Source organism: Bradyrhizobium sp. AUGA SZCCT0160 (genome assembly GCF_018130105.1).
GTDB lineage: Bacteria > Pseudomonadota > Alphaproteobacteria > Rhizobiales > Xanthobacteraceae > Bradyrhizobium.
This window is the reverse complement of the sequence record NZ_JAFCMD010000019.1, coordinates 1-55,374: the sequence shown is the minus strand read 5'-3', so window position 1 is coordinate 55,374 and position 55,374 is coordinate 1. Positions and strand designations below refer to the sequence as shown.

Here is a 55,374-nt window from a genome sequence, read left to right as displayed (position 1 = left end):
CGGGCAACTAGTAGCGAATTTCAGAGCAGGCATCCAATCCCAATTACCAAGGGGTGGCATGCACCGGGCAAGTGAAACGACGGCCTTGAATCCGGATCGCGAAGGCTAGATCCGGGCGAAGATGACATGGGCCTGGATCTTGGCCGATATCTCGCCGCTGCCATGCTTGACGGCAATGACAGAGGCCGCATGGTCGGTTGCGGCTTCCAGCCGGTCCGGACCTCGCGCTTCGATCTCGTTGCGCAGCGGGGTTCCCTGGCAATAGGCCAGCGCAACATGGCGGGCGGACGGGGCGCGGCTTTGCGCCGCCCTTGTCTCGATCGCCACATTCGTAAAGCCCGCCTTCGCCAGATCGCTGCGGATCAGCGCGGTGTCGTGATAGCCGTGGGGCGTTCGGGCCATGAAGCGGGGAGGGTCGTTTGGAAAGAACGTCGCGAGGGCGTCGGTGACGTCGCTCGCGAAGACGTTCTCTTCGATGCGATCCCAGGCGTTGAAGAGGAAACAGCCGCCGGGCCTCAGAACCCGGCGGGCTTCGCGGTAGCCGGACGGGCGATCGGGAAGAAACATGACGCCGAACTGGCAGCAGACGAGATCGAACGCGGCGTCCTCGAACGGCAGCGCCTGCGCATCCGCCTTTTGCCAGATGATGCGGCTGTCCGCGCCTTGTCTTGATTTCGCATATTCCAGCATCGGCTGATTGAGGTCGGTGACGACGTACCTGGCATCGGGCGACAGCAGTGGCGCCAGCGCGCGCGTGACCACGCCGCTGCCGGCAGCGGTTTCCAGCACGGACTTCGGCGCCAATGCGCTTGCGCGCCGTGAAATGTCCTGCGCGTAGCTCTCGAAGATCAACGGAACCATATGGCGATCATAGTTTTCCGGAATCGAGCCTGCGAACAGCTTGTCGGTTTCCGACATCGCGGTCTCCTGCGTTGCGCATGGTGGTTTTGCTTGCAGTCTTGTCTCGCGGCCCTATAGATTTTGGCAGCTCTAAAGAAAAAAGAAAACATTCTGGGAGGCGGAAATTGCGCGCCATTTGCTCCGGCAGGTTGAAATTCGCTTTCCCAGTGCTCTTGTGCATTGCGCTATGCGCCGCAAGTCCCGCCGCCGCGCAGAAGAAGGGCGGCACGCTCCGGCTCTATCACAACGACAATCCGCCCTCGACGTCACTGCTTGAAGAGGCGACCATCGCCTCGGTGCTGCCGTTTGCGGCGGTGTTCAACAATCTGGTCGTGTTCGATCCGGCCAAGCCGCACGAGAGCATGGAGACCGTGATCCCTGATCTGGCCGAAAGCTGGTCCTGGGACGCCACCAACACAAAACTGACCTTCAGGCTGCGGCAGGGCGTGAAGTGGCACGACGGCCAACCTTTCACGGCGAAAGACGTGCAGTGCACATGGCGAATGCTGATCGGCAAAACCGAGACGCAGGATTTCAGGCGCAACCCGCGCAAGGTCTGGTACACCAAGCTGCAGGACGTCAGCATCAATGGCGACCATGAGGCGACGTTCGAATTGAGCGAGCCGCAGCCGAGCCTGCCGGTGCTGCTGGCGAGCGCGTTTTCAGCCGTCTATCCCTGTCACGTGCCGCAGGCGGTGATGCGAAGCAAGCCCATCGGCACCGGACCGTTCAAGTTCGTCGAGTTCAAGCGCGGCGAGTCCATGCACGTCGTGCGCAATCCGGATTACTTCAAGAAGGACCGGCCCTATCTCGACGAGATCACGGTGCGGACGATCGACAACCGCGCCACGCGGATGCTGGCCTTCTCGACCGGCGACTACGACATCACCTTTCCCTCCGACGTCAGCGTTCCCCTGCTGAAGGACATCAAGGCGCGGGCACCGAACGCGATCTGCGAGATGACCGGCACCGGTACGCAGATCAATCTGCTGGTCAATCGTGTCAACCCGCCGTTCGACAATCCCGACATCCGCAAGGCGATGTCGCTGGCGCTCGATCGCAAGGCCTTCAATACCATCCTGATGGAAGGCAACGCGCGGCTCGGCGGCGCGATGCTGGCAAAGCCCGAGGGCGAATGGGGCATGTCGCCGGAAATGGTGTCGTCGCTGATGGGTTACGGCCCTGACATCGCCAGGAACGTCGCGGAAGCGCAGGCGATCATGCAGAAGCTCGGCTACAGCGACGCCAAGCCGCTGCCGATCAAGATCCAGACCCGGAACCTGCCGACCTACCGCGACCCCGCGGTGATTCTCGCCGACCAGCTCAAGAAGATTTACATAACAGGCGAACTCGACATCCTCGATACGCCGCGATGGTATGCGCGGCTGGCGAAGAAGGATTTTACGATCGGATTGAACGTCACCGGCGTCAGCGTCGACGATCCCGACGGCAACATCGTCGAGAACTATTCATGCAAGTCCGAACGCAACTATACCCAGTACTGCAACGCCGAAGTCGACAAGCTGCTGGCGGCGCAATCGCGCGAACTCGACAAGGAGAAGCGCAGGAAGATCGTCTGGGATATCGAGCGCATCCTGGTCGACGACGCCGCGCGCCCGATCATCCTGCACTCATCGGCCGGCAATTGCTGGCAGCCGCATGTGAAGAACTTCAAGCCGCACGACAACAGCCAGTACAACAATCTGCGGTTTGAGGATGTGTGGCTGGATAAATAAAATATCCGGGGCGGGGACTATCCACGTCATTGCGAGCGAAGCGAAGCAATCCATCGTGCGGCAAAGCAAGTATGGATTGCTTCGTCGCAAGCGCTCCTTGCGCAAACGCTTCGCGTTTGTCGCAGGCAATGACGGTGAGGGCGTCGTTCCCTACGACTGGCTCTGCCATTGCCCTGATCGCCCGGCCTGCTCGACCTTGACCGCGACCGTCAGCGTCTCGTTGCCGCCGCCATAGCGGGTGCCGCGGACGGGGGCCGCTCCGAGATAATCGAGGCCGATCGCAATGCGGGCGTGGGCATCTGTGGTGCAGATGCCGTTGGCGGCGTCGAAGCCGACCCAGCCCAGATCAGGCACGAAGGCTTCCGCCCAGGCATGGCCGGCCTGCTGGTTGACGGTGCCGTCGGAGCGCAGGAAATGCCCGGAGACAAACCGTGCCGGCACGCCGCCCGAACGCGCGCAGGCGATGAAGATATGCGCGTAGTCCTGGCACACGCCGCGCTTGAGCGCGAAGGCTTCCGCCGCCGAGGTGCCGCTGTTGGTCGGGTCCTCGTCGAACGTCATGTGCTCGTTGATCTGCACCATCAGCGCATGCAGGAAGCCGAGCACGTCGTCGCCGGATTCCGAACGCATCTCGCGGGCAAAGGTCGCCATCGCCGGATTGACTTCGGTGAGCGACGTCGAGCGCAGGAACAGGCTCGGCGGGAAACGTTCGTCGGTGCCGCGCAGTACGCCGCCGGTGTCGTGGGTCTCGATCAGGCCCTCGACATTGATGGTGAGGTCGGCAAGCGGCCCGTGGGTCAGCACATGCGTGACGTTGCCGAACGCGTCCTGGTGCATGTCGAGCCGGGAATCGGTGGAAACGTCTATCTGCCACTCGGCGACATACTGCCCGTCATGGCTGCCCGGCGTCATCCGCAGGATCTGGATCACGCCCGAGGCCGGGGGCTCGTAGCGATAGCTGGTGGTATGGGCAATTCGCAGGCGCATGGTCGTACCGAAAACGTCGCTGGAGTGTTTGCTCGTTATGGCCGGGCTTGACCCGGCCATCCATCTTCTCAAGAGGACCATCAATTCCTGATGGATGCCCGGGTCAAGCCCGGGCATGACGAACAATGTATCAAATCAGATACTGCTTCGTGATGATCTCACCCAGCCGAGCGTTATCCGCAATGAATTCCTGGATGAATTCATGGACGCCATGCTGGAAGATATCGTCCATATGGCTGTGTTCAAGCCGGTTGCGGACGCCGCGGGCGTGGCGCTGGGAGGCGCCCTGGCGGCCATAGGCGACGCCGATCTGGTCGAGGTTCCGCACCAGGTTGCTGTAGCAGCTCGCCAGCGAGCGCGGCAGCGTATCGTTGAGGATCAGCAAGTCAGCGATCAGCCAGGGTTTCAGCGTTTCGCGGTAGACCCAGTGATAGGCCGTCAGTGCCGACACCGAGCGCAGGATCGAGGTCCACTGATAGTAGTCGAGCGGCCCGCCGACATGTTCCTCCTCGGGCAGCAGCACGTGATATTTCACGTCGAGAATGCGGGCGGTGTTGTCGGCGCGCTCCAGATGCAGCCCGAGCCGCGAGAACCAGTAGGCGTCGTTGCGCAGCATGGTCCGGTAGGCCGAGCCGTCGAAGCGGAGCGATGTCTCCTGCACGAAGCGGAGGAATTTTGCGAGTTCCTCGCGGCTCGACGTGCCTTTGCCCCACACCTCCTGCAGCTCGATCCAGGCCGAATTGATGGTGTCCCACATCTCGCTCGTCAGCGCGGTGCGTACCGAGCGGGAGTTAAGCCGCGCTGCCTCGATGCAGTTCTTGATCGAGGAGGGGTTCGATGGTGAGAACGCCAGATATTCGACGACGTTCTGCTCGTTGGCTTCCTGATACGCCTCATAGAAGCTGGCGCTGACGCCGGCGGTTAGAAGCGCGGAATCCCATTCATTGGTCTTGCCGATATAGGCGGCCGGAAGGGCGGTGACGCGCAAGGTCGCGTCGATGGTGCGCGCGAGATATTCCGCGCGCTCGACATAGCGGGCCAGCCAGTACAGGTTTTCGGCGGTGCGCGACAGCATCTCTATTCGTCCAGAATCCAGGTGTCCTTGGTGCCGCCGCCTTGGCTCGAATTGACCACGAGCGAGCCTTCCTTCAGCGCCACGCGGGTCAGCCCGCCCGGCACGATGGTGACGTGATCGCGCCCGGTCAGCACGAACGGCCGGAGGTCGACATGGCGCGGCGCGAGCCCCGACGCCGTGCAGGTCGGGCAGGTCGACAGCGCCAGTGTTGGCTGGGCGATAAAACCCTCCGGCTCACGCTTGAGCTTGTCGCGGAACGCCTCGATGGTCGCCTTGGTGGCGGCGGGGCCGATCAGCATGCCGTAGCCGCCGGAGCCGTGCACTTCCTTGACCACGAGATCCCCGAGATTGTCGAGCACATAGGCGAGGTCCTTGGGCTCGCGGCAGCGCCAGGTCGGCACGTTCTTCAGGATCGGCTCTTCACCGAGATAGAATTTTACGATGTCCGGCATGTAGGAATAGACCGCCTTGTCGTCGGCGATGCCGGTGCCGACCGCGTTGGCCAGCGTGACGTTGCCGGCCGCATAGGCCGACATCAGCCCGGGCACGCCGAGCGCGGAATCCGGGCGGAAGGTCAGGGGATCGAGAAAGTCGTCGTCGACACGGCGATAGATCACGTCGACGCGTTTGAGGCCTTCGGTGGTGCGCATGAACACTTCGTCGTTCTTGACGATGAGGTCGCGGCCCTCGACCAGTTCGATGCCGAGCTTGTCGGCCAGGAACGAGTGCTCGTAATAGGCCGAGTTGTAGACGCCAGGCGTCATCAGCGCGACGACAGGCTCCGCGGAAGCGGAGAGCGGCGCCACCGAGCGCAGCGCCGACAGCAGCTCGTCGGGATATTTTTCCACCGGCGCGACGCGGTGGCGGGCGAACAGGTCCGGAAACAGCCGCATCATGATTTCGCGGTTTTCCAGCATGTAGGACACGCCGGACGGGGTGCGCGCGTTGTCTTCCAGCACGATAAAATTGTCGGCGTCGACCCGGACGATGTCGATCCCGGCGATATGGACGTAAACGTCGTGCGGGACGTCCTGGCCGTTCATCTCGGGGCGGAAGACCGGGTTCTGGAAGATCAGGTCGTCGGGGATGATATTGGCGCGGAGGATGTCGCGGCCGTGATAGATGTCGCGCAGGAACATGTTGAGCGCGCGGACCCGCTGCTTGAGGCCCGTTTCCAGCACCGTCCATTCCTTGGCCGACATGATCCTTGGGATCACGTCGAAGGGGATCAGCCGCTCCTGGGCTTCGGCGTCGCCATAAACGGCAAAGGTGATGCCGATCCGGCGGAACAGCAGCTCCGCTTCCTGGCGGCGATATTCAAGGGCGTCCGGAGGGGTCTCCTTCAACCACCGGGAGAGTTCCTGGTAGGCGGGGCGGAGGTCCCCGCCGGGACCGTTCATTTCATCAAACGCGACTGCCATAAATCCTGACTATCTCTCGAAGCCATGCGACACAGTGCATGACTTCACGGGATGGTAGCAAGGGCCGGGCCAGCGCGATATGCATGGGCTGGGGCATTTGGTATGGGGTTGTTTCCCCGTGCTGCCTGAAAAACCGGCTGCCGGGTGCTTATTTCGGCAGCAAAGCCCCGTGACTTCAATGCGTTGGATGCGCAAGGTCAGGGGATAAGACGAGGATTGGAAATGAGTGAGATCGTCACAGCGGGTATTCTGGTCATTGGTGACGAGATCCTGTCCGGCCGGACCAAGGACAAGAACATCGGCTTTATCGCCGAGTACCTGACCAATATCGGGATCGACCTCAAGGAAGTCCGCGTCGTTGCCGACGAGGAGGCCGACATCATCGCCGCCCTTGATGCACTGCGAAAGCGCTACGATTACGTCTTCACCACCGGTGGCATCGGGCCGACCCATGACGACATCACCGCCGACAGCGTCGCCAAGGCGTTCGGCGTCGGCATCGATCATCACCCCGAGGTGGTGGCCCGATTCCGCGAGCGCTGGACCGAGCAGGATCTGAACGAGGCGCGCTTGCGCATGGCCCGCGTCCCCGACGGCGCCGAACTGATCCAGAGCGCGACCATCCTGGCGCCCGGGTTCAAGCTCGGCAACGTCATCGTGATGGCCGGCATTCCCACGATCATGCAGGCGATGATGGACATCGTCGCGCCGAAGCTGAAATCGGGCGTGCGGATGCTGTCGGATTCGGTCCGGGCGAATGCGCGGGAAGGCGACATCGGCGGCCCCTTGCGGGAGATCGCCAACGCCCACCCGGACACCATCATCGGCAGCTATCCGTTCCAGGACGAAGACAAGAAGCCGAACACCAATCTGGTGGTCCGCTCGCGCGATCCGGAAAAACTCGCCGCCGCGATGGCTGCGGTGAAGGAGATGCTGGCGGGTTTGAATACGCCGCGATAGCACCGATGATTTCGACCAGGCCGATCCGCGCCGACGATCTGGAACTGGTGTGCCGGCACCGCGAACAGATGTTTCGCGAATCCGACGCGCCGGGCAGGACCGAAGCGATTTTGGAGAGTCAGACCGCGCATTTTCGACCCTGGCTGGCCAAGCACCTCGGCGACGGATCGTATTTCGGCTATATCGTCGAGGAGCACGGCGAGCCCATCGCGGGAATCGGGCTGATGGTTATCGAGTGGCCGCCGGGCCCCTCCCATCCGACGCTGGACAAGCGCGGCTATGTGCTCAACGTGTTTGTCGAGCCGTCGCATCGCAAACAAGGAATTGCCAAGGCGCTGATGGACCGGGCGGATCAGGAATTCGTCAGGCGAGGCGTGGCTTTCGCGATATTGCACGCCACCAGGATGGGACGGCCGCTGTACGCGCAACTGGGCTGGTCGGCGACCAGCGAGATGGCAAAGTCGCTATAGTTGAGGAGATCAAAGGTGGACGATCGTTTTGGAGCGAAGTCATGAGTGAAAAAGTCACTCCGCCGCCGGCGAGGGCCTTTCCGGTGTCGTGGGATCAGTTTCACCGGGATTGCAGGGCGCTGACCTGGCGGCTCAACGAGGTCGGGCCGTTTCATGCCATCATTGCGATTACCCGGGGCGGCCTGGTGCCGGCCGCGATCGTTGCGCGCGAACTCGGCATCCGCATCATCGATACCGTCTGCATTGCAAGCTACGACCACACCAGACAGGGCGACCTGAAAGCCCTCAAGGGCGTTTCGGCCGACGTGGCCAAACTCGGCGGCGGTACCGGCAAGGGGCTGTTGATCGTCGACGACCTCGTCGATACCGGCAAGACCGGGCGGCTGGTGCGTTCGATGATGCCGGAGGCGCATTTCGCGGCTGTTTACGCCAAGCCACAGGGCAAGCCGCTGGTCGATACCTTCATTACCGAAGTGTCGCAGGACACCTGGATTCACTTTCCCTGGGACACCGCGCTGTCGTTCCAGCCGCCGATCCGCGACGGCGCGTAGTAGGGAGCGAATAGCGAATGGCGAGTAGCGAATAGGGACATACCATTCGCCATTCGCTATTCGCCATTCGCGGTCGCAATGCCGCTGCAAAACCGCGTCACGCCCTCAGGCGACATCATCGCCGATCCGCACCGCGGCCTGTTCACCGGCAATCGGGGCATCATCCATGATCCCCTGACGAAGACGCTGCTGAACAAGCGCTGGGCGAGCCCGGCGTGGATCACCTGTGTCTGCGAGTTCAGGGGATGGCGGCGCCAGGTGATGGGGGCGCGCAGCTGGACCGAACTGTTCTTCCTCGATGAAGCGACCGCGTTCGCGGCCGGCCACCGTCCCTGCTTCTTCTGCCGCCGCGACGACGCCAACCGGTTTCGTGCGGCGTGGCAAGAGGGCAATGGCGTCGCCAACGTCCTCGCGCGCGATATCGATGCCGTGCTGCATCGGGAGCGGCTGGAGAAAGGCAAGAAGCGGCTGCACGCGCTGCCGATGCCGGTTGAGAAGCTGCCTGATGGGGCGATGGTGCAGGCGGGGGCGGAGAGTTTTCTGGTCCTGCAAGGCAGGGCGCTGCAATGGTCGATGGCAGGATATCGACAGGCGGGCCATGCGATCGAGGACGCGATGCTGCTGACGCCGCCGTCGACGCTGCGTGCGATGGGTGCCGGATATCGGTCGGTGCTGCATCCAAGCGCGGGTGAATTGAAGGATTGAACCGGACTCTATTCTTCGTCATGCCCGGCCTTGTGCCGGGCATCCACGCCTTACTTTGCTCATCGAAGAAAGACATGGATGGCCGGGTCAAGCCCGGCCATGACGGTGGTTGGGAGCGCTGCTCACCCCAATTGCTGCCGCGCCAGTTTCGCTCCGGCCCCGAGCGCCGCCAGCTTCGCCTCCGCGATATCCCGGCGCATCGGCGCCATGCCGCAATTGGTGGTCGCGACGATGTTGGCCTTCGGCACGAATTTCGACACCGCGTCGATCACCTTGACAACGTCTTCGGCGGTCTCGACCGTGTCGCTGGCGACATCGATCACGCCGGCCTGGACGATCTTGCCGGAGAGCAGCGCCAGCAAGTCGAGCGGCACCTTGGAATTGCGGCATTCGATCGCGACCTGCTGGATCGAGCTTTTGGCGATCGCCGGGAAAATCTCCTCGTACTGTCGCCACTCCTTGCCCAGGGTTTCCTTCCAGTCGGTGTTGGCCTTGATGCCGTAGCCGTAGCAGATGTGCACGGCGGTGGCGCAGGTCAGTCCCTCAGCGGCGCGCTCCAGCGCCTTGATCCCCCAGTCGGAAACCTCGTCCATGAACACGTTGAAGGCGGGTTCGTCGAACTGGATGATGTCGACGCCGTCGGCCTGCAACGCCTTGGCTTCCTCGTTCAACAGTTCGGCAAAGGCGAACGCCATCTTGACGCGGTCGCCATAATGGCCGTCGGCCACCGTGTCGATGATGGTCATCGGGCCGGGCAACGTGAATTTCAGCTTGTGTTTGGTGTGGGCGCGGGCGACGCGGGCCTCATCGGCGTGGACGCGGCCCCTCAGCGTCAGCGGCGCCACCACCTGCGGCACCATCGCCTTGTAGCGGTCCTTGCGGATGCCCATCTCGACCTTGTGGGCGAAATCGATGCCGTCGACCTTTTCCAGAAAGCCGTGGACGAAATGCTGGCGGGCCTGCTCGCCCTCGGTGACGATATCGACGCCGCAATCCTCCTGCAGTTTTACCGCCAGCATGGTGGCGTCGCGCTTGGCGCGGGTGAGCTCGTCGCCCTTGGATTTCCAGGGTGCCCACAGCGTGTTGGGCTCGGCCAGCCATTCCGGCTTCGGCAGTGAGCCTGCGATCGTCGTTGGAAACAGCATGGGAGCCTCCCGGGTGGTTCTGATTGAGCGCCTGTCTGCCATGTCTTATGATCGCCGTACAGAACAACAAAGTCGTTCTCGCCGGGAATAATCCGGCAGGTCCGGCAGCTGGGGAAACCATGATCGACCTGCATTACGCGCCGACGCCCAATGGCTGGAAAATCTCGATCATGCTGGAGGAACTCGGGCTCCCCTATACCGTGATCCCGGTCAACATCCGCGCCGGCGAGCAATTCAAGCCGGAGTTCCTCGCGATCAGTCCCAACAACCGCATTCCGGCCATCGTCGACCATGCGCCGGCCGATGGCGGCGCGCCGTTCTCCGTGTTCGAGACCGGCGCGATCCTGATTTATCTGGCGGAAAAGACCGGCCGCTTCTTGCCCACAGACGCGCGCGGCCGCTCCCACGCGGTGCAGTGGGTGATGTGGCAGATGAGTGGGCTCGGGCCGATGCTCGGCCAGCACGGCCATTTCGCGCTCTATGCGCAGGAAAAGATCCCATACGCGATCGAGCGCTACCGGGATGAGGCGGCGCGGCTGTACCGGGTACTCGATACGCAATTGGGCAAGACCGGGGCCTATATCGCGGGCGATTATTCGATCGCCGACATCGCCTGCTTTCCCTGGACCATGACCCACAAGGCACAGGGCTTTACGCTCGACGATTATCCGAACATCAAGCGCTGGTACGCCGTCGTACGGGCCCGGCCGCAGGTGCAGGCGGGATTGGCGATCGGCAAGTTCGTGAAAGAACCGTTCGACGAGGAAGCGCGGAAGAACATGTTCGGCCAGAAGGCGAAGGAGATGGTTGGACGGAAGTAGGTAACGTCATCCCCGCGTAACGGCTTCGCCGTTATCGCTGGAGGTGCGAGCCCTTGCGAGCCTCGAAGGATGCGAAGGCACGGGCCCTCCACCCTTCGAGGCCGCCGCTGCGCGACGGCACCTCAGGGTGACGGGAATGCATAACGCGGCAAACACGATAAATAATAAGGAAACGCCATGATCGAATTTTTCTTCGACTGCTCCAGTCCCTGGACCTATCTCGCCTTCCACAACATCCAGCCACTTGCAAAAGAGCTCGGTGTCGAGATTTCGTGGCGGCCGATCCTGGTCGGCGGCATCTTCAACACGGTCAATCCCAGCGTTTACGCCCAGCGCGAGACGCCGGTGCCGCTGAAGGCGCGCTACATGAAAAAGGACCTTGCCGACTGGGCGCGCTCCGCGGGGCTTGCGATCAAGATGCCGCCGACGGTGTTTCCGGTGAACAGCGTCAAGGCGATGCGCGGCTGCATCTGGCTGGGCAACGAATCTGAAAAGCACATGGTGCCGTTCGCGCGCGCCGTGTTCGAGACCTATTGGGGCGGCGACAAGGATATTTCGCAGGACTCGGTATTGACGGAAGTCTGCAAGAGCGTCGGCGTCGACCACGTCAAGTTCTTTGCCGGCATTGGTGAGCAGGCAATCAAGGACCAGCTCAAGACCAACACCGACGAAGTAATGGCGCGCGGCGGCTTTGGTTCGCCGACCATCTTCGTCGGCAAGTCAGACATGTACTTTGGCAACGACCGCATGCCGCTGATCCGCGAAGCCGTGCTGCGGCTGCAAGAGAAGGCTGCCTGATGCCGAAAGCCGTCGTCTGCCGCGAGCTGGGTCCGCCCGAGGGCCTGCGCCTGGAAACGTTTGAAAGCGCGCGTCTCGTGCCAGGGCAGGTGCGTGTCGCGATCCGCGCCGCCGGGATCAATTTTCCTGATATCCTGATGGCGGCGGGTCAATACCAGCTCAAGCCGCCATTGCCGTTCACGCCCGGCGTTGAAGCCGCCGGCGATGTCGTCGAGGTGAATGATGCAACGGGTGTCAAGGTCGGTGACAAGGTGATCGTGAAGATGCGCCATGGCGCTTATTGCGACGAGGCCGTAACCACGCCTGCCCACCTGGTGCGGTTACCTTCGACCTTCGACTATGCGGAGGGCGCGACGTTCCTGGCCGGTCACGGCACCGCCTATCATGCGCTGATCGATCGCGGGCAGGTGCAGCCGGGTGAAGTGCTGCTCGTGCATGGTGCCGGTGGCGGCGTGGGACTAGCGGCGGTCGAGATCGGCAAGATGTTGGGGGCCACCGTGATCGCGACCGCGTCGAGTGACGAAAAACTTGCGATCGCCAAAGCGCGGGGCGCCGATTATCTGGTGCGCTACGACCAGGAGCCGTTTCGCGACGCGGTCAAGCGCATCACCGACGGGCGCGGCGCGGATGTCGTGTTTGACCCCGTCGGCGGCGAGGTGTTCGAGAACTCGATGCGCTGCATCAACTGGGGCGCCCGGCTCTTGATCATCGGCTTTACCGGCGGCATCGGTCTTGCAAAGACCAATCTGTTGATGATCAAGGGCGCCAGCGTGCTCGGTGTGCGCGCCGGTGAAGCGGTGCGGAAAAATCCTGTTCTCGGCGAGGTCAGGATCAAGGCGCTCACGGAGTGGGCGGAAGCCGGAAAAATCCGCCCCAACATTTCGCACCGGCTGCCGCTGGAAGACTACGCGCGCGCGATGCGGCTGTTGATCGACCGCAAGGCGATCGGCCGCGTGGCGCTGACGATGGGGTGATTACGTCGTCCCGGCCTTGAGCCGGGACCCATACCGCGTGATGTAGCGAGGAAGCAAAGTGGTAGACGCTCTTCGCAAAACCAAAGCCGGTGGCTATGGGTCCCGGCTCAAGGCCGGGACGACGCGAGGAGAGTTGGCTCCTTCTCATCCGCTCTCTTGCCTGTCGAACCTTCCATCCCTCAGAAACGCAATCGTCTGCGCAATCGCCACACGATTCCCCGGCAGCCAAGGATGCGCCGTGGCGATCACAACATGATCCGCCATCCCGTCAAGCTTGGTGTTCTCCACCGATACCCTGCCGTCATGCGGCTTCGGCAGGAACAATGAGGATGTCGGATCGATCGACTTGTTTCCCGCGATGATGCCGACGGGATAATCGACCGGCGGAAACAATGCGCCGGTTGCGGCATCGCGCCGGCTCACGAGTTGCTCGCCGGCGGGTCCAAACCAGGCGCGGTAGAGCGATACGTTCTTCAGGCGATCGGGGATCTCGCTGCCGCCATTGGGCGTGCCGAGCATCACCACGCGGCCGAGGCGCCCCGGCCGGTATCTGGAAAGGTAGACGCGGGCCAGCAGGCCGCCCATCGAATGGCCGACGAAATGAAGTTGGCCTGCGATCCCAGCGGCTAAGTGTGTGACGGCGGGATGGATGTGCTCAGCCAGCGCTTCCAGCGCGTGATGGCGGCTGGGATAGTCGATGTTCAGCGTGGCGAAATCGGCGGCCTCGAGCGCGGTCTGCATTTTACGGAATGACAGGGCCGTCCTGCTGATGCCATGCAACAGGACGACGCAGTCTTGAACATCCGTCATTTCGCGATCCGTCATTCCGGGATGGTCCGAAGGACCAGACCCGGAATCTCGCGATCCCGGGTTCGCTTCGCGCCCCGGGATGACGGCTTCGCCGTCACTTATACTCCCGCTCGTCCCACCACGGGTAATAGTCGGGCATATCAGATGAAACCTTGTTCTTGAATTGCGCCGGGCGCTTTTCCAGGAACGAGACCACGCCTTCCCTGACATCGTCCGAACGGCCGCGGGCGTAGATGCCGCGGCTGTCGATCTTGTGGGCTTCCATCGGATCGTCGGCACCCATCATGCGCCACATCATCTGGCGGATCAGCGCCACCGAGACCGGCGCGGTCTTGGCGGCGATTTCCTTGGCGAGTGCGCGGGCGGTCGGCAGCAGATCGTCCGGCGGCACCACCTTGCTGACGAGGCGGCCGGCGAGGGCCTCCTGCGCCGGGAAGACGCGGCCGGTGTAGCACCACTCCAGTGCCTGGGCGATGCCGACGAGGCGCGGCAGGAACCAGCTCGAGGCGGCCTCCGGCACGATGCCGCGCTGGGAGAACACAAAACCGAAGCGCGCGGCTTCAGAAGCGATGCGAATATCCATCGCGAGCTGCATGGTGACGCCGATGCCGACCGCGGGACCATTCACCGCCGCGATCACGGGTTTTAAGCATTTGAAGATGCGCAGCGTCACCTGTCCACCGCCGTCGCGCACCTGCGGATCGCTGTAATCGACCGTGCCATCCGCAAGCCGCTTCACCGGCCCGCGCCGCGCGTCGCGATCGAACGTATTGGCGCCGGAGGAAAGGTCAGCGCCGGCGCAGAAGCCGCGGCCGGCGCCGGTCACGATGATGGCCCTGATATTGTCGTCCTTGTCGGCCGCGTCGAAGGCGTCGATCAATTCCTGCTGCATGGTGCCGTTGAAGGCGTTGAGCTTGTCGGGCCGGTTCAGGGTGATGGTGAGAATCTGCTCGGCGACCTCGTACTTGATGGTCTCATACGCCATGGGTGTTTCCTCTTGGTGTTTGGTTTTTCATTTTAGCACGTCATTCCGGGGCTGAGCGAAGCGAAGAGCCCGGAATCCATTTTGCTGCACGGTTGCGGCCCAATGGATTCCGGGTCTGGTCCTTCGGACCATCCCGGAATGACGAAAGGCAAATTACTTCTTCGGCGGGGCCGGCCACGGCTTTTGCGGGCCGCGCAGGCCTTCGAACGCCTTGGCCATGCCGAGCACGCCGAGATCGTCGAACCGCCGGCCCACGATCTGCACACCGATCGGAAAGCCCTTTTTGTCGTAGCCGCCATTGATCGAGACGGCCGGGTTCTCCGACATATTCCACGGCACGGTATAGGCGATGTGTTCGAACGGTTTTTCGGGATCGTTGACCGGGGAGGCGAACTCGGCCGGGAAGTTCACCACCGGCGAAACCGGGGAGACCACATAATCGAGATCGCAGAACAGCTTTGCCGCGGCGGTGCGGATCGCCATGGTGGCGTTGAAGCCCCTGATGACATCAAGACCTGACAGCTTCGCGCCGGCCTCCGCCCATTGAAGGATGTAAGGCAGCGTCTTGCTGCGCTCCTCCGGCGTCAGCCTGGACATATCGTCCCAGCTTCGCGCGCGAAAGAAATTGTCGATCCCGTCGAGCATCTCGCGCGTCAATATGCCGTCGATTTCGGTAACGACCGCGCCGGCGGATTCGAACGCCTTGGCGGCCTTGACGGCAACCTCGCGTACTTCCTTCTCCAGCGGCATGCCAGTGCCGGCATCGAGCATCAAACCGATGCGCACTTTGCGCGGCGACTTGTCGAGCGCCTTCCAGGCGATTTCATGCGCGGGCAGGCTCATGCCGTCGCGCCGGTCGGGACGCGACAACACGCTCATCATCAACGCCGCATCGTCGACGATGCGGGTCATCGGCCCGGCGACGCGTCCGACATAGAAGGGATCGACCGGAACGCGTCCGAGGCTCGGCTTCAGCCCGACCAGGCCGCACCAGCAGGCCGGCAACCGCACCGAGCCACCGATGTCAGTTCCAAGATGCAGCGGGCCGTAACCGGCAGCACCCGCAGCACCGGCGCCGGAAGAGGATCCGCCGGGGTTCTTGCTGAGGTCCCAGGGATTGCGGGTGAGGGGATGGAAACTCGAAAGGCCCGACGACAGCATGCCGTAATCCGGCATCGTCGTTTTGGAGAAGATGATGGAGCCGGCTTCGCGCAGCCGTGCGGCGGGCGGCGCGTCCTTCGGTGAAGGCACCAGCTTGACGCTGGCGGCGCCGAGCGGCACCGGCTGGTCCTTGGTAGCGATATTGTCCTTGATGGTCACCGGCACACCGTCGAGCGTGCCGACAGGCTCGCCCTTCTGCCAGCGTTCGGTCGATGCTTTGGCGACGGCGCGGGCGCCCTCGGGATCGAGCAGATAGAGCGCCTTGATGTGCGGCTCCCAGGCCGCGACATGATCAAGCACTTCCTCCAGCACTTCGGACGGCGAGAATTGCTTGGCGCGGTAGCCGGCGAGAAGGTCGACGGCGCTGAGATCGTGCAGCGACGTGACCTCTTCTTCTTTTTTGGTTTTATGCATGGGCACCTAACCTACTGGCATGCGGGTCTCGACGATGCGCGCGAACATGCTGGCGCCGATCGGCAGGATCTTGTCGTCGAGGACGAAACCAGGGTTGTGGACGGGCACCGAGCCTTCATGACCGACCCAGAAATAGGCGCCAGGCACCGCCTGCATCATGTCGGCGAAATCCTCGCTGCCCATCTTCGGCTCGGTGCGGGTGATCACCTTGTCCGGATCGACCACGGTACGCGCCACCGCCTCAACGATCCGCGACTGCTCTTCCTGGTTCACCAGCACGCTGAAGGTGTCGCGGATGTCGGCAGTGATCTCGCACTGGAACGCCGCGGCGATGCCGGCGCAGATCGCGCGCATGCGCTCGCGGATCAGCGCGCGCACGCCGTCATCGAAGGCGCGGACCGTGCCGCACAGCTTGGCCTGGCCGGGAATGACGTTATAGGCCGAGCCGGCATGGATCTGCGTGATCGACAGCACCGCCGGATGATGCGGGGGAACATTGCGGCTGACGACGGTCTGCAGCGCCTGTGCCAGCGTGGTGGCGATAATCACGGCATCCTTGGAGCGCTCCGGCATCGCGCCATGGGCACCGTAGCCGTCGATCGTGATGTCGAAGAAATCGGCGCCGGCCATCGCCGGGCCCGGCAGGATCGCGATCTCGCCATGGTTCAGATCAGGCGCGTTGTGCAGGCCGTAAACCTCGTCGCAGGGAAACTTCTGGAACAGGCCGTCCTTGATCATGGCGCGGGCGCCGCCGAGGCCTTCTTCGGCGGGCTGGAAGATGAAATGCACGGTGCCGTCGAAGTTTTTGGTCTCGGCGAGATAGCGCGCGGTGCCGAGCAGCATGGTGGTGTGCCCGTCATGGCCGCAGCCGTGGAAGCGGCCGGGAATGGTCGAGCGCCAGCGCAGATTGGTGTTCTCTTCCATCGGCAGCGCATCCATGTCGGCGCGCAGGCCGATCCTCATGCCGCTGTTGCCCTTGCCCTTGAGCACGCCGACGACGCCGGTGCCGCCTAGGCCGCGATGCACCTCGATGCCCCATTGCGTCAGCTTGTCGGCGACGATGCCCGACGTGCGGACCTCCTCGAAGCCGATCTCGGGATGCGCATGAAGATCGCGCCTGATCGCGGTGAGTTCTTCGGCATAGCCGTCGATGCGTTCGATGGTGGGCATGTCTGTTTATCCGGTTGCGGTTGAACGAGATTTGGCTGGAGTCGCAAAAGCAGGGCCGTTCGGCTTGATGCGGATACCCGGACGCAGCCGCGTCCAGGGCAGGGTGGCGGTATCGGCCGGCATCGCACCGGGCGCGGCGCAGATCAGCAGTTTTTCGGCGATCGGCTCGAAATCAGCGCGGAAATGCACCGAGCTCTTGTTGACCAGGATCGCCTGTTCGGTCGGCTCGATCCCGACATAGCGGTACATCGCCTGGTCGGCGAGTTGCGCCTTGTAGGAACTCACGACCACTCTGACATCGTCGATGCGCAGGCACGCCGACGGTCCCATGTCCATGTCGCGGCCGCCATAATAGGGGCCGGACGCCACGAACTTGCCGTCCGACAGTTTTTCGACGACGAACGTTTCCTGATACGGCGCGTCGCCCGGGATGCCGGATTTGCCGCCGAGCGAAAGCGTCACGGTGGCGCCGACGCCCGCGGCATGCGCGGCCTTGGCTGACTCGGGATCATAGATCACGCCGGTCGCCGCGCGCGTCGCCTTGTTGCGGACCAGCGCACGCAGCATGCCTGTCGTATCGGAATCGCCTCCGGCGCCGGGATTGTCCTGGGTGTCGGCGATGACGATCGGCTTGCTGGCGCTTTTGGCCAATTCCATGGCGTGGCGCACGCCGTCGTCGGGCGAATAGATGCGGCCGTCGAAATCGTCCTCGTGACTCTCGACCAGCGCTGCCAGTTTGTCGGCGGCTGCATCCGCATCGGCCTGCGTCGCGCCATAGGCGAATACGCTGGGGCCACAATCCCTGAAATCGGCGGCCGGAAAACCGGGCGCGAATGACAGCGTCGGAACTGAAGCGCTCTCCAGCGCCGCCAGCTTTTCATATATGCCTTTGGTCGGCTGGTCGTTGGTGCATTGCCAGCTGATCGGAATCAGGAACGGCAATTGCCGGAAGGCTTTTGCGTAGCGCGCCTTTGTCTTGAGCATCAACGCCAGATGGTTTGCGCAGGCCCGGCCGGTGTCGGCCATGTCGACGTGAGGGTAGGTGCGGTAGGCGATGAGCGCATCCGCATGTTCCATCATCTGGGGCGAGACGTTGGCATGGAGGTCGAGGCTGACGACCAGCGGCAGGTCCTTGCCGATCACCTTGCGCACCCGGGCAAGCGTTTCGCCTTCGCCGTCGTCGTAATGCTCAGTGACCATGGCGCCGTGCAGGTCGAGATAGACGGCATCGATCGGCCCCGCGCCCGCGATGCCATCGACCATTTCCTTCATGATGCGTTCGAAGGCATCTTTGGTGACATGGGCCGATGGAACAGCGGCCGCCGAGATCGTCGGCACCAGCTCCCAGCCATTGGCCTCGGCGGCTTCGACAAAGCCGGCAAGGCCGATATTGACCTTGCGCATCACCTTGAGCACGTCGGCGCCATGCGCCATCGACGGCCATCCGCCACCATGAACGAAATCGTCATAGGTCGCCTTGGTCGGCGCGAACGTGTTGGTCTCGTGCAGAAAGGCGCCAACGGCGATGCGGGTCATCAAGTTTTCCCAACCGGTGCATTCGTGGGGGACGTTAAGCGTGTCACTGCGCCAAGCGCAAGCCGTGGAGCAATTCCGTTTTGCATGCCGCCCCATCCGCCATTGCGAGCGAGTTAAAACGTCTTAGCTTGCTCCGTCATTCCGGGGCGATGCGAAGCATCGAACCTCAGATGCGCAACGCGCATTGGGGAATCTCGAGATTCCCAGGTGCGCAAGGGCGCACCATAGTTCGCTTCGCGCCCCGGAATGACCAAACACAACTTACGTCAATGTCGCCAGCAGACCCGCCATCAACCGGCCGCGCTCGGCCAGACTGTCGATCTCGATATGTTCGTTGAGCGTATGCGCGTCGGCACCGCGAACTCCCAGGCCGTCAAGGGTTGGGATACCCATCGCGCCGGTAAAGTTGCCGTCGGAGCCGCCGCCGGCGCTGGCGTGCGAGAGTTCGAGACCAAGGCCTTGTGCAATGCCGCGCGCCTGTTCGTAGAGCGCCATCGTGCCGGCGTCGGGCTCCCACACCGGCCGGGTTACACCACGGGTGACCTTGAACGTGACGTCATTGCTGGTCCCGGAAAGCGCGAGCATCCGCTCGACGCCGCGATCGAGATCTGCTTGCCGCTTGGCCATGCTGAGCGCCTCGCCGGTACAGGTGGTAGCGACGCAGTTCACCCACTGGCCGCCATGCACAATGCCGACCGAAAAAGTGCAATCTTCAGTCGTCATGCCGTCGATGGCGATAATCTGGCGTGCCATCTCGCGGATCGCGGAACGGCCGGATGAGAGCGTGGCGCCGGCATGGCTCGGCTTGCCGATCGCTTCGAGATTGAACCGGGCAATCGCATAACGTCCGGTGACGACGCCGTTGTTGGCGCGACCCGGCTCGGGCACCAGCACATACTTGTTGCGGGCGGCTTCGGCCTCGATGATGTCGCGGGTCGACGGCGTGCCGACCTCTTCGTCCGGGGTGAACAGTACCGTGATCGGCAGCGGCGTCGTGAACGAGGCGCGCGCCAGTTGCCGGATCGCCTCCAGGCTGAGGTAGTTGCCGCCCTTCATGTCGAAGATGCCCGGGCCGTAGCACTTGTTGCCCTCGCGCCGCCACGCCAGCTTTTGCAGCGTGCCGACGGGATGGACGGTATCGAGATGGCCGGCGATCAGGATGCCGGGGTCGCCCTGTTTCGGGTGGGGAAAGCGCGCTCGGACGCAGCCGGCAAAGCCCTGCCGCCCGGCGATGCGTTCGATGGTCGCACCCATGATGGCCATCTCCCGCGCTGCAAGATCGAGCATGCGGTCGACCGCGCCGGCGTCCCAGGTGGGGCTTTCGCATTCGACCCAGCTCCGCAGCCCCTGCAGCATGGTCTCGGAATCAAAGGGAAGGTTGGCAGGATTCATCTGGGTTCTCCCGGTTCGGCCGGAATGTTTGGGCTCGGTGCCGATGGGTCCGTACGAGAGGGAGCGGCGGCGATTTTGTAAAGGGAAAACATGCCGCCGTCAGACTTTCGCCGTATCGGATCGGGGGAATGGGAATTCTGGCATCATTCTTGATTGTAGATTTTTGTGGAGGCGTGTTGGCGTAGCCGGATAGGGGCCACCCAGCGGCCAGCGCAAGCCAGATGCGGATGAGGGCTATCCCGACTTCCACCTGAACGCCGGCGTCATCCCTGTCGTCGGACCAAAAGGGTGTTGTGAAGCTCAAGATCGACCCTATAGTCCGGTCAGAAACCGGGCAGGGGGCCCGAACAAGAAAAAGCGTTCGGGCGCCGAGCGACAATGGAGGTGAAGGAATGAATGCGTTCAGAAAAACTATTCTAGCTGCGACTTGCGTCGGCAGCCTGATGACGGTGGCGGTGCCAGCGCTGGCCCAGACTACCTTGCGCGCCGTCATGCATTCGGATCTGAAGATCCTGGATCCGATCTGGACCACGGCCTACATCGTCCGCAACCATGGCTACATGATTTACGACACGCTTCTCGCCCAGGACGAGAAGGGCGAGGTCAAGCCGCAGATGGTCGAGAAGTACGAAGCCGCGGCGGACGGCAAGAGCTACACGTTCACGCTGCGCGACGGACTGCTGTGGCACGACGGCAAGCCGGTGACGTCGGAAGACTGCATCGCTTCGATCAAGCGCTGGGCGGTCAAGGACTCGCTCGGTCAGAAGATGATGACCTTCGTCGACTCCATCGACGCGGCCGATGCCAAAACTTTCACCATCAAGCTCAAGGAACCGACAGGCCTCGTGCTGCTCGGCCTGTCAAAGCCCTCGTCCAACGTGCCGTTCATGATGCCCAAACGCGTCGCCGAAACGGACGCCAACAAGCAGATCGAGGATTTCACCGGCTCTGGCCCGTTCGTCTTCGTCAAGGATGAATGGAAGCCGGGCGACAAGACCGTCTACATCAAGTTCGACAAGTACAAGCCGCGCGCCGAGCCTGCATCGGGTCTTGCCGGCGGCAAGGTCGTCAAGGTGGACCGCGTCGAGTGGCGCGCCATTTCCGACGCGCAGCAGGCGGTCAACGCGCTGCAAAAGGGTGAGATCGACTACATCGAGCAACCCAGCCATGATCTCCTTGGTACCCTGAAGAAGGATGCCAACGTCGCGATCGTCCAGGTGCCGCAGATCAAGGCGCAGTACGTCTTCCGCCCCAACCACCTGCACAAGCCGTTCGACAACCCGAAAATCCGCCAGGCGCTGTGGTACGCCTTCAATCAGGAAGACTTCCTGATGGCGACCATCGGTGACGAGAACTACATCAAGGCGTGCAAGGCGCTGTTCGTCTGCGACACCCAGTTCGGGACGACCAATGGAACGGATGCCATTCTCAACTCGAACGCCAAGAAGTCGCAGGAACTCTTGAAGGAAGCGGGCTATGACGGCACGCCCGTCCTGCTGATGCACTCCACCGACCTGAAGGCTCTGACGAACCTCGCGCCGGTGGCGAAATCACTGATGGAGAAAGGCGGCTTCAAGGTCGACATGCAGTCGATGGACTGGCAGACCCTCGTTGCGCGCCGTGCCAAGAAGGATCCACCGAACGCCGGTGGCTGGAACGCGTTCCTGACGGCCTGGGTCGTGGCCGACGTGATGAACCCGGTCTCTGCCGCCTATGTGAATTCCGGGTGCGACAAGGCTTCGTTCGGATGGCCCTGCGACCCGGAGATGGAGAAGCTGCGCGACGACTTCGCTCGAACAACCGATCTGGCGAAGCAGAAACAGATCGCGGAAGCGGTCCAGAAGCGTAATATCGAGATCACGGCCATGATCCCGGTCGGCGAGTATGTCCAGCCGATTGCCATTCGCAAGAACGTCAAGGGGCTGTTGATGGCGCCGGTTCCGGTGCATTGGAACATCGAAGTCACCAAGTGATGTGCAAGTGATGTGAAGGAAGCGGGCGGCTTGCCGCCGCCCGCTTGGTTTCGGGGATCGACCTATGTATGGCTACTTCTTCCGGCGATTGCTCGGCACGATCCCCGTGATGCTGGTGGTTGCGGTCTTCATCTTCCTGATGCTGCGTCTGACCCCATCCGACCCGGCGGCCGTCATCGCCGGCGACAATGCCACCACCGAACAAGTGGCGCAGATCCGCAGCCAGCTCGGCCTCGACCGGCCGATGATCGAGCAGTTCGTGATCTGGTCGGGCAGGGTGCTGACGGGTAATTTCGGCGAAAGCTTCTTCTTCAAGAAGACCGTGGCCTCGCTGATTGCCGAACGCATCGAGCCGACTTTGTCGCTCGCCTTGTTCACGATCCTGATTGCGGTGTTTGTCGCTGTGCCGCTCGGCGTGCTGGCTGCGCACCGGCACGGTTCGTGGCTCGACCGCATTGTCATGGGCTTTTCGGTGCTCGGCTTTTCCGTGCCCGTGTTCGTGATCGGCTACCTCCTGATCTATTTGTTCGCGGTCTATTTGAACTGGCTGCCGGTGCAGGGCTATCAGCGCATCTCGGAGGGGGTCGGCGGCTGGGTGCAGCGGCTGATCCTGCCGTCGGTGACCTTGTCGGTGATTTATATCGCCCTGATCGCGCGCATGACGCGCACCAGCGTGCTGGAAGTGCTGTCGGAAGACTATATCCGCACCGCGCGGGCCAAGGGACAATCCGAGCGAAAGGTGCTGTTCCGTCATGCGCTGCGCAATGCCGCCGTTCCGATCGTCACGGTGATCGGACTTGGCGTGGCGCTCCTGATCGGCGGCGTCGTCGTTACCGAGAGCGTGTTCACGATCCCCGGCCTTGGCAGGCTCACGGTGGATGCGGTGCTGGCGCGCGACTATCCGACGATTCAGGCCGTGATCCTGCTGTTCTCATTCGTCTACGTCATGATCAACCTGTCGGTCGACATGATCTACACCGTTCTCGATCCCAGGATTCGCTACTGATGGCCGACGCGACGATCCTCGAACCCGTGCTGCCGGCGAGCCCGGTCAAGCCCGCCGCGTATCGCAAATTGCTGCGCAACCCGGGCGTGGTGTTCGGCGCCGCCGTCATCACGATCGTATTGCTGATGGGGCTGCTCGCGCCCTGGCTCGGAACCATCGATCCGACGGCGATCAGCCCGATCGCGCGCAACAAGGTGCCCGGCACGGAAATCACGATGCGGACGGACACCGGCGAACGCATCAAGATGATCACCAAGTTCGGCACGGACAGCCTGGGACGTGATGTCTACAGCCGTGTGGTCTATGGCGCGCGCGTGTCGCTCTTTGTCGGCATCACGGTGGCGCTGATCAGCGTCGCCTGTGGTTTGTTCATCGGCCTGCTCGCCGGCTTCTTCCGCATTCTCGACGCCGTCATCATGCGGATCATGGACGGGTTGATGGCGATTCCGGCCATCCTGCTGGCGATCGCCATGGTGTCGCTGTTCCGTTCCAGCGTGTGGACGGTGATCATCGCCATCACGGTTCCGCAGATTCCGGGCGTGGTCCGGCTCGTGCGCTCCATCGTGCTCAGCGTGCGCGAGGAGCCCTATGTCGAGGCGGCGGTGACGCTCGGCACCTCTACCCCGAAACTGCTGTGGCGGCACGTGTTGCCCAACACGATCGCGCCGATGATCGTGCAGGGCACCTTCATTTGCGCGTCGGCCATTCTGATCGAGGCCATCCTGTCGTTCCTCGGCATCGGCGTGCCGCCGGAGGTGCCGACCTGGGGCAACATCATGGCCGAGGGCCGTCAGGTCTTCAGCCTGTATCCGCACAATATCATCTATCCCGGGGTGTGCCTTGCGCTCACGATCCTTGCCGTCAACGTTCTCGGCGACGGCTTGCGCGATACGCTCGATCCCAAAATGGCGAAGCGGGTGTGATGTGAGCAATACCGTCCTCGAAGTCTCCGATCTTTCCGTCGCCATCAGGGGAGGCGACCGGCCGTACGCCGTGCAGGGTATCAACCTGACCGTCAATGTTAACGAGATCGTCTGCGTGGTCGGCGAATCCGGTTCCGGCAAGTCGGTGACGGCGCAGGCCGTGATGGGCCTGTTGCCGAAGGGCGCGATGCAGGTCGAGACCGGCTCGATCCGGCTGCAGGGCGATCAACTGCTCGCCAAGTCGGATGCCGAACTGCGCGCCATCCGCGGCACCCGCATGGCCATGGTTTTCCAGGAGCCGATGACCGCGCTCAATCCGGTCGAGCGGGTCGGCGACCAGATCCGTGAAGTGCTGGAGATCCACACCAGCCTCGACCAGAAGCAGCAGCGTGCGCGCGTGCTTGAGATCATGCGCTCGGTGCATCTGCCTGATCCCGAACAGATGATCGACGCCTATCCGCACCAGCTCTCCGGCGGCCAGCGCCAGCGGATCATGATCGCGGCGGCATTGGTGCTCGACCCGGCTCTGTTGATTGCGGACGAGCCGACGACGGCGCTCGACGTCACCACGCAGGCGCAGATCCTCAAGCTCGTGCGGGAGATGCAGGGGCGCACCAAAACCGGCGTGCTGTTCATCACCCATGATTTCGGCGTCGTTTCCGAGATCGCCGACCGCGTCGTGGTGATGCAGATGGGCCGGATCGTGGAGCAGGGCCCTTGCGAGGAGGTGCTGCGGGCCCCGCGCGAGGACTATACCAGGATGCTGCTCCGCGCGGTGCCGAGCATGACGCCGCCGAAGCGATCTCCGGTGACCGGTCCGGTGGTCCTGCAGACCGAGAATCTCTTCAAGACGTATGGCAAGCGATCGCTGTTCAAGCCGAAAGCGCGCGTCGTGGCTGCGGTCAAGGACGTCTCGCTGACGATCCGTCGCGGTGAAACGCTCGGCATTGTCGGCGAGTCCGGTTCCGGCAAGTCGACGGTGGCGCGTTGCGTCGCACGGCTGGTCGACACTTCAGGCGGCGGCATCAAGATCGACGGCATCGATATCGCGGCAATGCGGGAGGCGAAGTTTCGTCCGATGCGCCGGCGCGTTCAGTTCATCTTCCAGGATCCATATCGATCGCTCAATCCGCGCCGCACGGTCGGTGAGGCGATCATCGAGGGGCCGATGAATTTTGGCGTCAGCCGCAAGGAGGCGCTGCAGCGTGCGCGCGACCTGATGGCGATCGTGCACCTGCCTCCGGCCGCGATCGATCGTTTCCCGCACCAGTTCTCCGGCGGCCAGCGCCAAAGGATCTGCATTGCGCGGGCGCTGGCGATGGAGCCTGAATTGCTGATTGGTGACGAGCCGGTGTCGGCGCTCGACGTCTCCGTACAGGACCAGGTGCTGAAGCTGCTGGACGAGGTGCGTCGCAAGTTCAATCTGGCGGTGCTGTTCATCACCCATGATTTGCGCGTTGCAGCCCAGGTCTGTGACCGGATCGCGGTCATGCAGCGCGGGGTAATCGTCGAACAGGGCACCACGGCGGAGGTCTTCGCCGCGCCCCAGCACGAATATACAAGGGCATTGTTCGACGCCGCGCCCGGCCGGCATCAGGAATTCGCCGCCAGCGCTTGATGGCTCTCCTAGCAGTTGCTGTCGCGCAGCAGTTCTGGCCCGTCGTTCGAGAGCGGAGACGGGATTTGCGGCCGTGGCGAAGGCGAGTGCGGATCCCTGGCCGGCTTGCATCCCGTGGCATCAGATTTTTCGGTAGGTTGTTCGCTGGCCATGTCGTCATGCTCCAATTGCTGCAGGACAACATTTTAGCGCGCATCAGGTTCCATCAATCCGGGTGCGCTGCGATATGCGCCAGCAATAATTCACTGACCCGTTCCGGCGTCTGATCGGCCGCGAAATGCCCGACGCCGGGCAGGACTTCGAATTGATAGGGCGCGGCGACGAAATCGCGGGTGCCTTCGGCGGCGATACGGCCGACGGTGTCGTCGGCGTCGCCCCAGATATAGAGCGTCGGTACACGGATCGGACCGAGCGGCCCGCGGATCGCGCCGCGCGCGCGGTACCAGGCCAGCGCCGCTTCCATCGCGTCCTTGTTGCCGAGCACGGCCAGATGCCGTTCGATCGCCTCAGCGGGAACGCCGTTGGCAATGAGCCGATCGCGCAGCCATTTGGCGTTGTCGGCGAGCACTATGTCGGCGGCGTCAGGTTCGAGGAACGCCTTGTGGTGCCGCGAGCGACTAGCCTGTTCGCCGTCGGCCATGTGCAGCGCGCGATTGAACGCGTTCGGATGGGGCCGCGAAAGAATGCTGAGGGAGGCCAGCCGCTCGTGGCAACGGTCGGCCAATCCCCAAGCGATGCTGCCGCCCCAGTCATGGCCGACCAGGTGAAAGCGCGCCTCGCCATAGCCCGAGGCCGCGGCGATGGCCAGCGCGTCGTCGATCAGGCGGTCGATCAGGTAGTGCGAGAACTCGCGCGGGTTAGGCCGCGCGCCCGGAGAGTAACCGCGCTGGCTCGGCGCAATCGCGCGGTATCCCATATCGCCGAGCGCCGTAACCTGGGCGCGCCAGCAATGCATCGATTCGGCAAAGCCGTGCAGCAGCAACACCAGCGGCGCGCCGGCCTCGCCCGCGACGAGGGCGTCGAAGGTGAGGCGCGGGGAGATGGTGATCTGTTCCAGGGCCGGCACGTGACAATCCTAGATAGACAATGCCGGCCGGTCCACGGCGAAACGGATTTTCTTTGGGGCAGGCGGCCGTCTGGGCCCGTCCGGAATTATGCAAGGGTCGAAAAGTACTGTATTCGGGGCCCGTCAATCGCAGAAGCCTCAAGGGACATTATCGTTGCATTATCTGAGATCGGTCGCATTCGATGCGTTGGTGGTGCTGTGGACGCTGGTGCTGTCGCCGGCGATACCCCTGTTGTGGGTTTTCGATGCGAGCAGCGCAAAGGTTCGCGCGGTGTCACAATTGTGGTCGCACGGCATCGTGTTTCTTCTGAAATACGTGGTGGGGCTGGATTACAGGGAGCTAGGCCGCGACAACATTCCAATTGGCCCGTGCATCATCGCCTGTAATCACCAATCGCTGTGGGAGACGGTTGCGCTCTGCGTGATTTTTCCCGATGCCAGCATCGTCGCCAAGAAAGAACTGCTCAATATCCCGGTGGTCGGCTGGTTCCTTCACCGCTATCCGATGATCCTGGTCGACCGGTCGGCGGGCCGGCAGGCGCTCAAGCAAATGATCGCGGAAGCAAGGGCCGCGATCGGCGAAGGCCGCAAAGTCTTGATATTTCCGCAAGGCACGCGCCAGGCGGTCGACGAGCCCATGACATTCCATGCGGCCGGCATCGCCGCGCTGTACACCAATCTCGATATCCCGGTGTTGCCGACGGCGCATAATTCCGGATTGTTCTGGGGCAAGAAGACGCTGATGATTCACAGCGGCAACATTTCGCTGTCCTACCTGCCGCCGATTCCGCCGGGGTTAGATCGGAAAGAGTTTCAGGCGAAGGTCGAGCGGCAAATTTCCGAAGAGGCGAGCCGATTGATCAAGGCGGCCGACGCGAAGGTCGTTCGTTAGCGCGACCATCGTTCGGCGAGCCAGCCTGCGATCGGCGAGAAAAAGGCCAGGCACCAGATGAATTGCGCCACCTTTGGGGAGAATGTGGCGATGGCTGTTCCGATGACGAACACCAAAATCGGAAATAATACCGTCACCCGCAATGGCATGTCGCGGCGGCCCCTGAGGGCGATAACCCACAGCAGCCCGTTCAGCGTGGCGATCGTAGCGAGATGCATCCCGTAGATCACGGCGACCACGCCGTCGAGCCGATAGCTGCCGTAGAGGCCGTTCGTCACCGGCAGGATGATGATCGACAGCAGAAACAGCAGATTGAGGAAGACCACGCCGCGGCTGGCTTCCGGCGCCACGGCGAGCCGCCGGTGATGGCTGAACCAGAACAGGCCGGCGACAACGAAGCTGATCGCCAGCGCGATGACCGGTTGCGCATAGACGCGAACGAGGTCGATCCAGGCCGGCGCGCTGGCGAAACTGTTGGCCTTCGGCAGGTCGTAGGCGAGCAGCGTCATGGCAACGCCGAAGATGGTGTTGCTCAGCATCTCCAGCCGGCGCATTTCGAAAAGGCTTGTTTGCTGCAACGTCGCTCCCCCGACCGCCATCAATTCATGCTGTCCAAGCGAATTATCACCGTGTGAAGCTTTAACGCTGGAATGGCGACCAGCATTCGAAACAATTTTCGGTCTTTCGAGGAAGAAATCTACGACACCTCAATTGGTGCGGGCGGCCGGACTCGAACCGGCACAGTCCTTTCGAACCGAGGGATTTTCATACCAGCTACGGCTTTCGCCGCCTTGCCTCTGCGTGTTCACGCATACCAGCTCGTTTGTGGTCTGGACTATACCTTCACCGTGGTGCTTTCGCGCGTTAGGTGCTGCCCGTCTAGTCTCTACACCTTCGCGCCAGCCTCTCAGCGGGAGCGCTTGGCTCGGGGTTGCCAGTTAAAAGGTTTCCCCGAATTTGAGCAGTTCTACTCCTTAGGTTTCCCTAAGGGCACTCAAAGACTTAAGTCCCTTGCGTCTACCATTTCGCCACGCCCGCTTTAGTCAGAAGATCAGGTACTTAGCGCGTTTGCCGGCGAAGTGGAAATGGGATAATCCGCCCCCGGAAACCGCGCCTTTCGTTTAAGGGAACGCGGGGCCGGACGCAAAGCCTCAATGCGGACATCTGGTCCTGCTTTAGGCAATCTCAACGTTGTTGGCTTATGAAGGTCCGATGTCCGAATCCACGTCCCATCGCCGGCGAATTCCGCGTGCCGCAGGCGTGTTGGCGCTGCTCGCGGCAGGGGCAGGGCTCTCCGGCTGTGCCAGCGTGGGCGACAACATGTCGACGGCTTTCGCCGATCCCGCCAAATACGATCTCTACGAATGCAAGCATCTCGAGACGGAACGCGTCCGGATTGCCGGGCGCAAGGCGGAACTGCAGAGCCTGATGGCGAAGGCTGAAACCGGCGTCGGCGGCTCGGTGGTGTCGGAGCTTGCCTATCGCAACGAACTCATTGCGACCCAGGGACAATCGAAATTCGCCGAGGAGGCGTGGCGGCGCAACAAATGCCAGGAGGCGCCGCCGGAATCCAAACCTGCCGCGAGCGCGGCGGCGACGCCGCCTGCGCCACCTGCAGGCGTCAGGGGATCCCGTCCATCGTCGCGATAACGCGTCCTGCGGAAGTCCTCCCGCGCCATGCGCTCGCGTCGGATGTTCACGCCCGCCAGTCGTAAATCCAGTCCTGCCGCGCCAGCATTCGCCTTGGACCGAGCGACTTGATGGCGAGATCGCGCGCGAGCGCCAACGGTCCGGTCAGATGATAGATTTGTCCCGACCGCCTTGCGGCGCGCTGAACCCTTAACACGCGGGCGCGGCGCAGCCGTCCGTAGCGCTTGAAGGCCGCCGGGATGCCGGCGGTATTGTCGCCGGCGCATTCGCTCAAGGCTTTCGCCAGTACCGCGGCGTCCTCGATCGCCATTCCCGCACCTTGCGCGGCGAACGGCAGCATGGCGTGCGCGGCATCGCCGAGCAGCGCGATCGCGCCGTCGCTCCATTCGCGAATATCGGGTACCGTGAACAGCGCCCATCGCCGCCATTCATCAACGGCGCCGATCAGCATTCGCGCGGTCGCCGGCCATTGTTGCGAGAACGCCGCCTTGATTTCGTTAGCCTCGCCCGGTGCGCTCCAGCCCGGCCTGTTCCACGTTCCCGGCACGATCGCGACAACGTTGATGCGCCGCCCGCCCGAGATCGGATAGGCGACGAGATGCGCTCTTGGTCCCATCCAGAGCTGCACCCGGGGCGAAGTATATTCGCGCGGCAGCGCCGTCGCATCGAGCGTGCCGCGCCAGGCGATCAGACCGGAGAATTGCGGCTGGACCTCCGGGAATAAATGATGCCGGACCGCTGACCAGATGCCGTCGGCGCCGATCAGCGCCACCGCCAGTTCCTGTTGCCGCGCGTTGCCGCGGCGCCCCACGACCGTCAGTCCCTTGGCGTGCGCGGCGACGTCCTCAAACTGGCAGCCAAGCCGCAATTCGATGTCGGGACTGTGATCGATCTGGGCCTGCAACGCCGCCTGCAGATCGGCGCGATGCACCACCCAATAGGGTGCGCCGGCGCGAAAATTCGCGGCCTCACCGAGCGGCAGGCGGGCGATCTCGCCGCCCTCCCGGGCACTCATGATGTTGATGGATTCGGGCGTCACGGCGCGCGGCGCGAGCCGCGGCTGCAGACCGAGTTCGACCAGGATGCGGCTGGCGTTGGGCGAAAGCTGCAGGCCGGCGCCGGCTTCCTCCAGCCGCTCGGCCTTTTCCAGAACGACGATGCGAAAGCCTTGCTTTGCGAGCGCCAGCGCCGCGGTCAGTCCTCCGATCCCGGCACCAGCGACAACGATGGTGCGCGTAACCGCCACGGCGGACCTGTCAGGCGACTTTATCTTTCAGCACGCATTCCGGGGGGCGCGCTTCGCCGGCCTTGAGATCGGCGGCTAACCGGTAGAGCGTCGAGCAATACGGGCAGATGATCTCGTTGTCGTTGCCGAGATCCAGGAAGACATGCGGATGGTCGAACGGCGGATTGGCGCCCACGCACATGAATTCCTGCGAGCCGATCTCGATTACCGAGACGCCGGCGTCGTTGTGAAAGTGCGGGACGACATGATCGGACATCTTGTTTCACCTTGGATAGCAATGACGGGCGGACGCAACCAACACGGCGCCCGGTCCGAAATGCCGCGCACCATACTGACGGGTTCCGTTGATTCCTAGAGCCCAGATTCTTGAAGGTCGCCGCCGCACATTTGCTCATGCAAATTCGACACAATCTTGTCGTCCCAGAGAAGCCCTTCTTTCGTCGGGGACGTTGTGTCGCAAATGCGGCACATTATGTTGAGGGCAGCGAAAACCCAGGTTTTGCAGGATGAAGCGGGCAGGGCTCAGTTTGGCGGTGGCGGGCATGGCGGCAACTATCGCCGTGGGTGCGGCGCTATGGCCACACGCGCGCGACGCTTTTGCGATCCTGGCGGCGCAGGACGAACCGTCCGAATTGGCCGATCTGAGGATCAATTCTGCCCTGCGGAACAACCCGGCGCTTGTTGCAGAAAATATCGAGGCTGCGCTGGCGGCAGGCGATGCCGATCTTGCCGGCAGCTTTGCCGAACTTGCGCGCGACAAGAACATTGTCATCGGCGAAGCGCTGTCGCAGCGCGTGAACGAAGCCGTCACGGACGCGAACTCAACCTCGCATTTTGCTAAACGTTTCGCGATCGGTCTCGTCACCGGCAACGCCGAGGATGTCGCGAGCCTGTCGGGCACGGTGGCCGGCGATCTCTTTGTGTTCGGCGATATCCGCGACGTGGTGCGCGAAGGCAAGCATCTGGCGATGGGCGAGGATACCGATCATCTGATACTTGGGCTTGCGACGGTAGGCCTGGCGGTGACGGCGGCGACCTATGTGTCGGTCGGTGGCGCGCTACCGGTGCGTGCCGGACTGACCATGGTCAAGGATGCCCGCAAGGTCGGGCGTCTGGGCAAGGGGCTGACGCTATGGGCCGGCCGCTCGGCGCGCGAGGTCGTCGATGGGCCGATGCTGCAGAAGGCGGTCGCCTCCGGCTCGGTGCTGCGGCCCGGCGCGACCGTCAGCGCGATCAAGGCGGCGTTCCGCGCCGAGAAGGCCGGTGCGCTGGTTCGGCTGGCCAAGGACGTCGGCCGCATCGGGCAAAAGGCCGGTACGCGCGGTGCGCTCGACACGCTGCGCATCGCCGAGGGCCCGAAGGATATCGCGCGCGCCGCACGGCTCGCGGAATCCAAGGGTGGCCAGACCCGGGCGATCCTGAAACTGTTCGGCCGCGGCGCCCTGCTGCTGGCGGCCGGCGCATTCAATCTGTCGCTGTGGGTATTCAGTGCACTGCTGGCGCTGTTCGGCTTCTTGTCGTCGATCAAGGCGATCACCGAGCGCGCCACCATGGCGTATCTGCGCCGCAAGAAGGCGAGGCGGCAGCGTGAGCAGGCGGCGGCCGCGGCGTTGCTTCCCGGCCCGGCTCTGGCGGGTGCCGCAACCTGCGGCTAGAGTTGCGATCGTTTTCCGATCGCGCATTTTGAACTCCCCAAAAAATGGAACGAGCGATGCCGAGTTTTCACAACGGCGATATCGAAATTGCCTATCTCGACGAAGGCGAGGGCGATCCGATCGTTCTCGTACACGGCTTTGCCTCGAGCAAGAACGTGAACTGGGTCTATCCGACCTGGGTGTCCGACCTGAAGAAAGCCGGGCGCCGCGTGATCGCGCTCGACAACCGCGGGCATGGCGATTCCGGCAAGCTGTACGACGCCGCGCAGTATGAGATCGCGATCATGGCCGGCGACGTCATCGCGCTGCTGGATCATTTGGAAATCGAGCGGGCCGACGTGATGGGCTATTCGCTGGGATCGCGGATGACGGCGGTGATGGCGCTGGGCCAGCCGCAGCGGCTGCGCTCGGCCATCCTGGGCGGCATCGGGATCGGGATGATCACGGGCGGTGGCCCCGGCGAAAACGTAGCCCTGGCACTCGAGGCGCCGTCGCTGGACGACGTGACCGATCCGGTTGGGCGGACGTTTCGCGCTTTTGCCGACCAGACCCGTTCCGACCGCCGCGCGCTGGCGGCCTGCCTGCGCGGCTCGCGGCGCCTGATGACACGGGATGAAGCCGCCGCTATCCATGTGCCCGTGCTGATCGCGGTCGGCACGTCAGACGAAATCGCAGGCTCGGCGCAGGCGCTGGGCGAGATCATTCCGGACGCCGAGGTGCTGGATATTCCGAACCGCGATCACATGCGCGCGGTCGGCGACAAGGTCTACAAGGCCGGCGTCATCGATTTCCTGTCACGGCGAAGCTGAGCCTTCGCGTGGGTCCTCGCCGAAGAATTGCCGCGCCGCCGCGATCAGCACCACGAAGGTCGCGACCCACGCCATGCGCGCGCCATAGCGGTCATGCGGGCCTGATATCACGGCGCAGATAAACGCGTTGCCGAGCACGGCGAATGTAACGGTTCCTGCGAGAAGCGTGAGATCATCGAACGGACGCCGCCACAGGCCGCGACCGAACACGATTACGGCCAGCAGCATCGAGACGAGCGCCACCGGAACGTGGAGACGGTTGATGGCGGCAAAGTCGAGCCGCCAGCGCTGCTGGTTCGCGGCGCGCATCGCCTTGACCTGCGTCGGGATATAACGCTCGATGATCCCGTAGGTGTGGCCGATCCATTCATTGGTGCCTTCGCCGGTCGCGACATGGACCAGTTGCCGCGCGGTTCCTGTGATCGCCGCCTCGATCTGCCGTGCCGGATATTCGACCAGCGAACGCAGCACGATGAAGCCCATCTCGTCGCCCAGGCCCTTGAAGCGACCAAGCGTATTGAACATGCTGCTGCCCCACAGAAACTGATCGGCCGTTGCAGGCAACTGGTCGCGATAGGGACAGAGCTTCAACTGCTGCTGCGGACAATGCTCCTTCAGGTAACGCGCGACGATGCCGTCCTGCAGCATGCGTCCGAAGGCGACGCCATAGCCGCCGGGCGTCCACGCCACTTTCCCTGACAGTGCGAAATTCGCCGCCAGTAGCATCGCCGCGCCGGCGACGAGGGTGAGGCTGCCCTGCAGCAGACCGGAAACCGTTATCCGTCGGCGCGAAAACGGACGCACGATCCACCCCACACAACACAGCCCGAGCAGCACTGCCAGCGTGGCGCTGTGCGAGGCCGCGGCGAACGCCGTCAGCGCGAACAGCGAACATTTTTCGATTGTCGAAGTCCGCTCGCCCAGCACGACCAGAATGAAGAGCGACAGCACCGACAGGCCGGCGTAGAGGTCGGTCAGAAGCGTGCTCGCGAGCCACGGCAGTGCGGTGGCCAGGGCCAGCACCAGGCCCATTGCGAGCAGCCGCAAGGGTTGGGCGATTTCGAATGCGCGCAGCGTCAGCTGCAGGATCCACAACGTTGCCAGCGCCTGGATTCCGAGATTGATCCAGAACGCGGAGTCTTCGCCGAAATGCAGATAGAGGCCGAACACCGTGGAGCGGCTTGGCACGAGGTAGCCTTCATACCAGCGTGCCAGATAGCCGCCGGTATCCCATTGGAGCAGCGGGTAGCCGTTCCACAGGGCAGGGGCGAGCAACATCAGGGGGATGGCGATGGCGGCGATCCAGGCCAGCCGCGAGTCGGCCGTCCGCGCGCGCAAAATCTGCGTGTTGATGTGGTTTCCCCCCAGTTTCGGCCAGCTTGCCCGGAATGGCCGGGGGGCCGAAATTCACCAATAGTCGGAGCTTGCCCGGCTTGATTTCTTGAAATCGCCAACCACCTTGAACTGGCCCTAACCGTTCCTGGGGCGTTCGGCGGGGATTTACTCTGCCGCCGCCTGCCCCGGGACAGCCATCCGTCCGCCATGCTATAACGCCGGGCGAAACAAGCCCCGAGAACAAGCCGAGATAATCCCATGGCAGTGCATCAGGTCAGTCCGCAGGGTTCGAAGCTGGCCGCGCTCGATCCGATCTGGGATCGCGTGCGGAACGAGGCGGAAGACATCGTTCGCCGCGAGCCGGAACTGGCGTCCTTCATCTACTCGACCGTGCTGCATCACGAGCGACTGGAAGATGCGGTCATCCACCGCCTGGCCGAGCGGCTCGATCATTCGGCGCTGTCGGGCGATCTGATCCGCCAGACCTATGACGAGGCGCTGCGCGACGAACCCGATTTCGGCAATGCGTTCCGCGCCGATCTGGTCGCGGTCTATGACCGCGATCCTGCGACGTCGCGCTTCATCGATCCCTTGCTTTACTTCAAGGGCTTCCACGCCCTGCAGACTCATCGGCTGGCGCACTGGTTGTACAAGCGAGGGCGCAAGGACTTCGCCTACTACCTGCAGAGCCGGGCGTCCGCGGTGTTCCAGACTGACATCAACCCGGCGGCGACCATCGGCCGCGGAATCTTTCTCGATCATGCGACCGGTTTCGTCTGCGGTGAGACGGCCGTCATCGAGGACGACGTTTCGATCCTGCACGGTGTTACGCTCGGCGGCACCGGCAAGGAGAACGAGGATCGCCATCCCAAGATTCGCCACGGCGTGCTGATCGGGGCCGGCGCGAAAATTCTCGGCAATATCGAGATCGGTCACTGCGCGCGCATCGCTGCAGGCTCGGTGGTGGTCAAACCGGTGCCGCATAATGTCACCGTGGCGGGTGTTCCGGCCAAGATCGTTGGCGAAGCCGGCTGCGCCGAGCCATCGCGCACCATGGACCAGATGCTCAACGCCATCGGGATCTAATTTTCAAGGACTTTCTGACCTGTCGATCTCGTGAAGATACGGCTGGCGGTTCGCGCCGTCTCGGCCTAAAACTCCCCGGAAACCGCATATATCCGATTGGAGACCGCCGTGGACGTTCAGGAAGTCAGGAAGCTCGACGCCTATCTCAAGCGCGTATTCGGCAACCAGAAAATTCGCGTGGTGCCGCGCCCGAAAAAGGATGATTCCGCCGAGGTCTATATCGGTGAGGAGTTCATCGGCGTCCTGTTCGTCGACGACGAAGACGACGACCGTTCCTTCCAGTTCCAGATGGCGATCCTCGAGGAAGACCTGGTCGACCAGGGTTGAGGCGAAGCGCGGCCATAGCGTTTCGAGCGAAGTGGGTACCGGTTCGCGCAAAGAAAACGCGTCAAGACAAGGCGCCGCTATTTTTGCAGCCCGTGCAATTGCGCTGTCAAACGGTTCATCGCATTGGCGACGTCGCGCCATTGCGATAGCCAGCTCCGCGGAAATCTGAATGTCAGGTCGGCGCCGTCGACCCGGCGCTCGCTCAGGCACATTCCGGGCGTCACCCCGTCGCGCGTGCAGCGCGCGTTGAGGACGGGCGCGCTCGCGGTGAACAGATCTTCGTTGGCATAGGGCGAGCCGTCGCGAAACGCGCGCATCGCCAGTCCGTCGTCGATCGGCGTTGCGGGTGGCTCCAGATAGCGTGGATAGATGGTGCGGACCCGGACGTCGGGCGCCAGCGTGTCGTGGTGCGCCGAGATCGACAGGAAGATCCGGTCGATCGGCTGCACCTTTTCTTCGACCGTATCGGCGCTGACGTGCCGGGGCAACTCGGGCGCTTCGAGTGAAGGGAATGTGAAGTTGAGATCGACGCGTTCCTGTGGACCGGAATGGCGCTGGATTTTCCTGCGGATCGCCGACGTCGGCACGTTGAAGAGGGTGCCGCCCACGCTGACCGGTAACCGCGACGGCGCGTTGGCTACGCCATTGCCCCAGGTCGGCCATAACAGATAGGCCACGAGCCCGATTGCGCCTGCGGCGATGGTCGCTGCCACCACGATCAGGACCATGTGCGAGCGCGGGTTTTTTCGCGTGTCGCGGGCGATGTGTTGGGCCGTCGAAAGCAATGTCATGAAAGAAATATCGGTCGAGTTCGAGGCTGAGGCCGAATCACCCGGCGAATATGCCACGGGCGGCGGGATTTCCGTATGATTTCACCGGCATCGGGCAAGCGCGAGCCATGCGCGAACGGGATTGTGGCCTTCAGCTGTTAACCCTTCCTTAAGGATGCTGTGGCGGCGGGTCCCCGATTTTGCGAAAGCAGGGCGCGGTTTGTTCTGTAGCGGATGTGTTCGATGTCGCCCGATGCGTTGAATTCCCTGTTTTCCCTTTGCATCGGTTTTGCGCTCGCCGGCGCGTTGACCAGCGGCTACCAGGCCATGGCGGCGCGGCCCGCCGGTTTCGGGCTGCTCGGGAATGGCGTTGCGCCGAAAACGTTTGCGGCGGTTCCGTTCCTGGTTTTTGCCGCCCCCTTCATCATCATGCGCAATACGCTGCGCGGTGCCAGGATCGAGCGCCGCCGCTTCGAATTCGTGATGATGGCGACCGTGCTCGCGGGCTTCTGGAGCCTGATGTCCGGCACGTTCTTCCTGATGACGCTGCGGGCCGCAGGCCTGTTCGCTTAAAGCCTGTTCGCATAAAGTCTGTTCGCCTGGAGCCTGTTCGCCTGAGGCGTATCCGCCCTTTGCTTGATCATGCGCTGGCGGCTGTGCCAAGGTCTCCACAAACGGAGACCTGATCATCATGGCGATCTACGAACTCGACGGGCAGGGGCCCGATCTTCCCGCGGACGGAAACTATTTCATCGCGGATACCGCCACCGTCATCGGCAAGGTGCGTCTGAAGAATGGGGCCAGCGTGTGGTTCGGCGCGGTGCTCCGCGGCGACAATGAGTGGATCGAGATCGGCGAAGGCTCCAACGTGCAGGACAATTCGACCTGCCACACCGATCCCGGCTTTCCGCTGAGCATCGGGAAAAACTGCACCGTCGGCCACAACGTCATCCTGCACGGCTGCACGCTCGAGGATGGCGCGCTGGTCGGGATGGGCTCGATCGTGATGAACGGCGCGAAGATCGGCCGCGGCAGTGTCGTCGGCGCGGGATCCGTTATCACCGAGGGCAAGGAATTTCCCGAGCTCTCGCTGATCATCGGCGCGCCGGCGCGCGTGATCCGCACGCTTTCGCCCGAACAGGCGACGGCGATGGGACGAGCGGCGAAGTCCTACGCCATCAACGGACCACGGTTCAAAAACGGTCTGAAGAAGATCGGCTGAACACCGCGTCAGGTATCTTCGGACTCGCTGGCCTCGGCCGCGCCGGCAATTTGCTCGTGCCCGGCGGCCCAGAGCGCATGCTGCTCGCTGCCGTCCTGATAGGGATTGGCTTCAGCCGGGATATTCTCGCGTGCCGCGCGCTGGCCCTGCTCGAACGGATCGGGATCGGTCGTCATGATGTTGCCTTCCGGGCTTTTGACTTCTTCGGTTGTGCAACTTTTTCTGTTTTGGCGCCGGAAAGTCTTGCGCTCTTGCGAAGGGCGTCCTTGAGATCTATCGGGATGCCGTGCTTCTTCAAAACGTCAGCAAAGGCTTCATCGGCCAGTTCTTGAATCGTCGCCATCCGGTCGCGTCCAAGCTGTTTCAGCTTGTCGAACGTGTCGTCGTCGAAGGCAATCAGTTTACGCAAGCGGCCTCGGCTCCGGCAACGTGGCGGATATGATTGCATAATGGTCCGCGCCCGAAATCGTTCCGGCCGGAACAAGCCGGTTTCGCCGTCGTTGAACCAGGAAAGGAGTTCTCGATGACCAAACCAACCGCATTTGCAGCAATGATCGCGCTCGCCATCCTGACCGTGCCTGGCATTTCGTTCGCGCAAAGCGCAGGCGGCGGCAGCGGAAGTGCTGGCGGCACAAGTGCCGGCGGCGCCGCAAGCGGCTCGACAACAGGAAGCAGCAGCGCGGTGGGCACGTCCAATGCGGGATCGGCGGGCGCCGGCCCGACTTCCATCCATGGCGTGCCACCCGGCCCGGCAAACGCGGCCGGTCTGAACAATTCGGGCAACGATCCGAGCGGCACAGGCAACGCGGCCAGGCTTCCCGCTGCGCCCGGCACCAACAGCGCCGGCACCGCCCAATCGTCGGGCCGGGCCGCGAACACCGGGGCCGGGGTCACGACCGGCGCTGCGGGCACAGGGTCGACGGCGCAACCGCATGCCGATGTTGATGCCGCCATCCAACAGGAAAACAGGACCATCGACCGCAAGGTGAAGAGCATCTGCCGCGGCTGCTAGCGACAGCGGTCGCACGTTGCCCGGTCGCGCAGCAGTGCGAACACAAGCCGCGCGATTGCGCCGGTTCAGGTTGCAACTAATCCCGGCCTGGCGGGTTATCGGGATGATTTCGGCGGCCCCGGTGTTTAATCACCGAGGCCGCGTTTGGTTTGCTTGGTTTGCTGGTACGCCGCTTGCATCGCATCGGGGATGCTGAACATGCTCACAGTCCCGGCTTTGACGTTGGTGCTCCTGGGTGTCGTTGTCAGTCTGGGAGCGGCCGTCGTCTGGATGCTCTGGGAAATCGAGCAGACGGTATCCAGGCCGCATCGCAACAGCGATCGCGCCGGATAGGCCGTCTCTCGAAACAGCGCGCAGCCATTTGCTGCGCGCCGTTTTTCACGTCTGTGGTTTGCCCGCAGGTATTCTTAGAGTTTTGACGCGTTTTCTACCGCTGCGCCCACGCGTCGTCGGCCGCATCCTTGCGATAGCTGGCACGGTAGTCGGCGTGGAACCCATGCGAACCCATGCGGGGCGCCCGGATAAATCTTGAACTCGGCGGTCTTCTTGTTCGCCGCCAGGGCGGCCTTCAGGGCTTCCACGGTGGCGACGGGAATGCCGTTATCGGCTTCACCATAGAGGCCCAGCACCGGCGCCTTCATCTCGGGCGCGAGCTGCGTCGGGCTCTTCGGCCACAGCGGGTTCGGCGGATCGACCGGCGGGCCGTAAAACGCGGCGCCTGCCTTCAGCGTGGAACTATGGGCAAGGGGATCCCTCCGCATAGCGATCAAGTTTACGCAGATTGCGTAGATTTACCTGCGCCGAAAACGCATCAAAAACAAACGGGTAGAGCGCGATCCTCATGCATCAGGACCGCACGGGCTCAAGGGAAATGCATTCAGCAAACAATGCCGGCCAAAGGCAAATCACCTGCCTGCGAGGTTCAATTTGATCGTGAATTTCGGAAGCGCCGGGGCGAGGGATGAACGCGGGCAAAAAAACAAGGCCGTCGACGCAGTATACCGTCAACGACCTTGCCAGCCCCGGATATTGAAATCGGCTCACGCCATCCGGTGAACTGCAGCATGCAGGAGATTCCCACGGCCATATGTGAAGCAGTTCACACTCGGAACACAAAATTGGCAGGAAAGCGGGTTTTTGGTGGCATGTGGTGGAGAATTGCCGCCGGGGTCTGCAGCCGGGCACGGCGAACCTGCGCTGAATGCGGCACGATTAGCTAGGCCAAAGGGCGCTGATCGTGCGGGGCACATCGCGGAAGCGCTCGGTCCGTTGCTCTCGCTTTGAGGGGCGGTCCCGGACCGCGTCCGGAACGGGCGTCAGCCGTTCGACCTGCCGCGCTTGAGGGCGCTCTTGCTCGCGCGCGGCTTTGCCGCGCTGGATTTCCTGACCGACCGTTTGCGGGTAGAGGGCGGGGCGGCCGGTTCGGCCGCCTGCGCGCTTGCGAACGATTGCCGCAAGCCGTCGATCGATTCCGTCAGGGTGCCGACCTGTTCGGAAAGCTTTCTGGTATCGGCCTGCTGCGCGGCGAGCAGACGGCGCACCGTCAGCAATTGATCCTGCACCACCTGGAGCTGGTCGATCGATTCCTGCTGGGTGGCTTCGAGGCCCTTGGTTTTCTCGACCAGCTGTTCGGACGCCTGCGCGGTACGCGCCTGCAATTGCCTGACCGCAACAACGCGGTCGGTTTCGGGCGCGGTGCCGGTATAGGCCCGCCACAGCGTAATCGAGCCTATTCCCAGTACGACGATGACGAGGGCAACGGCGCCGATCGCAATTGGCTGACCGCCGATACGCGCAAGCGCACTGGTATTCCCGGGGGCGGGCTCGATCATGAGATTCCAAATCCGGACGTAATTTCAATACCCTCGCTTACCACAGGCTTGGCGGCCCCGAAACCCGGGATTAACCGAATCGAGGCGGGATTCCGGGTAAAACTTCAATATTTCCGGGGTTTTGCGCCGCAAGATGGTCTCGGACGGCCTCACACGCTCTACGGCGGCCCTTGCAGATGCGCGCGGATAAATTGCCCTGCCTTCGCCAATGCGCGGCGTCCGTCGTCCAATCTCGCATTCCAGACCGGCCATGCATGGATCATGTGCGGCCAGATTTCGAGGCTCACCTCGACGTCATTAGATCCGGCGGCGGCGGCCAGCCGTGTGGCGTCCGCCAGCAGTGTTTCCGCCGAGCCGACCTGAATCAGGAGCGGTGGAAAGCCCGCAAGATCCGCAAATAACGGCGAGATCAGCGGATCTCGGCGATCGAGCGGCGACGGCGCATAGGCGTCCGCAAGTTCGGCGAGATAAGTCCGGTGGATCAGCGGGTCGATGGCATCCTTGGTGTCGAGCGTGGTGCCCGACATTGTCAGGTCGGTCCAGGGCGAGACCAGCCAGGCGCAGGCCGGTAGGTCCTCGCCGGCCGCGCGCAACCGGCTGATCAATCCGAGCGCGAGATTGCCGCCGGCACTGTCGCCGCCGACGGCGATGCTTGCCGCCGGTATGCCTTGCTTGCGCAGGAAGCGCCACGCCGTCAGCGCGTCCTCATGGGCAGTTGGGTAGGGGTGCTCGGGCGCGCGCCGATAATCGATCGCGAGCGTGCGCGCTTGTGCGGCGCGGCCCGCTTCCGTCACCATCCGGCGATGGCTCAGTATCGAACCGGAGCAATAACCGCCGCCGTGAAAATACAGCAGCACGCGCGACGGGTCGCTGCCTGATACAAGCGACCACTCGCCGGGCACGCCATCGCAATCGACGGCGTCACATTTCACATCGGAAGCGATCGGCCAGGTCGATCCGACTTCGTCGAGCCGCTGGCGCCGTTCCGACCAGCCGACCGGCCGCGGCTTCGAGCCCAGCAACGCGCGGATGGCATCGATCTCAGTGGCGGCCAAGGTGCGTTCTCCCGATGAGGCCGGCCATCATCGCACGTCGGCCGGGCAGCGGAAAAGCCGAGAGGCGGGCCTATCTCGAAGAGGCCGCAAGAGAGCACAGGGACCCGTTTCAATTCCTCTCGCGCAACCCGAATTGGCAACGGCGTCGAAGGACCGGCGAAACCAAACGCATGCTCGCGTTCTGGCTGCCGGAAGGCTAGGCCGTGAACCCATAAACCCAGCGGCGTGATGCTAAGGCAATGTCCGCTTTGCCCTTATAGCGGCCGGAGTTGTGCGGCAGCGCAAAATGTCGCGATGGGCCACTTTCTGCCGAGAGCAGATGCGGCAAACAGAAGCGCTACTCAATCACCTCGTCGGCGCGTTGCTGAAGGCTCAGCGGCACATTCAGGCCGAGCGCTTTGGCAGTCTTGAGATTGATCACCAACTCGAACTTGACCGGGGCCTGGACCGGAAGCTCGCTCGGCTTGGCGCCCTTGAGGATGCGATCGCCATAGGTCGCCGCGCGCCGATAATTATCGACCTGGTCATTTCCGTACGACAGCAGGCCGCCGACTTCAGCGAAGAGACGGAACGGATAGACGGCAGGTACACGGGCGCGAGCAACCAGCGATGTGATCTCTACGCGATAAGCGGTCAAGAAAATGTCCGGCATCACGATGAGGCCACCATTCGGCTCGCGTGCCAATGCGGCAACGACGGATTCGAGCTCGGACGGGTCGCGAACAGGTGCGGCGATCGCCTCCACGCCGAAGGACGCAACGGCGGCTTTGAAAGGGGTCATGTAATATTCGACATAGGGCGCGGTGCCGGGTTAAACAGGAATGCGACCCGGGCGACGCGCGGCGCTATCTCCTTGAGCAGCCCCGGCCACTTGCCGGCCATCGTCGGCTCGTACAACGTGAACCCGGTGGCGTTGCCGCCCGGCCGCGGAAAGTTCGCGACGAAGCCGCTGCCGACCGGATCGGCAACGTTCGCGAAAATGATGGGGATGGTGCGCGTTTGTTGCAGCATCGCCGCTGTGGTGGGTGTGTTTTGCGTAAGAATGAGGTCGGGCTGCAGCGCGACGAGTTCCTTGGCGAATCGTTGCATCGTCTTCACGTCGGCCGCTGCCCAACGCGTGTCGATCCGGATGTTGCGGCCCTCGGCCCACCCGAGCTTCTGGAGTCCTTCCCGGAACGCCGCGACGAAGGCCTGTCCCTCCCGGTCGTTTTCGGCATAACCCATCAGCACGCCGATCCGCCGCATCGGCTGCTGCGCGCGTGCTGTTAGCGGCCAACCCGCAGCCGCGCCGCCGGCAAGAGCTATGAAATCGCGCCGCCTCAAGACCGCTCCCACGCTGGACAAGGCATCATACCGATCAAGTCTAGCACACTGGATGCGTGGCGTTCCTCGGGTAAAACGACCGCCGTGTTCTCAATGGCATTTTCTGGGTCTTGCGATCCGGAGCACCTTGGCGTGATCTGCCCGAGGCGTTTGGTCCGTACACCACTTGCTATAACCGCTTCGTTAGGTGGCGGCGGGCTGGTGTATGGGACCGCATCATCGACGCGATCGCCGCTGCCCATGATGCCGCTGTCCAGATGATCGATACATCCATTGTCCGCGTGCATCAGTATGGAGCCTGCATCACACGAAACCAGCGCCAATCGTTGGGGAGGTCACGCGGCGGCTTGACGAGTAAAAATTCATGCGGTGGTCGATAGCAATGGTCTGCCGGTACGGCTGGCGCTGAGCCCCGGTGAGGCCCACGGCGTTCGACTTGCCGGAAAACTGCTGTCTCGTCTGAAAGTCGGGTCAATGCTGCTGGCCGACCGTGGCTATGACGCCGACTGGATCAGAGAGCTTGCCATGAAGAAGGGCGCGTGGGCCAACATCCCGCCGAAAAGCAATCGCAGCGATCCGATCTGCTTCAGCCCCTATCTCTACGCGCTCGCAACCAGGTCGAGCGGTTCTTCAACAGGATCAAACAATGTCGTCGGGTGGCGACGCTACGACAGGCTCGCCGCGAACTATCTTGCCTTCGTTCAACTTGCGTCGATTAGACTGTGGCTGCGTGTTAATGAGTCCACGTCCTAGATCAGCGCAGCTCACCCGGTCTATCTGTCCGCACGCCGGCTGCGCTTTGATCCCAAAAAAGGTTGCGGCCAGCCATTGGGGGATGGCTGGCCGCGCGCGAACCGGTCTGGGACGGGGAGGGGTGGGGATGTGACCGGGTCGCGGGTTCGTGAATTCCTTTGTCGTTAGCGATCGCGAGAACTGGCGGTGGCGACCGCAGGGCGGTTGTCACCGAGCGACACCCACAGATTGGGATCGCTCTGCGACTGACGCTTGACGAAGCGGTAGCCGGTCTCCGTCCAGGCGAGGACGTTTTCGTTCTGGTTGTCGAGCACGAATTCGCCCTTGTCGGTCTTGACCGTGAGCACCGCGTGGCCTTCGCCCTTCTTGTCGCGCACCACAGTGATCAGCAGCGCCTCGCGCGGCCAGCCGGCGTCGATCAGCATCTTGCGCTTCAACAGCACGTAGTCCTCGCAGTCGCCGTAGCCGTCAGTCGGCAACGACCATTTCTCGATCACACCCCAATGATCTATGTCGGTGATCGGCTTGATGGTCTCGTTGACCCACTTGTTGACCCTCAGCAAATCTCGCCATGCCGTCTGCGACAGCACGATGTCCCGCGGCTGTGACGCGCCGCCGCGGCAGTCGCCGGGATTCTCGGCGCAGAATTCGACCCAGCCGATCGGCGAACGCGTGGTATCGCCGAGGCTGGCATAGATCGCGTCACCGGCTTTCGCCGAGAAACCCGTAGAGACGCTCATCCCCAGCAGGATGGCGGCAACCGCCAATCCCTTCCCCTGTCCCCTGAACAACATTGTGGCCCCCGTTTCTTGTTGGGACCATGTTTCGCACAAAGGATTTGCGCCGCCGCTAAGTCAGCCAAGTACATTTGACGTGAATACAAGTAAAAACCGCAGCAAATTCGATCTATACTTGAATAAAAATCGCCTAAAATTTGAAACAACTGCAATCGATTCAAATTTTATGCATTAACGCGCCAGGCGCTGCCGCAGCGGCATTTATGGTTGCAAAAGCTGCCGGCGTTAACCGGCTCCGGCAGGCGCCAGAGCGCACAAAGGCGGCATCCGGCAACGCGGATACCGCCTTTTGAGGGGGATTTTGGGCGGCTGGTGCTTTACCGCGCGCTAACCGCGTCTTCGAGCGTCTCGGCAATTTGCTCGTGGACGAACTCGAGCGCGAAGCCTTCCTCGAGATTTCGCACCACCCGGGACTGGACCTTGCCGAGCATCACGAGTGATTTCAGCGGCGGGCGGTTTTCCGCGGCAATCGCCGCACCCGACGCCGAGAGGTCGATGATCCGGCAGGTCATCTTGCTGCCGTCCTCGAGCGTGAGCAGCGCGATCGGGTTGCGCGGCACGATACGGTCGTGGCGGCGGTCTTCCGGCAGATTGAGAATATCGCGGTTGGCGAGCCAGGTCAGCTGGGCGGCGAGTTTGTCGCGTTTGCGCGCGGTCGCCCCCACGGTCATGGCAAAACCGTTGTCGATGATGCGGGTGATCTTGCCCTCAACCCGGCCGATATGGTCGAGATAGGCGATCACGCGGTCGCCGACATTGCCGATGCCAGGCGCAAGCAGGGCCAATCCGCCCGGCGACATATTGATGATCTGGCAAGGAAACTCACGCCGGTCCGGCAGCATGTAGCGGCCGAGCAGGTGGACTTTCACGCGCTGGAAGCGCCGTCGCTCCTGGGCGACCGGTACAGTGGATTTTTTTTGCGCAAACGACATTCTTCGCCACCCGACGTCCGGTCCTTCGGCGTCAGGAAGACCCTAAGGCCGACAGGGTTAATGATGTGTTATCGCCGGTTGCATCAAGTATGTGCATCAAGCTGTGTGTGTCCGTGCCGCCGCCATCCGGTTGAACATCCACAGCAGCAGCGGACACAGCAAAACCATTGCCGCGCCGAAGTCGAATGCGGTGGCGGCGGTCCCCGTCCATTTGGCGAGGCTGCCGCCGACAAACGGCCCCAGCATCATGGCGGCGTAGAACACCGTGAAAAACAGACCCATGCCGATCGCCCGCGTCGCCGGCTGCAAGACCCGCGCAGGCAAGCTCATGATCGGGCCGGCCGGCTGACCGCAGATCAATCCGAGGGCTGCAACCGTCAGGACCACGGCGCTCGTCCGCGGCAGCAGGATCATCAGCATCGCACAGACGAGAGCGGCGGCGACGAGGATGGTTTGCGGACGGCCGGTTCGATCGGCCAGGAAGCCGCCGAAGGGGACCGAGAATACCGCGATCCACAACACGATGCTGATGGCCGATCCCGCGGCGGCGATCGACCAGCCGCGTTCGACCAGCATCGATGGTCCGAAACTGAAAATGATCGCAAAGCCGATGTTGAATAGACCCCAGATCAGACCCGCGGTGATGACGGCGAGAACGGTATTGCGGTCAAGGCGGGCGGCGGTTGTGGACGCCGCGGCATGATCAATCGGCGCACGATATAACAGGGCGATCAGGGCGATGCCGCAGGCGGTGAAGGCGGCGACGGCGAGATGCACGGCATCGACGCCCCAGCGCGTTCCGATCACGGGCAATGTCAGCAGTGAGACGGCGATGCCGGCGGGCCAGGAGTTGACCAGGATCGCCATTGCGGTGGCGATCTCGCGACCTGCGAACCAGTCGGTGAGCATTTTTGTCAGTTGAACGCTGAGGACCACGCCGCCGGCGCCGGCAACCAATCGTCCGCAGATCTGTACGCCCCAGGAAGTGGCAAGGGCCATGGCGAGGCTGCCTGACAGCATCAGCAGCAGCGCGCCCAATGCCGTTTGCTTGTCGCCGAATTTCTGGCCGATCGCGCCGCCGGGCAGGGCGAGCAGGATGCCGGGTGCGAAATAGAGTCCGATCAAGAGGCCGATGTCGGCGATGCTGACGCCGAACTGGTTGCCGAGCAGCGGCGCCACGGCGGCGACGCTTTGAAACTGGAACGCCATGGTGCCGCGAACCACGAACAGGACGGCAAGGATTCCCCAGCGATTGTGCAACGCCTCACTCCCAAGAGTTGTCGTGAAGCCTCAGACCGCGCACCGTCTGTGTCAACGCGCGCACGTATTCTCACGTGCCCGGTGCCCACCGATGCCGTGCAGCTACTTCTGGACCAACTGATTGAGATCCTGCTTGATCGAGTTCAGCAGCGACTCCAGCCGTTCCTGCCTGAATGCGGGTTGCTCCGACACGACAGCTTGAACGGCCGGCTCCGCGATTGCAGTTTGAACGCGCGTCTCGGTGATGCCGGGCTTTCCGGTGATGACGGGTTTTGCGGGGAAGACGGGTTTTTCGGGGAAATTCTGCCGAACCGCTTGAACTTTACGGACAGGCCGCTTCGGAAATACCGATCGAACGGGCTCTTCGGCCTGCGCACCGGCTTCGACGAACTCGCCGTGCAAAACATCCTCGCGCCGTCCCATCAGCCACAGGACCGCCCAATAACAAACCGCCAGTAAAATCACGCAAAAAATAATGATCTCAAACATCGCTCACGTCCAATCCGGTCAGTATCCCGGTAAAGGCCGTTTTCGGTCAAGACCGCTGAAAGCGATTGTTTGTCCGTGCGTTGTTTCGGTACCATGATGCTTAATGTCGGGCCCGCCAGGGCCGGCCAAATTTCGGGGAGGGATGAGATGGCTGGAGTGCAGCGAGACCGCGACGATGCCGTCGGCGTGCTGACACTGGACGAGCCTGCGACGCTGAATGCGATGACACCCGATCTGCTGGGCGATCTGGCCCTCGCGATCCCTGAGATGACCGAGGATCCCGGGGTACGGGCGCTGGTCCTGACCGGCGCCGGCCGCGGCTTTTGCTCCGGCCAGAACCTCAAGGCCGCCGCCATCCTCGGCGACGACATCGTCGATGGCGTGATGCGGTATTACTGGCCGGCCTTCAAGGCGCTGCGTGAATGCAAAGTGCCGGTCGTGGTGGCGGTCAATGGTGTTGCGGCCGGCGGCGGCTTCAGCCTCGCGATGGCGGGAGACGTGATTGTCGCGGCGCGCTCGGCGAGCTTCATTCAGGTTTTCAGCCGGATCGCGCTGGTGCCTGATCTCGGCTCGACCTGGCTGTTGCCGCGCCTGGTCGGCCGGCAGCGTGCGCTCGAACTGATGCTGATGAACGAGCCGCTATCGGCCGAGACGGCCAGGGAATGGGGACTGGTCCGGGAAGTGTTCGATGATGCAGCGCTTCAGGTCGGCGCGCTGGCGCTGGCGCGCAAGCTTGCAAGCGGTCCGACGCGGGCGCTGGTTGCGACACGCCGCCTGATCGAGGAGAGCGAACACTCAAGCTATGCCGATCAGTTCCGGCGCGAAATCGAAACGCAGGCCGAGATCCGCAAGAGCGCGGATGCGCTGGAGGGGCGCAACGCGTTTCTGGAAAAGCGCGCGGCGCGGTTCAGCGGCCGGTAATCCCTTCATAGACCATAAAGCCGCGCGCGATGGCGAGCTTGCGCAAGGCACGGGGAACGAGTTTCTCCGGCCGGTGCAGATAGCGCCACGACGTCAGCTTGAAATCCTTCAGCGTGCCGAGATCGTCCTCGAACGGCGCCAGCAGGCCGGTGACGCTGATCGGCGCGTGCGCGCGGTTGTTGAACGGCAGCAGCAGCAATTCCAGATGCGCCGTCCGGCCGTCTTCCGAGGTCGCGGTGATGCCGGCGATGGCGGCCAGCATTTCCTCGGCGACGTAAGTCACGATGTCTTCGATTTCGCGGCGGCTCTCTTCGGCAAACAGCGCCGAGAAGCTGCTGTCCTTTGCGTCGCGGCCGAGCAGGGCGCAGACCCGGGTTCCGGCGACGCGAAAGGGGAAGCCGGCCTCGTTTTCGTAACCCAGCACGAAGATGTCGCCGAGCAGTTCGCGTACCGCTGACGGTTCGATCTCGCTGCGGTCAGGTGCCCGCGCGTGGCCGCGTTTTGCGTCCCAATAGGCAAAAAACTGACGGCTCGATGGATGTTTCATACGTTGGCCTTGCCCCCGCCCGTGGCCTGGCGGCACATATCTGTCCCGATTTTGCTCACGTGCTGTCCCTTCTGTGTTGTGCAGGACAGGCTGTGCAGCGTCCATGCCGTGGACGCGGTTTGGCCGCTTTGGCGGCGGCTTTGCGTTGTTAACGTTAAATTAACTATGCGATTGGCGATCCCGATGCGGCCTGCGTAGAGTGGAACGCATCGGACCCGGCCGGCTTATCTCCGACTTACCGGCTCGGCTCGGTTGGTACACAGGTGGCGTCAAACAGTTTGGTCGTCGCGCGGGGAGGGGTGGGGATGTTCCCTAAACTCCAGGGGCGCGAAAAGATCGGCACACGATGAGGGAGGATGTTCTCAGCATCCTCCCTTTTTCTTTTTTTGGCACAGCAGTTTCGTGTCCCGGACGCAGTGCAGCGCCCTTGCGGTGCACTGCAGAGCCGGTACCCATCTAAGCCGCTACGCGTTCAGCTCGTTCGCCAGATCCCGCCAGTCCGGATTGAGTTTCTCGATCAATTCGATCTTCCAGGCGCGCCGCCACCGCTTCATCGCGTGTTCCCTCGCGCGAGCTTCAAGGACGGAATCGAACGCCTCGAAATAGACGAGCAGATCGACGCCGTATTTTCGGGTGAAACCGGGCACCAGCTTGGCTTTGTGCTCGGCGATGCGGCGGGCGAGATTATTGGTGACGCCGATGTACAGCGTTCCATTTCGCTTGTTTTCGAGGATGTAGACGAAGAAGGGGCGTCCATGCGTAACTTGAACCTGAAGAGGTCTTCGGCGGGCGTTGTTTGATATAGTATACCGCAAATTGTGGGTCCCGGCTCTGCGGAGCAGCGTTGCACGCTGCACCGCGTCCGGGACACGAGGGTGATGTCCACCACGGCCATTTTGTGCACTTGCACAGCGCGGGCAAAGCCGCCTATCTGGGCCGATCATTCCCCAAAGCCGCCTCTAAAGGTCCCTGGCCCCTTGGAATCCCAGCCTGAAACCCAGCTTGACGCCCCGGACGGTCCGCGAGAGCCGATCCTGACCCTGCCGGGTGCGCTGACGGCCTATATCGCGCTGATCGCGGTCATCCATCTGCGGGTGCTGCTGCCGCCGGAACTCGAGAACTGGACCATCGACGTCTTCGGTTTCATTCCGAAACGTTACGATTCGACGCTGCTCAACATCGAATTTCCCGGCGGCGCGGGCGCCAAGGTCTGGACCTTCGTCACCTATTCGCTGCTGCACGCCAATCTGGCCCATATCGGCTTCAACGTGCTGTGGCTGTTGCCGTTCGGCAGTGCGCTGGCGCGCCGGTTCGGCGCGGCCAGGTTTTACGTGTTCATGGCGGTGACGGCCGCGGCCGGCGCGCTTGCGCATCTGCTCACGCATGAACACGGGATCGCGCCGATGATCGGCGCGTCGGCGTCGGTGTCCGGCACCATGGCGGCCGCCATGCGCTTTGCGTTTGTGAAGGGGAGCTTTCTGTCGTTCAGCCGCGGCGATGCGGATGAAGCGGCGAAGGTGCCGGCGCTGTCGCTCGGACAGGCCTTTCGCGACACGCGCGTGCTGGGATTCCTGGCGGTGTGGTTCGGCGTCAACATCATCTTCGGCGTCGGATCGATTGCGATCGGCGTCGATGGCGGCACCGTGGCATGGCAAGCGCATATCGGCGGATTTCTCGCCGGCCTGATGCTGTTCTCGCTGTTCGATCCGGTGCCGCGGATGGCAACACATGCTGCAGATGCGTCATCGCCTGACGAGGCCGACCGCGTCTGATCGTCGCTTGCGGCGCACCGCGATTTCATTCATCATCGTCTATGTCGTGATGCAAAGACAAAGCCCGCTGCCGTGCAAGACAGCCGAGCTACGTAACCGCGCCTGAGCTCTTGAAACGAAGACGGCGCAAAACTGTTGATTGAACACTCGCGAACAAGTCGAACCCCCAAAAGGGGTGCGCACCGATTCAGGAGGCGGCAATGACGGTACGTGCAATTCTCGATTCCAAAGGCCATCACATCCTGAGCGTCGAGCCGGACGTCAAACTTTCGGCCGCGGTCAAACTGCTTGGCGAGCGCAAGATCGGCGCCGTGCTGGTCATGAACCAGGGACATCTCGAAGGCATCCTGTCGGAACGCGACATCGTTCGTGTGCTCGGCGAGCGCGGCGCCAAGGTGCTGGATGAACCGGTCAGCGCCGTGATGACGCGCAAGGTGGTCAGCTGCCGGGAGGCGGACACGGTCAGCGGCATCATGGAAATGATGACGCTGGGCAAGTTCAGGCATTTGCCTGTCGTCGAGGACGGCAAGGTGGTCGGCCTGATCTCGATCGGCGACATCGTCAAGCGCCGGGTCCACGAATATGAAGCCGAGCAGGAAGCGCTGCGCGACTACATCAAGACCGCCTGAGCGCTATTCTTTCTCTGGTCCGGCCTTTTCGGCGGCCGCGGCGGCTCCGGCCGCTGGCGGCGCCAGAATGTGGATCGCTTCCTGGATGGAATCGATGGCGCGCTCTGCGGCGCGCACGCCATGGGCGATCAGCTCGTCGGCGCGGTGAAAATCGAACCAGCCGATCTTGCCGACGCGGGGTGAGATCAACAGATCCGGCGGATCGCCGGCCAGCCGCGCGCGGGTGATGCGGTCCTGCATGATGTTGAAGGCGTCCACCATGACGGTGGAGATTCCCGGCCGGCCGCCGCCGCCGAAGAATTCGCGCTTCATGGTGCGTTCGGCCGAGAAAAACCTGCCGAAGCCGCGCTTTGCCGGCTCGGCTTCAGGTATTGCTTCCGGTGCGACCGAAACCGTCAGGTCGGTTGCCGCGCCGTGGGAATAGATCGTCGTCGCGTGTGTGAAGATGTCGCTGGAGAGATTGGCCGCGATGACGATCTCGGCGCCGAGGGCGCGCGCCGCTGACACCGGAACCGGGTTGACCAGGGCGCCGTCGACCAGCCAGCGATCACCGATCAGGACCGGCGAGAAGATACCGGGCAGCGCATAGGAGGCGCGCATCGCGTCGATCATGCGGCCATGGGTCAGCCAGATTTCGTGGCCGGTGCGGACTTCAGTGGCGACGGTGGCGAATTTCACCGGCAGATCCTCGATCAGGCTCTGGCCCAGCGTCGTCTCGAGTTCGGCGGCGAGCTTGGCGCCGCCGATCAGGCCGGAGCCGTTGAGGCGGATATCGAGATAGCCGAAGATGTTGCGCGGCTGCAGGCTGCGCGCCCAGGCCTCCACCTTGTCGAGTTGTCCGGAGGCATAGGCGCCGCCGACCACCGCACCCATCGAGGTTCCCACCACGACATTGGGATGGATGCCGTGCGCGACCAGGGTCTTGATGATGCCGAGATGGGCAAAGCCGCGCGCGGCGCCGCCGCCTAGCGCCAGCCCGATCACCGGTCGGCGGATACTGCCGAGCCCTACCTCGTCGTGGCCGTCGGAGCCCTTTTGGCCGCGGCCCATCCAATTATCCAACACCAAGAACTCTCCTGCGGCTCAAGCATATTCGCCGCGGCGTCGCCGTGCCAGAATCACCTGATCAATTCCCGATGCATGGTTTATTCCGCGGCCAAGGCGGCCTAGGCGGGGATTATGACTGGACCACGACCGCGGGATCAACTGCTGTCCGTGGCCCAAAGGGGGTAATCGGGCCGCTCTGCAGGCTTGAATTTGCCGCGTTTTCAGTGAAAAGCATGGCCATGACTTGGCGAGGCAATGGCATCGGCGGGGACGGGGGCGCGTGGCGGCTTTTCCCGCGGCTTCTGCTTGTCCCAATGTTTGCCTTGGTGTTGCTGACACCTGGCCCGGTTTCAGCCCAGATGTTCTCCGATCGCCCACCGCCGGTGCCGCCGGGTTCGATTCCGGATGCGCCCTCCGGCCCAGCGATGAATCTGGCGCCGCCCGGCTCGATTCCCACCCTGCCGCCAACGTTGACGCAGCCGACCCTGGTGCCGCCGTCGATCGCCACCGTCCCGCCGCCGGCGCCACCACCGGGCGCCTCGCCGCCCGGCCAGGCCGTGCTGTCCTTGACGGCGCGCTACGGCAAGGATTTGCCGGTCATCAACAGCGGACTGGTGTGGCGGGTGTTCGCCGACAAGCCGGACGACAACGGCACGTTCCGCCTGATCCGCGAGGACCGCGGTGCGACCCCGAACATCGTGCTGCCGCCGGGCAATTATGTCGTGCACGTCGCGCTCGGCCTCGTCAGCGCGGTGCGGGCGGTGAGCCTGAAGTCGGAGACCGATCGCGAATCCTTCGTGCTTCCGGCCGGTGGGCTGCGCATCGAAGGCCGCGTCGGCACCTCCAAGATTCCGCCGAACCAGATTTCGTTCGCGATTTATAAAGGCAGCCAGTTCGACGGCGCCGAGCGGACCTCGCTGTTGCCCAACGTCGCAGGCGGCGACGTCGCGCTGTTGCCGGAGGGGACCTACTACATCATCTCCAACTACGGCGACGCCAATTCGGTGGTCCGCTCCGACATCCGCGTGCAGGCCGGCAAGCTGACCGACGTGATCGTCACCCACCGCGCCGCCGTCATCACGCTGAAGCTGGTCAGCGACAGGGGCGGCGAGGCGCTCGCCAACACCGCCTGGTCGGTCATCACGCCGGGCGGCGACGTCATCAAGGAATCGATCGGCGCGTTCCCCCGCGTCGTGCTGTCCGAAGGCGAATACCGCGCCATCGCCAAGAACGAAGGCAAGGTGTTCGAGCGCCCGTTCAACGTCGTCAACGGCGTTGACGGCGAGGTCGAGGTCGTGGCGCGGTAATCGATCCGGCCAGTTCCCATCAAGGAAACGAAAAGCCCCACCTGTGAGGGCGGGGCCAAGTGGGGTTGGTTAGATTGGGTTATCGCAGCATCGAGCCGCCGTCACCTCACTCGGAAGGGTTACCTCGAAGTGGTACGCGCATCGCTCGCGCTCCACCACCGACTGTCATGGCCGTAGTTGTGGGGCGGACTGAGCCCAACGGGTCCGCGCAAGGCGCGGCCCGATGACAGGCTCCGGCGTAATCCGCCATCTTGGGTCAATCGCTGCGGGGCGTCCTTTCCGCATTCTCCGCGCCAATTGCATAAGCGCGACGATCATTCGACAGATGGCGTCGGATAGAGCACAGACGCACGTTTGCGATGTAACTGGGGCGGCGGACTACGCCACGGAACCCGCGCCTTTGTTTAGTACTTTGCTGTGCCGGTCCGGCAGGTTACTGTTGGGTATAGGGAGCGAGGAAAAACGGCCGTGCTACTCAAGCTCAGTACGCATATCTCGAGTTGCCTTGAGCGTGCTTCCAATGCAGAGCAGCGCGCGCTGGAATCGACCGATCCCGCGAGCCGTTCCGACAATGAGTTGCTGGCGCAGAGCTGGCGTCACCTCGCTCGCAGCTATCAGTTTGTCGAAAGCCTTGAACGCTTTTTGTCCGAGACGGACCGTGACAAGAAAAGCGCACTCCCTTCCGAAATGCTGGCTGTTGTGGAACAAGAGCCGGTGGCCCCCGAAAGCAAGCCCATCATCCGGCGCCCGCGGGTCAGGCATGAAGCGTCGTTCAGCGACAGACTTCTGAAAAACGCGCAAGACGCGCGCGAGCAGGCGGCCGGGCTACCGGCAGGACCCGCGCGCGAGCGCCTGTTGCTGAAGGCCAAACAGAGCGAAACCGCGGCAGGTATCGATACGTGGGTGTCTTCGCCCGGATCGCATCCGCCGGACAATCTCGACTTCCTGAAGAAACCGAAGGCTTGATCCTTCGCTGCAGGATTATGGCGCGCACGCCCCAGGACAAACGAACGGCGCGGCCCCATTATTTTCGGGATGCGACACGCCGAGATGAGGCGGCCTCACAGCGCGACGATCAGGATTATATAGAGCAGGCTGCCAGCCAACACGGTACACCAAGCGACGGACGCGGCGAGGAGCAAAGTCTCGCGGGTTGCTCGCAACTGGGCCATGGGCCTTAAACCTACGCCGATTTCGGCGGTTGCAACGCCGGCGATCTCAACCATGCGCTCATGTGCGAGCCTGTTTCGGCCTGCCGGGCTTTGCGGATCACGGCATCTCGCGCGGCCCCAGGTCGAAGCAACTTTGCTTGCGCTCGCAATCGCTTCGCTTCTTCGGCTAATCGTTGCTCCAGGGATTCCGTCTGCTTGATGTGCCTGCGTTCGGTCATCGTGCTGCCTCCCCGATTTTCGTTCGACAACCGGGTGGCTAATCGGGGGTTCCTAATGTTCCTATTTCCCGGCGCGCTCTTGAGAAGGCGGTCGGGATCGGACTCGACTATCTCCAGCGATCGCTCACGCCTGGAGTAAGCCAGCCGCGTCAGGCCCGGCTAACCTGCTTCCACGCCATCGCCAAATTCACTTGGACTACCAGGTAAAGGCCGGTACCGATAGGAACGATTCAACTTCAGATGGATTAGCTAGCCGCTCGCCCGGCGATGCTGCCCTCAAGGTCGCCGGACGGACCGGAAATGGCCCCAGTTCTTCCTCCCGAAGCTGGGGCCGTTTCTATTGTACTGCCTCAAAAACTGCGTCGCGTCGCGCGCAAGCGCAATCTGGTGGCCCGCGTGCGACAAATCAACCCGACGGGCAAATCAGTTCTGATTTCCGGAATTCATGTCAAGCCCCGAAATAAAAAATATTTCGCTTTTACAGAACCAAAATCAGGTGCATATATTTGCCCATCCCGTCCTGGTCAGAAGGGCGTCGGCCGTCGTCACGGACGTTGGACGGGTTGCGGTGGACGCTGGTTTGCGCTGAGACGACGGCGCGGACTAAGCGTACGGCAAAACTGTGTGGTCCTGGCGCCCGTTGCAGGCGTCAAGCTGTCGGAGAAGCGCAAGCGGGAACGGCAGCGACGGAGTCAACCAAGAACTCGTCTCCGGGGAGA

At 62.9% G+C, this 55,374-nt stretch carries 57 protein-coding genes and 2 pseudogenes; 27 read left to right on the top strand and 32 right to left on the bottom strand.

The window, feature by feature from the left end; all coding sequences use genetic code 11:
* Positions 1-105: 105 nt before the first annotated feature.
* Positions 106-918, bottom strand: a complete 813-nt coding sequence (locus JQ558_RS26550; protein ID WP_212295634.1) for a class I SAM-dependent methyltransferase — start codon at positions 916-918, stop codon at positions 106-108.
* A gap of 116 nt (positions 919-1,034) precedes the next feature.
* Here JQ558_RS26550 and JQ558_RS26545 point away from each other — a divergent pair, with 116 nt between their 5' ends.
* Positions 1,035-2,636, top strand: coding sequence for an ABC transporter substrate-binding protein (locus JQ558_RS26545; protein ID WP_409410586.1), 1,602 nt, complete (start codon positions 1,035-1,037; stop codon positions 2,634-2,636).
* Between the two features lie 150 nt (positions 2,637-2,786).
* Here the strand turns inward: JQ558_RS26545 and JQ558_RS26540 are convergent, their stop codons facing one another.
* The 3 genes from JQ558_RS26540 to JQ558_RS26530 all read right to left on the bottom strand — a co-directional run bounded on the left by JQ558_RS26540 (position 2,787) and on the right by JQ558_RS26530 (position 6,119).
* Complete coding sequence (locus tag JQ558_RS26540) at positions 2,787-3,623, bottom strand: transglutaminase family protein (protein ID WP_212204758.1); 837 nt, start codon at positions 3,621-3,623, stop codon at positions 2,787-2,789.
* Positions 3,624-3,753: 130 nt separating this feature from the next.
* Entirely contained in the window at positions 3,754-4,698 is a 945-nt protein-coding gene (locus tag JQ558_RS26535) for an alpha-E domain-containing protein (RefSeq protein WP_192734059.1), read from the bottom strand.
* A 2-nt stretch (positions 4,699-4,700) separates the two neighbouring features.
* Positions 4,701-6,119 (bottom strand): circularly permuted type 2 ATP-grasp protein, encoded by a 1,419-nt coding sequence (locus tag JQ558_RS26530; protein ID WP_212295632.1) that lies wholly within the window; start codon positions 6,117-6,119, stop codon positions 4,701-4,703.
* A 222-nt stretch (positions 6,120-6,341) separates the two neighbouring features.
* Here JQ558_RS26530 and JQ558_RS26525 point away from each other — a divergent pair, with 222 nt between their 5' ends.
* The 4 genes from JQ558_RS26525 (at position 6,342) to JQ558_RS26510 (ending at position 8,805) form a co-directional block, all read left to right on the top strand.
* Entirely contained in the window at positions 6,342-7,079 is a 738-nt protein-coding gene (locus tag JQ558_RS26525; protein ID WP_212295631.1) for a molybdopterin-binding protein, read from the top strand.
* Positions 7,080-7,084: 5 nt separating this feature from the next.
* Positions 7,085-7,549: a GNAT family N-acetyltransferase gene (locus JQ558_RS26520; protein WP_212295630.1), complete on the top strand. Its 465-nt coding sequence runs from the start codon at positions 7,085-7,087 to the stop codon at positions 7,547-7,549.
* Between the two features lie 41 nt (positions 7,550-7,590).
* A complete protein-coding gene (gpt, locus tag JQ558_RS26515) occupies positions 7,591-8,100 on the top strand; it encodes a xanthine phosphoribosyltransferase (protein ID WP_212295629.1) in 510 nt (169 codons plus the stop codon).
* A gap of 78 nt (positions 8,101-8,178) precedes the next feature.
* Positions 8,179-8,805 carry a hypothetical protein gene (locus JQ558_RS26510; RefSeq protein ID WP_212295628.1) on the top strand — a complete coding sequence of 209 codons (627 nt, stop codon included), beginning with the start codon at positions 8,179-8,181 and terminating at the stop codon, positions 8,803-8,805.
* A gap of 122 nt (positions 8,806-8,927) precedes the next feature.
* Here the strand turns inward: JQ558_RS26510 and JQ558_RS26505 are convergent, their stop codons facing one another.
* A complete protein-coding gene (locus JQ558_RS26505; RefSeq protein WP_212295627.1) occupies positions 8,928-9,950 on the bottom strand; it encodes a methionine synthase in 1,023 nt (340 codons plus the stop codon).
* 119 nt (positions 9,951-10,069) lie between these two features.
* Here JQ558_RS26505 and JQ558_RS26500 point away from each other — a divergent pair, with 119 nt between their 5' ends.
* From JQ558_RS26500 to JQ558_RS26490, 3 genes are all read left to right on the top strand, one after another.
* Entirely contained in the window at positions 10,070-10,771 is a 702-nt protein-coding gene (locus JQ558_RS26500) for a glutathione S-transferase N-terminal domain-containing protein (protein WP_212295626.1), read from the top strand.
* A 177-nt stretch (positions 10,772-10,948) separates the two neighbouring features.
* Complete coding sequence (locus tag JQ558_RS26495) at positions 10,949-11,569, top strand: 2-hydroxychromene-2-carboxylate isomerase (protein WP_212204777.1); 621 nt, start codon at positions 10,949-10,951, stop codon at positions 11,567-11,569.
* Positions 11,569-12,543 carry an NADPH:quinone oxidoreductase family protein gene (locus tag JQ558_RS26490; RefSeq protein WP_212295625.1) on the top strand — a complete coding sequence of 325 codons (975 nt, stop codon included), beginning with the start codon at positions 11,569-11,571 and terminating at the stop codon, positions 12,541-12,543. Before JQ558_RS26495 ends, JQ558_RS26490 begins: the two co-directional genes overlap by 1 nt.
* Before the next feature lie 144 nt (positions 12,544-12,687).
* Here the strand turns inward: JQ558_RS26490 and JQ558_RS26485 are convergent, their stop codons facing one another.
* From JQ558_RS26485 to JQ558_RS26460, 6 genes are all read right to left on the bottom strand, one after another.
* Positions 12,688-13,353, bottom strand: a complete 666-nt coding sequence (locus tag JQ558_RS26485) for an alpha/beta fold hydrolase (RefSeq protein WP_249142643.1) — start codon at positions 13,351-13,353, stop codon at positions 12,688-12,690.
* A 94-nt stretch (positions 13,354-13,447) separates the two neighbouring features.
* The gene (locus JQ558_RS26480) at positions 13,448-14,338 is read right to left on the bottom strand and encodes a crotonase/enoyl-CoA hydratase family protein (protein WP_212295623.1); all 891 of its coding nucleotides are present in this window, start codon (positions 14,336-14,338) and stop codon (positions 13,448-13,450) included.
* 153 nt (positions 14,339-14,491) lie between these two features.
* Positions 14,492-15,913 carry an amidase gene (locus JQ558_RS26475; RefSeq protein ID WP_212295622.1) on the bottom strand — a complete coding sequence of 474 codons (1,422 nt, stop codon included), beginning with the start codon at positions 15,911-15,913 and terminating at the stop codon, positions 14,492-14,494.
* Positions 15,914-15,919: 6 nt separating this feature from the next.
* Positions 15,920-17,083 (bottom strand): M20 aminoacylase family protein, encoded by a 1,164-nt coding sequence (locus JQ558_RS26470; RefSeq protein WP_212204803.1) that lies wholly within the window; start codon positions 17,081-17,083, stop codon positions 15,920-15,922.
* Between the two features lie 6 nt (positions 17,084-17,089).
* On the bottom strand, positions 17,090-18,619 hold the full coding sequence (locus JQ558_RS26465) for a M81 family metallopeptidase (RefSeq protein ID WP_212274398.1): 1,530 nt from the start codon (positions 18,617-18,619) through the stop codon (positions 17,090-17,092).
* 261 nt (positions 18,620-18,880) lie between these two features.
* Entirely contained in the window at positions 18,881-20,011 is a 1,131-nt protein-coding gene (locus tag JQ558_RS26460; protein WP_212274399.1) for a M20/M25/M40 family metallo-hydrolase, read from the bottom strand.
* A 392-nt stretch (positions 20,012-20,403) separates the two neighbouring features.
* Between JQ558_RS26460 and JQ558_RS26455 the strand changes: the two genes are divergently transcribed.
* The 4 genes from JQ558_RS26455 (at position 20,404) to JQ558_RS26440 (ending at position 25,531) form a co-directional block, all read left to right on the top strand.
* Positions 20,404-21,984 carry an ABC transporter substrate-binding protein gene (locus tag JQ558_RS26455; RefSeq protein ID WP_212295621.1) on the top strand — a complete coding sequence of 527 codons (1,581 nt, stop codon included), beginning with the start codon at positions 20,404-20,406 and terminating at the stop codon, positions 21,982-21,984.
* 64 nt (positions 21,985-22,048) lie between these two features.
* Positions 22,049-22,990, top strand: coding sequence for an ABC transporter permease (locus tag JQ558_RS26450; protein WP_212295620.1), 942 nt, complete (start codon positions 22,049-22,051; stop codon positions 22,988-22,990).
* Complete coding sequence (locus JQ558_RS26445) at positions 22,990-23,913, top strand: ABC transporter permease (RefSeq protein WP_212295619.1); 924 nt, start codon at positions 22,990-22,992, stop codon at positions 23,911-23,913. The genes JQ558_RS26450 and JQ558_RS26445 overlap by 1 nt, the downstream gene beginning before the upstream one ends.
* A 1-nt stretch (position 23,914) precedes the next feature.
* Complete coding sequence (locus JQ558_RS26440) at positions 23,915-25,531, top strand: ABC transporter ATP-binding protein (protein WP_212295618.1); 1,617 nt, start codon at positions 23,915-23,917, stop codon at positions 25,529-25,531.
* A gap of 205 nt (positions 25,532-25,736) precedes the next feature.
* On the opposite strand, the gene JQ558_RS26435 is transcribed toward JQ558_RS26440, so the two are convergent.
* Positions 25,737-26,597: an alpha/beta fold hydrolase gene (locus JQ558_RS26435; RefSeq protein WP_212295617.1), complete on the bottom strand. Its 861-nt coding sequence runs from the start codon at positions 26,595-26,597 to the stop codon at positions 25,737-25,739.
* Between the two features lie 154 nt (positions 26,598-26,751).
* On the opposite strand from JQ558_RS26435, the gene JQ558_RS26430 reads away from it, so the two are divergent.
* Entirely contained in the window at positions 26,752-27,489 is a 738-nt protein-coding gene (locus JQ558_RS26430; RefSeq protein WP_212204813.1) for a 1-acyl-sn-glycerol-3-phosphate acyltransferase, read from the top strand.
* On the opposite strand, the gene JQ558_RS26425 is transcribed toward JQ558_RS26430, so the two are convergent.
* A complete protein-coding gene (locus tag JQ558_RS26425) occupies positions 27,486-28,088 on the bottom strand; it encodes a TMEM175 family protein (RefSeq protein ID WP_212295616.1) in 603 nt (200 codons plus the stop codon). The genes JQ558_RS26430 and JQ558_RS26425 overlap by 4 nt on opposite strands.
* Positions 28,089-28,701: 613 nt before the next feature.
* On the opposite strand from JQ558_RS26425, the gene JQ558_RS26420 reads away from it, so the two are divergent.
* The gene (locus tag JQ558_RS26420; RefSeq protein ID WP_212295615.1) at positions 28,702-29,139 is read left to right on the top strand and encodes a twin-arginine translocation pathway signal; all 438 of its coding nucleotides are present in this window, start codon (positions 28,702-28,704) and stop codon (positions 29,137-29,139) included.
* Between the two features lie 46 nt (positions 29,140-29,185).
* Here JQ558_RS26420 and JQ558_RS26415 read toward each other — a convergent pair whose 3' ends face one another.
* Positions 29,186-30,385: an FAD-dependent monooxygenase gene (locus tag JQ558_RS26415; RefSeq protein WP_212295614.1), complete on the bottom strand. Its 1,200-nt coding sequence runs from the start codon at positions 30,383-30,385 to the stop codon at positions 29,186-29,188.
* A 10-nt stretch (positions 30,386-30,395) separates the two neighbouring features.
* On the bottom strand, positions 30,396-30,641 hold the full coding sequence (locus JQ558_RS26410; protein ID WP_212295613.1) for a zinc-finger domain-containing protein: 246 nt from the start codon (positions 30,639-30,641) through the stop codon (positions 30,396-30,398).
* 250 nt (positions 30,642-30,891) lie between these two features.
* Here JQ558_RS26410 and JQ558_RS26405 point away from each other — a divergent pair, with 250 nt between their 5' ends.
* Together JQ558_RS26405 and JQ558_RS26400 are read left to right on the top strand one after the other, a co-directional pair.
* Entirely contained in the window at positions 30,892-32,040 is a 1,149-nt protein-coding gene (locus tag JQ558_RS26405) for a hypothetical protein (protein ID WP_212295612.1), read from the top strand.
* 56 nt (positions 32,041-32,096) lie between these two features.
* Positions 32,097-32,849 (top strand): alpha/beta fold hydrolase, encoded by a 753-nt coding sequence (locus JQ558_RS26400; protein WP_212204824.1) that lies wholly within the window; start codon positions 32,097-32,099, stop codon positions 32,847-32,849.
* Here the strand turns inward: JQ558_RS26400 and JQ558_RS26395 are convergent.
* Complete coding sequence (locus JQ558_RS26395) at positions 32,835-34,187, bottom strand: hypothetical protein (protein ID WP_249142642.1); 1,353 nt, start codon at positions 34,185-34,187, stop codon at positions 32,835-32,837. The two genes, JQ558_RS26400 and JQ558_RS26395, sit on opposite strands and share 15 nt — an antisense overlap.
* A 255-nt stretch (positions 34,188-34,442) precedes the next feature.
* Here JQ558_RS26395 and cysE point away from each other — a divergent pair, with 255 nt between their 5' ends.
* Positions 34,443-35,270 (top strand): serine O-acetyltransferase, encoded by an 828-nt coding sequence (gene cysE / locus JQ558_RS26390; protein WP_212036171.1) that lies wholly within the window; start codon positions 34,443-34,445, stop codon positions 35,268-35,270.
* A 108-nt stretch (positions 35,271-35,378) separates the two neighbouring features.
* Entirely contained in the window at positions 35,379-35,597 is a 219-nt protein-coding gene (locus JQ558_RS26385; RefSeq protein ID WP_192734033.1) for a DUF3126 family protein, read from the top strand.
* Between the two features lie 77 nt (positions 35,598-35,674).
* On the opposite strand, the gene JQ558_RS26380 is transcribed toward JQ558_RS26385, so the two are convergent.
* The gene (locus tag JQ558_RS26380) at positions 35,675-36,388 is read right to left on the bottom strand and encodes a hypothetical protein (protein ID WP_212204826.1); all 714 of its coding nucleotides are present in this window, start codon (positions 36,386-36,388) and stop codon (positions 35,675-35,677) included.
* A gap of 222 nt (positions 36,389-36,610) precedes the next feature.
* On the opposite strand from JQ558_RS26380, the gene JQ558_RS26375 reads away from it, so the two are divergent.
* A complete protein-coding gene (locus JQ558_RS26375) occupies positions 36,611-36,940 on the top strand; it encodes a DUF6949 family protein (protein WP_211996228.1) in 330 nt (109 codons plus the stop codon).
* Between the two features lie 118 nt (positions 36,941-37,058).
* On the top strand, positions 37,059-37,589 hold the full coding sequence (locus JQ558_RS26370; RefSeq protein WP_212295611.1) for a gamma carbonic anhydrase family protein: 531 nt from the start codon (positions 37,059-37,061) through the stop codon (positions 37,587-37,589).
* Between the two features lie 8 nt (positions 37,590-37,597).
* Here the strand turns inward: JQ558_RS26370 and JQ558_RS26365 are convergent, their stop codons facing one another.
* Both JQ558_RS26365 and JQ558_RS26360 read right to left on the bottom strand, forming a co-directional pair.
* The gene (locus JQ558_RS26365; RefSeq protein WP_212204831.1) at positions 37,598-37,765 is read right to left on the bottom strand and encodes a hypothetical protein; all 168 of its coding nucleotides are present in this window, start codon (positions 37,763-37,765) and stop codon (positions 37,598-37,600) included.
* Positions 37,762-37,998, bottom strand: coding sequence for a hypothetical protein (locus JQ558_RS26360; RefSeq protein WP_212204833.1), 237 nt, complete (start codon positions 37,996-37,998; stop codon positions 37,762-37,764). Before JQ558_RS26360 ends, JQ558_RS26365 begins: the two co-directional genes overlap by 4 nt.
* Before the next feature lie 114 nt (positions 37,999-38,112).
* On the opposite strand from JQ558_RS26360, the gene JQ558_RS26355 reads away from it, so the two are divergent.
* Complete coding sequence (locus tag JQ558_RS26355) at positions 38,113-38,601, top strand: hypothetical protein (RefSeq protein WP_212295610.1); 489 nt, start codon at positions 38,113-38,115, stop codon at positions 38,599-38,601.
* 427 nt (positions 38,602-39,028) lie between these two features.
* On the opposite strand, the pseudogene JQ558_RS26350 reads toward JQ558_RS26355, so the two are convergent.
* The 5 genes and pseudogenes from JQ558_RS26350 to JQ558_RS37945 all read right to left on the bottom strand — a co-directional run.
* Positions 39,029-39,344: pseudogene (locus JQ558_RS26350) on the bottom strand (dienelactone hydrolase family protein); the annotation flags it as partial.
* A gap of 573 nt (positions 39,345-39,917) precedes the next feature.
* Complete coding sequence (locus JQ558_RS26345) at positions 39,918-40,433, bottom strand: hypothetical protein (protein ID WP_212274407.1); 516 nt, start codon at positions 40,431-40,433, stop codon at positions 39,918-39,920.
* Between the two features lie 158 nt (positions 40,434-40,591).
* Positions 40,592-41,488: an alpha/beta hydrolase gene (locus JQ558_RS26340; protein ID WP_212295609.1), complete on the bottom strand. Its 897-nt coding sequence runs from the start codon at positions 41,486-41,488 to the stop codon at positions 40,592-40,594.
* 337 nt (positions 41,489-41,825) lie between these two features.
* A complete protein-coding gene (locus JQ558_RS37950) occupies positions 41,826-42,269 on the bottom strand; it encodes an ABC transporter substrate-binding protein (RefSeq protein WP_212295608.1) in 444 nt (147 codons plus the stop codon).
* On the bottom strand, positions 42,266-42,811 hold the full coding sequence (locus tag JQ558_RS37945; protein ID WP_212295607.1) for an ABC transporter substrate-binding protein: 546 nt from the start codon (positions 42,809-42,811) through the stop codon (positions 42,266-42,268). Before JQ558_RS37945 ends, JQ558_RS37950 begins: the two co-directional genes overlap by 4 nt.
* Before the next feature lie 52 nt (positions 42,812-42,863).
* Between JQ558_RS37945 and JQ558_RS26325 the strand changes: the two are divergent.
* Positions 42,864-43,564 (top strand): annotated as a pseudogene (locus JQ558_RS26325) (IS5 family transposase).
* Between the two features lie 164 nt (positions 43,565-43,728).
* Here JQ558_RS26325 and JQ558_RS26320 read toward each other — a convergent pair.
* The 4 genes from JQ558_RS26320 to JQ558_RS26305 form a co-directional block, all read right to left on the bottom strand.
* Entirely contained in the window at positions 43,729-44,358 is a 630-nt protein-coding gene (locus tag JQ558_RS26320; RefSeq protein WP_212295606.1) for a transglutaminase-like cysteine peptidase, read from the bottom strand.
* 320 nt (positions 44,359-44,678) lie between these two features.
* Positions 44,679-45,293, bottom strand: coding sequence for a PilZ domain-containing protein (locus JQ558_RS26315; RefSeq protein ID WP_212204845.1), 615 nt, complete (start codon positions 45,291-45,293; stop codon positions 44,679-44,681).
* A 96-nt stretch (positions 45,294-45,389) separates the two neighbouring features.
* The gene (locus JQ558_RS26310) at positions 45,390-46,553 is read right to left on the bottom strand and encodes a CynX/NimT family MFS transporter (RefSeq protein ID WP_212295605.1); all 1,164 of its coding nucleotides are present in this window, start codon (positions 46,551-46,553) and stop codon (positions 45,390-45,392) included.
* A 102-nt stretch (positions 46,554-46,655) separates the two neighbouring features.
* The gene (locus JQ558_RS26305) at positions 46,656-47,042 is read right to left on the bottom strand and encodes a hypothetical protein (protein ID WP_212295604.1); all 387 of its coding nucleotides are present in this window, start codon (positions 47,040-47,042) and stop codon (positions 46,656-46,658) included.
* A gap of 147 nt (positions 47,043-47,189) precedes the next feature.
* Here JQ558_RS26305 and JQ558_RS26300 point away from each other — a divergent pair, with 147 nt between their 5' ends.
* Positions 47,190-47,963 (top strand): enoyl-CoA hydratase-related protein, encoded by a 774-nt coding sequence (locus JQ558_RS26300; protein ID WP_212295603.1) that lies wholly within the window; start codon positions 47,190-47,192, stop codon positions 47,961-47,963.
* On the opposite strand, the gene JQ558_RS26295 is transcribed toward JQ558_RS26300, so the two are convergent.
* A complete protein-coding gene (locus JQ558_RS26295; protein WP_212295602.1) occupies positions 47,950-48,510 on the bottom strand; it encodes a PAS domain-containing protein in 561 nt (186 codons plus the stop codon). The two genes, JQ558_RS26300 and JQ558_RS26295, sit on opposite strands and share 14 nt — an antisense overlap.
* Before the next feature lie 464 nt (positions 48,511-48,974).
* Entirely contained in the window at positions 48,975-49,244 is a 270-nt protein-coding gene (locus tag JQ558_RS37460) for a GIY-YIG nuclease family protein (protein ID WP_312015034.1), read from the bottom strand.
* Positions 49,245-49,487: 243 nt separating this feature from the next.
* Between JQ558_RS37460 and JQ558_RS26285 the strand changes: the two genes are divergently transcribed.
* On the top strand, positions 49,488-50,282 hold the full coding sequence (locus JQ558_RS26285; protein ID WP_249142641.1) for a rhomboid family intramembrane serine protease: 795 nt from the start codon (positions 49,488-49,490) through the stop codon (positions 50,280-50,282).
* A 200-nt stretch (positions 50,283-50,482) separates the two neighbouring features.
* Positions 50,483-50,911, top strand: coding sequence for a CBS domain-containing protein (locus JQ558_RS26280; RefSeq protein ID WP_212295599.1), 429 nt, complete (start codon positions 50,483-50,485; stop codon positions 50,909-50,911).
* A gap of 3 nt (positions 50,912-50,914) precedes the next feature.
* Here the strand turns inward: JQ558_RS26280 and JQ558_RS26275 are convergent, their stop codons facing one another.
* Entirely contained in the window at positions 50,915-51,976 is a 1,062-nt protein-coding gene (locus JQ558_RS26275; protein WP_212295598.1) for a patatin-like phospholipase family protein, read from the bottom strand.
* A gap of 221 nt (positions 51,977-52,197) precedes the next feature.
* Here JQ558_RS26275 and JQ558_RS26270 point away from each other — a divergent pair, with 221 nt between their 5' ends.
* Both JQ558_RS26270 and JQ558_RS37455 read left to right on the top strand, forming a co-directional pair.
* Positions 52,198-53,265 carry a hypothetical protein gene (locus JQ558_RS26270; RefSeq protein WP_212295597.1) on the top strand — a complete coding sequence of 356 codons (1,068 nt, stop codon included), beginning with the start codon at positions 52,198-52,200 and terminating at the stop codon, positions 53,263-53,265.
* A 468-nt stretch (positions 53,266-53,733) separates the two neighbouring features.
* Entirely contained in the window at positions 53,734-54,231 is a 498-nt protein-coding gene (locus JQ558_RS37455) for a hypothetical protein (protein ID WP_249128616.1), read from the top strand.
* A 217-nt stretch (positions 54,232-54,448) separates the two neighbouring features.
* On the opposite strand, the gene JQ558_RS26260 is transcribed toward JQ558_RS37455, so the two are convergent.
* Positions 54,449-54,655 carry a hypothetical protein gene (locus tag JQ558_RS26260; protein WP_212276501.1) on the bottom strand — a complete coding sequence of 69 codons (207 nt, stop codon included), beginning with the start codon at positions 54,653-54,655 and terminating at the stop codon, positions 54,449-54,451.
* Positions 54,656-55,374: the final 719 nt, after the last annotated feature.

Bases quoted from the DNA above. Each gene is read 5' to 3' on its own strand.
- JQ558_RS26505 (WP_212295627.1), bottom strand. From the start codon at position 9,950: ATGCTGTTTCCAACGACGATCGCAGGCTCACTGCCGAAGCCGGAATGG.
- JQ558_RS26375 (WP_211996228.1), top strand. From the start codon at position 36,611: ATGTCGCCCGATGCGTTGAATTCCCTGTTTTCCCTTTGCATCGGTTTT.
- JQ558_RS26405 (WP_212295612.1), top strand. From the start codon at position 30,892: ATGAAGCGGGCAGGGCTCAGTTTGGCGGTGGCGGGCATGGCGGCAACT.
- JQ558_RS26490 (WP_212295625.1), top strand. From the start codon at position 11,569: ATGCCGAAAGCCGTCGTCTGCCGCGAGCTGGGTCCGCCCGAGGGCCTG.
- JQ558_RS26380 (WP_212204826.1), bottom strand. From the start codon at position 36,388: ATGACATTGCTTTCGACGGCCCAACACATCGCCCGCGACACGCGAAAA.
- JQ558_RS26365 (WP_212204831.1), bottom strand. From the start codon at position 37,765: ATGACGACCGATCCCGATCCGTTCGAGCAGGGCCAGCGCGCGGCACGC.
- JQ558_RS26345 (WP_212274407.1), bottom strand. From the start codon at position 40,433: ATGATCGAGCCCGCCCCCGGGAATACCAGTGCGCTTGCGCGTATCGGC.
- JQ558_RS26300 (WP_212295603.1), top strand. From the start codon at position 47,190: ATGGCTGGAGTGCAGCGAGACCGCGACGATGCCGTCGGCGTGCTGACA.
- JQ558_RS26485 (WP_249142643.1), bottom strand. From the start codon at position 13,353: ATGACGGATGTTCAAGACTGCGTCGTCCTGTTGCATGGCATCAGCAGG.
- JQ558_RS26400 (WP_212204824.1), top strand. From the start codon at position 32,097: ATGCCGAGTTTTCACAACGGCGATATCGAAATTGCCTATCTCGACGAA.
- JQ558_RS26370 (WP_212295611.1), top strand. From the start codon at position 37,059: ATGGCGATCTACGAACTCGACGGGCAGGGGCCCGATCTTCCCGCGGAC.
- JQ558_RS26475 (WP_212295622.1), bottom strand. From the start codon at position 15,913: ATGCATAAAACCAAAAAAGAAGAAGAGGTCACGTCGCTGCACGATCTC.
- JQ558_RS26425 (WP_212295616.1), bottom strand. From the start codon at position 28,088: ATGGCGGTCGGGGGAGCGACGTTGCAGCAAACAAGCCTTTTCGAAATG.
- JQ558_RS26410 (WP_212295613.1), bottom strand. From the start codon at position 30,641: ATGTCCGATCATGTCGTCCCGCACTTTCACAACGACGCCGGCGTCTCG.
- JQ558_RS26520 (WP_212295630.1), top strand. From the start codon at position 7,085: ATGATTTCGACCAGGCCGATCCGCGCCGACGATCTGGAACTGGTGTGC.
- JQ558_RS26270 (WP_212295597.1), top strand. From the start codon at position 52,198: ATGACTTGGCGAGGCAATGGCATCGGCGGGGACGGGGGCGCGTGGCGG.
- JQ558_RS26535 (WP_192734059.1), bottom strand. From the start codon at position 4,698: ATGCTGTCGCGCACCGCCGAAAACCTGTACTGGCTGGCCCGCTATGTC.
- JQ558_RS26320 (WP_212295606.1), bottom strand. From the start codon at position 44,358: ATGTTGTTCAGGGGACAGGGGAAGGGATTGGCGGTTGCCGCCATCCTG.
- JQ558_RS26510 (WP_212295628.1), top strand. From the start codon at position 8,179: ATGCCGCTGCAAAACCGCGTCACGCCCTCAGGCGACATCATCGCCGAT.
- JQ558_RS26315 (WP_212204845.1), bottom strand. From the start codon at position 45,293: ATGTCGTTTGCGCAAAAAAAATCCACTGTACCGGTCGCCCAGGAGCGA.
- JQ558_RS26355 (WP_212295610.1), top strand. From the start codon at position 38,113: ATGACCAAACCAACCGCATTTGCAGCAATGATCGCGCTCGCCATCCTG.
- JQ558_RS26445 (WP_212295619.1), top strand. From the start codon at position 22,990: ATGGCCGACGCGACGATCCTCGAACCCGTGCTGCCGGCGAGCCCGGTC.
- JQ558_RS26420 (WP_212295615.1), top strand. From the start codon at position 28,702: ATGTCCGAATCCACGTCCCATCGCCGGCGAATTCCGCGTGCCGCAGGC.
- JQ558_RS26500 (WP_212295626.1), top strand. From the start codon at position 10,070: ATGATCGACCTGCATTACGCGCCGACGCCCAATGGCTGGAAAATCTCG.
- JQ558_RS26465 (WP_212274398.1), bottom strand. From the start codon at position 18,619: ATGACCCGCATCGCCGTTGGCGCCTTTCTGCACGAGACCAACACGTTC.
- JQ558_RS37950 (WP_212295608.1), bottom strand. From the start codon at position 42,269: ATGACCCCTTTCAAAGCCGCCGTTGCGTCCTTCGGCGTGGAGGCGATC.
- JQ558_RS26495 (WP_212204777.1), top strand. From the start codon at position 10,949: ATGATCGAATTTTTCTTCGACTGCTCCAGTCCCTGGACCTATCTCGCC.
- JQ558_RS26450 (WP_212295620.1), top strand. From the start codon at position 22,049: ATGTATGGCTACTTCTTCCGGCGATTGCTCGGCACGATCCCCGTGATG.
- gpt (WP_212295629.1), top strand. From the start codon at position 7,591: ATGAGTGAAAAAGTCACTCCGCCGCCGGCGAGGGCCTTTCCGGTGTCG.
- JQ558_RS26260 (WP_212276501.1), bottom strand. From the start codon at position 54,655: ATGACCGAACGCAGGCACATCAAGCAGACGGAATCCCTGGAGCAACGA.
- JQ558_RS26525 (WP_212295631.1), top strand. From the start codon at position 6,342: ATGAGTGAGATCGTCACAGCGGGTATTCTGGTCATTGGTGACGAGATC.
- JQ558_RS26530 (WP_212295632.1), bottom strand. From the start codon at position 6,119: ATGGCAGTCGCGTTTGATGAAATGAACGGTCCCGGCGGGGACCTCCGC.
- JQ558_RS26470 (WP_212204803.1), bottom strand. From the start codon at position 17,083: ATGCCCACCATCGAACGCATCGACGGCTATGCCGAAGAACTCACCGCG.
- JQ558_RS26460 (WP_212274399.1), bottom strand. From the start codon at position 20,011: ATGAATCCTGCCAACCTTCCCTTTGATTCCGAGACCATGCTGCAGGGG.
- JQ558_RS26540 (WP_212204758.1), bottom strand. From the start codon at position 3,623: ATGCGCCTGCGAATTGCCCATACCACCAGCTATCGCTACGAGCCCCCG.
- cysE (WP_212036171.1), top strand. From the start codon at position 34,443: ATGGCAGTGCATCAGGTCAGTCCGCAGGGTTCGAAGCTGGCCGCGCTC.
- JQ558_RS26455 (WP_212295621.1), top strand. From the start codon at position 20,404: ATGAATGCGTTCAGAAAAACTATTCTAGCTGCGACTTGCGTCGGCAGC.
- JQ558_RS26305 (WP_212295604.1), bottom strand. From the start codon at position 47,042: ATGTTTGAGATCATTATTTTTTGCGTGATTTTACTGGCGGTTTGTTAT.
- JQ558_RS26550 (WP_212295634.1), bottom strand. From the start codon at position 918: ATGTCGGAAACCGACAAGCTGTTCGCAGGCTCGATTCCGGAAAACTAT.
- JQ558_RS26480 (WP_212295623.1), bottom strand. From the start codon at position 14,338: ATGGCGTATGAGACCATCAAGTACGAGGTCGCCGAGCAGATTCTCACC.
- JQ558_RS26295 (WP_212295602.1), bottom strand. From the start codon at position 48,510: ATGAAACATCCATCGAGCCGTCAGTTTTTTGCCTATTGGGACGCAAAA.
- JQ558_RS26280 (WP_212295599.1), top strand. From the start codon at position 50,483: ATGACGGTACGTGCAATTCTCGATTCCAAAGGCCATCACATCCTGAGC.